Below are 57103 nucleotides of genomic sequence, written 5' to 3' on the forward strand. Positions count from 1 at the left end.
GCAAGGTGGTCGCGGATCGAGCCGGCCAGCCAGGTACCCAGGCCACGGCCCCGCGCCTGCGGGGCGACGTAGAGGTCGCAGAGCCAGCCGAAGGTGGCCCGGTCGGTGACCACCCGGGCCACCGCGACCTGCCCGCCGTCCTCCGGCCGGTAGACGCCGTACGGGATCGAGCCGGCGAAGGCCCGCTCCGTCGTCTCCCGGCTGCGCCCGAGCGCCCAGTAGGCGTCGGTGGAGAGCCAGTGGTGCACCCGGTCCCGGTCGATGCGCTCCGGGTCGGTGTCGAGCTGCCAGCCGTCGGGATGGGTCAACGAGAACACCCCGCCACGCTAGCCCCACCCGGTGGCCGTCCCGCCAGCCAATTCCCGTCCGGTGGCCGCCCCGGCCGGCCACCACCCCGGTCGGGGCGGCGGCCGGCAACCGGGTCAGTCGCGGTCGAGGACGGCCCCGAGGATCCAGGTCACGATGCCGACCAGGAGCGCGCCCAGCACCGCCTCGGGCCAGAACCCGTCCACGTGGAACGGCAGGTCCGCCTGCCCGGCGATCCAGCTGGTGAGCAGGAACAGCAGCCCGTTGACGACCAGGGCGATCAGCCCGAGGGTGAGCAGGTAGAAGCCGCAGCCGACCGTCTTGATGACCGGCTGGAGCACCGCGTTGACCACGCCGAAGATCACCGAGACCAGCACCAGGGTGACGATCGCCTCGCCGGCCGAACCGGTGTCGAGCGAGATGCCGGGGATGAGCAGCGTCGCCAGCCAGAAGGCCACCACCGTGGAACCCAGCCGGATCAGAAGGCCCTTCAGAAAATCCATGGCCGGGATCGTGCCACGTGCGGTCCAGCCAGGGAAACCACCGGGTCCGTGCGGTCAGCGCCGGCCGGGCCGACCGACCAGTTGCGACTCGATCGGGGTGGGCGAGAGCAGCGCCCAGCGCAGCGCCCGCCGGTTGACCACCGCGACCATGTCGTCGCGGATGCGGGTCAACCACTCCGCCGCACCCCCCAGCCCCAGCGCGGTACCCGCCAGGGCGGCCTCCGGCGGGTCGAGGGGTTGCAGCACCGCCAGGTCGGCCCGGCCGAGGGTGTCCACGTCCGCCGGGGTCAACTCGTCCCGGACCACCAGGGTGGACACCCATCCCGCCCCGGGTGGCGGTTCGCCGGCCGCCGTACCCGCGTCGGCCACCACCAGCAGCGGACGCAGCGGGGAACCGGTGACGCCGACCGCCCGCCCGGTGGGGACCACCACCACCCCGCCCTGCTGCCCGCCGACCCCGCGTACGAACGGCTCCCAGGCGCGTGGCCGACCGGTCTGCACCAGCACCCCGGCCCCCAGCGCCAACGCCCGCAGCACCAGCAGTTGGGCCGCCGCCAGCCCGCCGACCAGCACCAGCCGGGTGCCCTCGGCACGGAACAGCCGGACGGTCACCGCACCGCCGTGCCGGTTGGCCCCCACCATCAGCCCCGCCCCGCCCAGGGTCAGCTCCGGCGGCTCGACCCCCGGCGTGGCCGCCCCGGGCACCGCCAACGGCAACGTGGCGGCCAGGCCGGGCAACTGCGCGCCGTCGAGCCGGCGCAGCTCACCACCGGCGTCGGCGACGAGCCGGCACAACCCCTCGGCGGCGTGCTCCAGCGCGACCGGCGTGGCGGCGGCCAGCCGTACCGTCAGGCACGTCGGTGGTGCGGTGTCGCCGGCCTGCGGGCCGGCCACGAGTGAGACGGTGGTGGCGGTCGCCGGCAGGGCCAGCAGCCGGGACACCAACCGGCGACCCGGGTCGACCCGGGCGTCCGGCCAGTGGACCAACCGGAAGGCGGCCTGGTGCTGGTCGCCGACGCACAGCGTCGACCAGCTCTCGCGCACCGGCCGGCCGGGGTCGTGGTGGGCGAGTTCGGCGAGCACCCGCAGCGCGGCGTGCCGGCCCAGCGGGCGGGCCGGCAGCGGCCCCACTCGGCGGACGATCCGCCGCACCGTGCCGGCCAGCGCCCGGCGCAGGTCCGTGTCGGACCAGCCGGGCGCCCGCACCACCCGGACGGCGAGCAGGGCCCGTTCCTGACCCGGCAGCCGCCCCTCGGTCAACTGCCGGTACGAGGTGCCGGCCGCGCCACCGGCCGCCGCCGGGGCCGGTACGGCGTGCAGCAGCACCTGCACCCGCACCGGCGGTTGCTCCGGCCCGGCCGGCGGCAGCAGCGTGCCGGGCGCCGGCAGCGGGTGGGACCGGTCGCCGAGCAGGTCGCCCGGGTCGCCCAGGTCGAGCAGGACGGTCAGCCCGGTGGCGTCGTCGACCACCGCCGCCGGCCCGTCGGCCAACTCCACGCCGGCCAGCGCGGCATCGGGAAGCAGCAGGTCCAGCAGGGCTTCCGGGGCGGTGTCGGCGGGCAGGCCGTGCCGGCGGGTGAGGAACCCGGCGGCGGTGCCCCACCAGTCGAACAGCCACCGCCCGCGCCAGCGCCCCCAGCCGAGACCGGCCAGGACCACCGCACCGACCGCGGCGAGCACCGCCGGCACCGGCCCGCGGCCGTACGCGGCCACCGGCAGCGCCAGTGCGACCTGCGTGGCGACGAACTGACCGGGGTGTACGGCAGTGCCGGTGCGGGGGCGGGGTGGGGCCTCGGCGGTCCGCCGCAGCGGGCGGTCGGTCGTGCTCGCCGTCACCACGTCTCCTCCGTGTGCCCGCCCTGGTCGGTCGTCGGGATGCCCCGCCATCAACCTCCGGCCGGGACCGGAACCGACCTCCGGCCGGGACCGGAATGCGACGGGAGCGTGACCCATCGTAGTGGCCCGGTCGGCCCGGTGGGGTCCCGCCGTCCGACGTCGGGGCGCGTTGTCCACAGGGGAGCGGGACGGGGTAGCACAACGGCGACGGTGCGACTACCGTCAGCGACTGATTCGCCGACCAGGTCCGTCCGGTCCCATGCCGACGGACGCCCCGTCCGCAGTGGACGGCCGGCGGTCGGCCCCGACCGGGGAGACGAGGTGACGTCCGGGTGTCCCAGACCCAGGCAGAAGCGGCGGTGATGCACCACACCGCCACCAGGTTCGAGCAGGTGGACCAGTCGTTGCAGGCCATGCTGACCGGCCTGATGGCCGAGCTGGAGGTGTTGCAGCAGGCCTGGCGGGGCGCCGGTGGGCGCTCCTTCGAGCAGGTCAAGCAGCAGTGGGGGCGGGACCAGGCCGTGCTGCAACGGGCCCTGCGGGAGACCGCGGCGGCCCTGCGCACCGCCGGCCGCCAGTACGACGCCTCGGACACCGAGGCCGCCGGCCGGGTCGCCGGCACCAGTCGCGGCATCCAACTGCCGCTCTAACCACATCTCCGGGAGGAGCGATCCGATGGACCACGGTGTGCTGGTCGTCAACTTCGCCGCGCTGCACCAGGCCGGCGCGGACATCCAGAAGGCACTGAACACCCTCGACGCGCAGCTCGGCCAGCTGGAACGGGACGCCGCCCCACTGGTCGCCGGCTGGGACGGCGAGGCCCGCCGGGCGTACGAGCAGCGGCAGGCGCGGTGGCGCTCCGCATCGCAGGATCTCCAGGCGATGCTGCGGGACATCAAACTCGCCGTCGACGACTCCGCCGCCGACTACCTCGACACCGAGAAGCGCAACACCGGCCTGTTCCAGTGAGCCGGGCGGCGTCCCGGCGGGCCCGGCGGCCCGCGCCGTGCCGCCCGGCTCGCCGAGTGGCTCCCCGATGGTGACGCGGTCGGCGGTGCTGCGGCGGTGACGTCCGGCCGGTCGACGGTCGGGCGTCACCGTCAGGCCGGGCCGGCCGGGTGCCAGCGGCGGCGGACGCCCCGGGGGAGCACCACGGCCAGCAGCACCGCCACCAGCACCGTCCCGCCGACGGCCGAGGCGACCAGCAACGCCCGCTGCCGGGCCGCCGCCCGCCGGTGCCCCTGCGCCAGCAGCGCCGGATCGGCCTGCGGCACCGGCAGGGCCGTCGTCGGGCGGGTGGCCGGCCGGGGGGCACCACCGGTCTCCACCACCGCCCGGTACGGGTTGAGCACGCCGGCACCGTAACCGCCCTCCCGGCCACCCGGCGCCGGATCGGTGGTGCCGACGATCCGGCGGGCCACCCCGGCGGCATCGAGTTCCGGCCGGTACTGCCGCAGCAGCGCGGCGGTGCCCGCCACGAACGGGGCGGCGTAGCTGGTGCCCTCGGCCCGCTGGTGACCCCGCCCCGGCGCGGCCATCAGCACGTCACCGCCCGGCGCGACCAGGTCGACGTACGGGCCGACCTGGGAGAACGGGGCGCGCACGCCGGTCGGGGTGACCGCGCCGACGCCGAGCACCCCGTCGTACGCCGCCGGATAGGGCAGCGGGTCCCCGCCGTCGTGCAGGTTGCCGGCGGCGGCCACCACGACCACGTCCCGCCGCAGCGCGTAGTCGATCGCGTCGCGTACGGCCGGGTCGTCGGCGTACAGGACGACGGAGAGGTTGAGCACGTCGGCGTCGTGGTCCACCGCCCACCGGACGGCCTGGGCGAAACCGGCGGCGCTGACCGTACGCCCCGCCTCCCGCCCCTCGACGACCTGCTGTTCGCTGACCCGTACCGGCAGGATGCGGGCGTCGGGTGCGAGCCCCCGGAAGGCCACCCCGCCGGCCTCCCCGGCGGCGATGATGCTGGCCACCCCGGTGCCGTGACCGGCGCAGTCCCGGGTGCCGTCGCCGCCCGGGTCGAGGAAGTCCGCGCCGTCGAGCACCCGCCCCCGGAGTTGGGGGTGCCGCCGGTCGACGCCCGAGTCGACCACCGCCACGGTGACGCCGGCACCGGTGGCCAGCGGGGCGAGCCGCTGCGGGGCGTACCGTCGCTGGGGCCACGGGGCGGCGGCGACCGGGCGGGCCGGCGCGGGCGACGTGGCGCAGGCCGGGGCGGCGCGGGCCGGGGTGACCGACGCCACGACGGCCGCCGGCGGTACGGCGAACAGGGCCGCTGCCAGGGTGACGAACGCTCGTCGGCTGCCGGACCGGGACATCGACCGCCTCCGTATCGTGTCGGCTCCGCAACGGGATGTTAGCGCCCGGTCCGTTACCAGGGCGGCCGGCCGGTGACCGACTTATCGTGATCTTGTTTTCACCTTGTAGGTTGTACGCGACGCCTGTGGCCTGATCCGGGAGGAGAGGTGGCCGTGACCGACTGGGAGCCGGCTACCGAGGCCGAGACGGCGATGCGTGACGCGCTGCACGCCGGTGACCAGGAGCTCTACTTCCGGATTCTGGCCGGTACAGAGCTTTTCCTCCCGGTCTCCGGTCAGGCCCTCGCCGGTGCGGCACCGATGGGCTGGGGCACCTGGACCACCGGTGGCCGCACCCACGTGCTGGCCTTCACCTCGGCCGCCGCGATGCACGCCTGCCTCGGGTCCTCCGCCGGCCCCTACCGGCGCAGCCGCTACGCCGACCTGGCCGTCGAGTGGCCCAACCACGAGTGGTGGCTGGCGGTGAACCCCGGTCTGCCGATCGAGGGCTACCTGCCCGCCTGGTTCGTCTCGCAGCTCTCCCGGGGCGACGTCCGGCTGCCCGGCCGCCCCCCGGGGGTGCGGTCCCGGGCGGAGGCCGACCAGATGCCGGTCCGGGGCGCGCCCGGCGGGCCGGCCGACGTCGAGCCGACCGCCGACCTCTCCGCGGGCTGGGCCCAGCCCCGGCCGGCGTCGTCCGCCACCGCCCCACCCGCTGGGGGCGTCGTCCGCCCGGCGACGGGCGCGTCGCTGACCGACGAGCGGGGGCATCCGGTCGGCCCGCCCGGTGGTGGCCCGCGCACCACCGCTGGTCCGCCCGAGCAGGGCAGGCCCGCCTTCGCGGAGCCGCCCGCCGTGCCGGGCACGACCAACGCCGGCTGGCCGGCGGTTCCCCGCCGCCGGCTGCTGGGTGAGGAGTCAGCCGGCCCGGCCAACGGGCGTACCTCGTTCTTCGAGCCGTCCAGTGCGCGCGGTGCCACCCGGTCATCCCGGGACAATCCGCTGCGCTCGGGCGAGCGGGCGGCCCCACCGACCCGCCCCGGGATGGGCGGTCAACCGTTCCCCCGACGCCGTCCGGCGCCCACCCAGGCGGGCGAGGACGAGGCGGCCCGCGCGTTCCGGGTGGCCGATCCGCCGGCCCGGCCCGGTCCCGGCAACGGGGTGTCGTCGGCCGGCCGTTCCCCGGACCCGCTGGCCGAGGAACCGACCCGGGCCTTCCGGGTGGACCCGCCCGGTGGGGAGCCCACCCGGGCCTTCCACGTCGGTCCGGCGGCGGAGGAGGCGACCCGCGCCTTCCGTACGCCACCGCCGGCGGCGGAGGCCACCCAGGCGTTACCCCGCCGGCAGCCCACCCCGGACGGGTCGTCCGGGGTACGCCAGCCCCGCCCGCCGGTCGACCCGTTCGTCTCCCCACCCGCCGCTCCGACCGGCCCGACCGCTCCGGTCAGCCCCGCCCGGGGCGAGGCGGAGGAGCTGCCGCCCTCCGTCGCCGAGCCGGTCTCCGCGCCGCCGGTGTCCCGCCGGGGGTTCATGCCCATCGTGATAGAGGGTGTGATCCTGGAGTCCCGCGACCTCCCGGTCGCCCCCGCACCGGCCCCGTCCGTCGCCCAGGGTCCGCTGTTCGTCCCCCCGGCGGCTCCCGCGCCACCGGTCGTCCCCCCGCCGGCCGCCGCGCCGTTCGTTCCCCCCGCCGCTGCCGTGCCGCCGTCGGCCTCCGCCACCACGGCGACCCCGGTACCGCCGGTCGGGGGCCCGGGTGCCGAGGACACGGTCAACCTGAACGGGACCGGCGGCCCCTTCGGCGTTCCCGGCCGCCCGCCCGCATCCGGGCCGGTTTTCCCGCCGTCGCCCACCGGTCCGCCACCGGCCGCCCGGCCCCGTCCCGCCCCGGATGACCTGTGGACCCCGTCCGCCGAGCGGGCCGCCTCGAAGGCCCGCGCGGAGGTGGCGGCGGCCCCGCCGGACGTGGCACCTCCGCCGGTGGTGCCGGCCCCGCCGGCGGGCGCTCCGACCGTCCCCCCGCCCGCGCCGGCAGCGGACGCGCCGGTCACCGGGCCGGCTGCGGGAACGCAGGCGTGGACCGCGCCGGACGACACCGCACCGGCGGACAGCGCGCCCACCGGACCCGTCGCCCCGACGCCGACGGGGGACGCAGCCGGTCCTCCCACGGAGGGTGCGCCGGCCCGGACCGCCGGGGCGGCCCCGACGGCCACCGCGCCGGGAGCGGACGGTGTCGACCCGCGTTCCACCCCGGTCGACCTCTGGACCCCCGCCGCCGAACGGGCCGTGCAGACCTCCCCGGCGGCACCGACCACCGCCGTGCCGACCGCCACTGCCGGCCCCACCACTACAGTGCCGACCACTGCCGTGCCGATCATCGCCGGGCCGACCTCCCCGGCGGCACCGGGGCCGGCCGCCGGCCCGGCCCCGGCCGGCAGCACACCGCCCGGGAGCCCGTCGACGACCGTCGGCACGGACACCCCGCCGACCGTCGACGAGGCGTTCCTGCCGGCCAACGAGGTCGAGGAGAACCTGCTGGACGCGGCCGGCGCCGGCAGCACCGACGGTTTCCTCTCCACCCTGCTGCTGGCCCGGGTGCTGCTTCCGGTCAACCCCGACTCGGTGGCCGGCAGCCGCCCCGGCGAGCCCGGTTTCCAGTGGCGTACCGGGACGACCGACGGTGAGACGTACGTGGTGGTCTACACCTCCCCGGAGCGGCTGGCCGAGCACGACGTGCCGCCGGTCGAGACGATCGAGGTGCGCTTCGTCCAGTTGATCCGGCGGTGGCCGGACCCGGGCTGGGCGTTCGCCGTCAACCCGGGCACCCCGGTCGGGGCCAAGCTCCCCGGCGAGCAGATCGTGGCCCTGGCCAGTTGGGCGGCCGAGGTCGGGCTCGGTGACGAGGCGGACCTGGAGCCGGTGGCCGCCGCCGAGGCACCCGCCGAACGTACCCGGTACGCCCCGCCGGTCACCGACCCGTCCCGTCCGGTGGTGATGCAGAAGGCGGTCGCCCCGAGCCAACTCGCCTACTACCTGGAACGCGGCTACGACCGGGTCTCCGGTTTCGTGCACCGGGCCGGCGAACTGGCCCACCTGACCACCCCTGCGGAACTGCACGACGCCCTGGGGCTGGGCTACCCGGATTCGCCCTTCGCCCGCGACGCCGAGGCGACCTACGTGCTGCGCTGGCCCGCGTACCGGCCGAGTCTCTACCGCATCCCGTACGGCGGGCAGAACGAGGCGGCGATGCGGGCCATGGAGGGCTGGGTGATCGAGCGCGCGCCGTTCCGGGGCAACGGGTTCGCCCCCGGCGAGAGCAGCGACGTGGTGGCCGAGTTCAAGGTGGACAGCGCACGGTTGCCGCACGGCGCACAGCTCTGGCGGATCGGCACGGAGGGCACCGAACGGGTGATCGCCATCCTGGACACCGATGCGCTGGTCTGGCGGCGGGTGGGCGAGCCGTGATGCGTGACGGTTACGTGGCCCGCTGGCAGGGGCGGGAGTACCAGGTCAGCCCGGACGGCGACCACGTACGGATCTACCAGCCGGAACCCGCCGACGGCTTCGAGGAGGTACGCCCCGGCCGGTACGTGCGGGTCGTGCCGGCCGGTGAGGTCGAGGACCTGGCGTACGTGCGGACCACCTGCACCTGGCAGGGGCAGCCGTTCATCGTGCTCGGCGAGCACGACGGGTGGCTGCGGGTCGAGTACACGGGTGGTCGCTGGCCGGTGGCGCAGGCGATGGGGCTGGAGGTCTTCGACTTCGGCGTCTACCAGGGCTGGGCGCCGGCCACCGAGGTCGCCGACCTGCGCGAACAGCGCGTCTGACCGCCGGCCGGGAGACGGGCCGGCCGGGTCAGGACTTGGTCCAGCGCAGGATCTCGCCGAGCACCACGTCGCCGGCCTCCACGTGGGGGAAGTGGCCCACCCCGTCGATCAGCCGCCACTCGTAGGGGGCGCTGACGTACCGGCCGGAGCCCTGCGCGGTGCGTGGCAGGGACGCGACGTCGGCCGCCCCGTGCAATTGGAGGGTGGGGGTGACCAGGGGCTTCTGCATCAGCCGGACGAACCGGTAGCCGTGCAGCCGCAGCACCGAGCGGAAGGCCCACCGGTAGCCCTCCAGCGCGCAGAAGGCGGCCTGCGGGATGAGCATCGCCTCCCGGCAGCGCTGCGCGTACCCGGCGAAGTCGGGGCCGGCCACCCAGCGGGGGCCGCCCCAACGGCTCAGCATCTGCTGCACCTCGGCGGCGTCGTTGCGGGTGAGCACGTGCTCGTACCGGGGGAGCTGGAACTTCAGCGCCGGGGTGGAGGCGGCGAACTGACCGCGCGGGTCGGCGAAGATGGCCGCGCGCAACCGCAGCGGATGGGGTGCGCCGAGCACCACCAGCCGGCGGACCAGGGTGGGGTGGAACGAGGCGGCTGTCCAGCCGATCAGCCCACCCGAGCCGGTGCCGACCACGGTGGCGGACCGTTCCCCGAGGGCGCGGATCAGGCCGGCGACGTCGGCGGCGAGGGTGTAACCGTCGTACCCCCGGGGTGGTTTGTCGCTGGCGCCGTAACCGCGCAGGTCCACCGCGACGGCCCGGAAGCCGGCGTCGGCGATGGCGGGGAGCATCGTGTGCCAGGCCCACCAGTGCTCGGGGAAGCCGTGCAGGAAGAGCACCATCGGCCCGGTGCCCGCCTCGACGACGTGGAACCGGCTGCCGTTCGCGCCGACGAACCGGTGCGTCCACGGCCCCTCGGTGAGGACGCAGGACTCGTCGGTGGGCCCGCCACGCTGCTCGGTCATGGGCACAGCCTAGGACCTCGGCGCCTGTCGATCGTCCCGTCGACCCGGGCCGGACGGCCGTACGCGCCTCGGACCGGTCTGCGGTGGGCTGAGCGGACTCAGCGGACGACGCTGATCCGGACGACGCCGACCGGGGTGCCGGGGCCGCAGGCGGCGGGTGGCGCGGCCGGGTCGACGGTGACCACGACGGTGCTGCCGGTGGCGACGGTGCCCAGGCCGGGGCCGTGCAGCGCGTACTCGTGGCCGTCGTCGGTGACCAGGCCGTAGCACGGGCCGTCGCCGCCCCGGGTGATCCTCCCGGCGAGCCGGTCCGGCCGGCGTCGGTCGGTGGGGTGCCGTGGGGGTGCGGCGGGCCGGCGCGGGGTGGGCGGCGGGGCGGCGGAGGGCGGTGCCGGCCGGCCGGCGGGCGGGCCCGGCGTCGCCGCGCGGTCGGCGGGCGGTGCCGGCCGGTCGGCGGGTGGTCGGGTGCCGGCCGGCGGGTCGGTGGTCGGGGTCTGTTCGTCGGTCACGGTCGCCTCCGTTCCCGGCGCACCCGCCACGGGTACGCGCGGAGCCAGCGTGCCACGGCGGCGGTGGACCGGCATCCGGCCGGCCCCGGACGGGCCGATGCCCGGGCAGGAGTCCTGCCCGGGCATCGGGTAAAGCAGGTGGTGCGCTGATCAGCGGATCAGGAGAAGCGGACCTTCAGCGAGGTGCCGTTCTGCTCCACGACGCGGATCTTGGTGCCGGTGGCCGGGAGCTTGACGCCGTGGTTCGGCAGCTCCGGGTACCAGTACTGCTTGGTGTCGTCGAACAGCGGCTGCGCGGCCTGGCCGCGGACGTACTGCGGCACGCTGTTGATGTGCAGCGTGAACGAGTCCGCCTTCTTCAGGCTGAACGGCGCGTCGTACACCTGGACGCGGGCCCGCCACGGGGCGCCGGTCAGGTTGTACAGCGGCTCCGGGTGCGCGTCGATGATCATGTTCCGACCCTCGCCCGGGTGGTCGAAGGTGTCGTTGTCGGCCCACCGGAGGTTCCAGTAGGAGATCAGCAGACCCTCCTGGTACGCGTAGTGGTCCACGTAGTCCGGGCGGCTGTTCGCGTAACCGAAGTAGTACGGGCCGGTCTTGAGGTACTGGTCGTACGACACGTACGACCGGTTGCCGGCGATGTAGTAGTTGTCGAACTTACGGATGTAGGTCTCGGCAACCACGCTGAACCCGTTCAGGGTCCAACCGGCGGCACCGGCCTCCGCACCGTCGCTGAGCACGGTCTGCCCGTCGGCGGTGATGGTGATCGCGTCACCGTAGAAGCCGCCCTCGGAGACGCCACCGTCGGTCTGGTAGCGCAGCCGGAACTGCACCACCTTGCCGGCAGCCGCGTTCATCGGGATGTTGACGTCGACCCACTGGCCGTTGCTGGAGCCGTCCAGGGCGAAGCGCCCGGGGGAGATCTCCTTGAGGGCCTTGCCGTTGGCGGTACCCGGCAGGGTGGCCCAGGTCTGGCCACCGTCGGTGCTGGCCTCGAAGAAGAGGTAGTCGTAGTCCGCCTCGATCGAGTAACGACCCTTCATGGTGAGCGCGGCGCTGGTCTTCCCGGTGAGGTCGATCGTCCGCGTCATCGTGGTGTTCAGGTCGTCGTCGTTGCCGGAGAAGAACTGCTTGGTCCCCTCGAACGGCTTGCCGTTCTGGAAGGAGTACTCCCGCTGCGGCAGCACGACCACGGCACCCTGCGCCTTGTCGGAGTTGTACTCCTGCGGGCCCAGGTTGAGGGTCTTCTGCTGGCCGGCCACCACGACCTCGTAGTCGAGCCAGCCGAGCTGGAGCTTGTTCCAGGCGCCGAGGTCGCCGCCCCGCTCGCCGATGCCGCCGTCGTTCTTGGCGCCGAGCCGGCTCTGGGCCATCAGGGTCCAGTGCTCGTTGTTGTTGTCACCGCTGTTGATGACGTTGTAGTCGTCCGGCAGACCGAGGTCGTGACCGTACTCGTGGTAGAAGACGCTCCGGCCACCGTTCTCCGGCTGGATGGTGTAGTCGCCGATCCAGACGCCGGTGTTGCCGATCTGGGTGCCGCCGGCCGGGAAGTTCGCCGGGCCGGTGTTGCCCTGGTCGCTGGCGAAGGCGTACCACCGGTGGCTCCAGATGGCGTCCTCACCCTGGATCGGGTCACCGTCGGCCTGGTCGCCGCCGGAGTGGACGATCTGGAAGTGGTCGATGTAGCCGTCCGGCTCGTTGAAGTTGCCGTCGCCGTCGAAGTCGTACCGGTCCCACTCGTCCATCGACTTGACGTCGGCGGCGATCTGGGCGTCGGTGCGGCCGGCGGCCTTCTGGTCGGCGACCCACTGGTTGGCGGCGTCGCGGACCAGGGCCCAGGTGTTGTTGCAGACGTTCGAGGCGCAGGGGTAGCCGTTGGAACGGCCGTACCGGGCCTCGTTGTACTTCACCTTGACCCAGTCGGTGACCTCGCCCTCGACGCTGTAGCGACCCGAGGACTGGGCCTCGTAGTACTGCTTCAGCGACTCGTCGCCCTGCCCGGTGCCGAAGTACAGCTTCCGGTAGTGGTCGGCGTTGTAGTCGGCCTGCCAGACGGTGGAGTTGTCCACCGCCCGGTTGGGGGCCGGGATCTCGTTGTGCAGCGGCCCGTCGAACCGGGTCGGGCCGGGCACGGCCGGGGCCGTGTCCTGGTCCGGGTAGCTCGGGTGCCGCTCGTTGCCGAACTCCGCGAGGATCACGAAGATCTTGTCGGTCCGCTCGCGGCCCAGCTCGACGTACTGGTCCTGCGTCTGGGCGACGCCCGAGGCCGTCGTCCGGGCGTTGGTGCCCGCAGCCTGGGTCTTGCCGACCTTGACGACCGTGCTGCCGTTGATCTTCTGCGCCTTGGCCTTGCCGGAAAGGACCTCGCTGAGGCCCTCCTGGCGCAGTGCCCGCCGCTTGGTTTCGAGCGGGTTGGGCAGATCGTGGTCCGCCTGGGGTTCCGCGACCGACGGGGCCGCCGTCGGGAGCTTCGGCGTCGGCGCGGCGCTGGCGGACGTACCCGTCACCAGACCTGTCGCCGTCAGCGAGAGCCCGAGCAGACCCACTGCGACTTTGCGCACGTGGTACCTCCGGTGTGAGGGAACCGGCCCAACGGGGGTACGGGCCGGCGTAAGACGTCCCACTAGTGGGACCCATGGTGAACATAGACACTGCTGGGACGGGTGGGAAGATGTCCGCGTCGATTTGTTGCAAGATTTTGATGAGAACGCTTTTCACCGTCACACACCGGATGTTCATCAACGGTCATGAGCAGCGCGGACGGCCCGACGGGGAATCGCAGTGATGTATTTCGATTGGATTGCCGTGATGCGTGAAACGGTGGGCCGGTGGCTTCTCCGCCACCGGCCCACCGTTCACCGATCAGTCAGTTACTGACCCTTACCACCGCATCGCCGGGCGTACCCGACGCGCGGCCTCAGTACTTCGCCGGAGTGATCCGGACGACCGCGTACGAGTTGTCCGGCGCGGCCGACTCGATCTTGATGGAGACCCCGTTACGGACCTTCGAGTCGGAGGGGTTGCCGGTGCCGAGCACGATCGCCCCACCGCCCAGCGTCACGCCGTAGAACTCGGTGGCCGGCGTGCCGTCCGGGTTCACCACCCGGGTGGTGTACGGCTTGTTGCCCCGCGACGGGACGACCACCGAGGCGTCGTTGTCCCGGGCGTACGGCGAGCCGTCGCGGATCTCGATGCCCGGGTACCAGCCCTTGGCGTCGTTGAAGCCCGACACCGGGCGCTGCCGCCCGAACTTCGTGCAGTACGCGCTGTACGGCTCGTCCGCCGCCTCCAGGCACTCGGTGAACGGGTACGTCGGGTTCAGCGAGAACGCCGCGTTGGACGACTGCGGCCGGCTCGGCAGGTTGTCCAGCACCGACGGGTCCTTCGCCGCCGCCTCACCGGTACGCCGCAGCGGGTCGTAGTGCGAGTCCACGATCAGCAGCCCGCCCTTGGCCCCGTAGCTGGGCAGCGCGGTCATCTGGCCGGTGACGTGGTTGACGTCGCCCAGCATCGTGTCCCGGTACCAGACCAGCATGCCCGGCGCGTTGTACGAGATCCGGTCGACCTTCCACGCCTCGTGCGAGTAGATGGTGTCGTAGGCGTACTTCAGGCCCATGTCGAAGCCGTCGAAGTTGCGCCACTCGGCCAGGTAGTACTGCGCCTTGGTCTGGGTGCCCGGGTCGATGTGCCAGCCCGCGCCGGTGGTGTCGGTGAAGGTGCCGACGCTCAGCGTCCAGCCGTTCGTGCCGCTCTCCACGTCGTCGCTGAACGTGGTGGCCCCGCCGCCGGTGACCGACAGGTCGTCGGCGAACCAGCCCCGCTCCTGGAACGCCTCGTCGGTGGCGTACCGCAGCCGCACCTGTACGGTCGTCCCGGCGAACGCCGACAGGTCGATCCAGTCGTGCCGCCAACCGGCGGTGCTGCCGGTCAGGCCGTACTTCTTGTTGCCGAAGTCGACCATGCGGCCGTTCGGGTCGGCGTAACCGTCGTTGGTGGAGACCAGCGCGCCGGACGCGTCGTAGACCTTCTGCTCGGCCCAGGTGGCCCCGCCGTCGGTGGAGACCTCCACGAACCCGTAGTCCCAGTCGTCCTCGATGACGTAGTTGTTCCACATCCAGAACTTCGCGTCGGAGGCGGCCGGGACGGCCACCTGCCGGCTGAGCTTGACGTCCGCCCACTCCTGGTCGGCGCCGCTGTACCACATGCCGGTGCCGCTGTGCGGCTGGGCGAGGGTGACCACCTTGTCCGGCAGGTCGATCTTGATGCCGTCCTGGGTGCCCACCGGGGTCCGCGAGGTCTGCCCGAGCGTCGCCGTCCGGGTCCGGGTGCCGGGGGCGATGGTCAGCGGATCGGCCCAGCCCAGCACCCACTTGTCCCAGATTCCCATGTGGGTGGGCAGGGCCTGGAAGATCTCACCGGTGTGCGAGCCGGACGCCATCAGGTCCCAGAAGTCGACGTCCGAGTCGGCGTTGCCCGAGGTGTCGTAGAGGTCCGGCAGGCCCAGGTCGTGACCGAACTCGTGGGCGAAGACGCCGACCCCGGCGTCCTCCGGCTGCACGATGTAGTTGGACACCTTCAGGTTGGTGCCGGGGATGGTGTAGCCGCCGGCGACCGTGGAGGAGTGCGCCCAGACCGCGTACACGCCCTGGTCGCCGCCGCCCCGGGACTTGCCCTGACCGGCGTGCACCAGCACCAGGTGGTCGATCACCCCGTCCGGCTCGTTGACGTTGCCGTCGCCGTCCCGGTCGCCCTGGTCCTCGATGTCGTAGTCGGCCCACGGGAAGTTCGGGTCCGCCGCGGCCAGCGCGTCGATCGCGTCGGTGGCGAGCCGCCCCGCGCCCTGCGGGTTGTCCGGGTGGCCGTTCATCGCCTGCTGCCGGCCGGCGACCCAGGCGCCCGTCTCGTCCTGGAAGCAGCGCGAGGCCGCGTACCAGCCCTCCGAGTGCGGCACGGTGATCCACGGGCTGGCCTGCCCGTCCACCGTGTACGCGCCCTTGGACATCTCCAGGTACATGTTGTGCATGGTGCGGCCGGACAGGTCGATGCCCTTCCTGCCGTCCGGTCCCTTGAGGTCCTTACGGACCCGCTCGGTGATGCCCTGCTTGGTGTAGAGCATCTTGTCGAAGTGGGCCGGGGAGAAGTCCGGCACCCACATCGAGTTGTTGTCCTCGTGCGGCAGGGTCGCCGGGTTCGGGATGTTGTTGTGCTCCGGTCCGTTCTGGACGGTGCCCGGGACGCAGGTGCGGTCCTCGAATACCGTCTTGGGGACCATCACGCCGGTGAAGTCGTCGTTGGCCTGGTCGTTGAACTCGACAAGCAGGGTGAGCAGCTTGGCCGTCTGGGTGCTCTTGGCCTTCTTGAACTTGCGCGGGCTCTGCCCGGTGCGGATCGCCCGCGCCTCGTTGCGGGCCAGCTCCCGGGCGGCCAACGGATTGCCACCGGCGAACTTGCGGTCGTACGCGCGGGCCTCGTCCGCCGCCGAGGTGAGCACCCCGTCGGCGCCCCTGACCTCCTTACCCGCGGTGTCCGGCTGCACCTCCGGCTCGGCGTAGTTGAGGTAGTGCTCGTCGGCCCCGATCCGGGTCGGCACCGCGGGCCCGACCGGCTGGGCCGAGGCGCTGCCGGCCACGGTCAGTGACGAGGCGACGAGAGCGAGGGCGGGCAACGCGACGAGTATCCGTCGACGTGCCCTGGTGGGCGGGAGAATGTTCATGCCACTCCGTTTCTCGGGCATGGGAAAGGGATCGCCGGTGAGACCTGCGTCGAGCCCAGTCGATATCGCTGAACCTAAATGAGAAGGGTTCATGCCCGGAAGGGGGCACCGGTGCGTCTGCCCGTTCAGCCCGAGTCGGCTCGGCCTACCGACCGATTCGTACCCCTAAAAAGACGGTGGGTGCCGGCCCCCGCGCGGACCGGCACCCACCGTCGGGTACGGCTGTCGTCAGTCCTCGTCGGACTTCCCACCGCTGAGCCCGGAGGAGATCAGCTCCATCACCGAGGAATCCTGGAGCGTCGTCACGTCACCCAGCGACCGGTTTTCGGCCACGTCCCGCAGCAACCGGCGCATGATCTTGCCGGAGCGGGTCTTCGGCAGCTCCGGCACCAGCATGATCTGCCGGGGCTTGGCGATCGGGCCGAGCGTCTTCGCCACGTGGTTGCGCAGCTCGGCGATGAGCTGCTCGCCCGCCTCGCCCGAGGTGTCGGCGGTGCCGCGCGGGATGGCGAACGCGACGATCGCCTGCCCGGTGGTCGGGTCCGTCGCGCCGACCACCGCCGCCTCGGCCACCGCCGGGTGCGACACCAGCGCCGACTCCACCTCGGTGGTGGAGATGTTGTGCCCGGACACCAGCATCACGTCGTCGACCCGGCCGAGCAGCCAGATGTGCCCGTCGTCGTCCTTCTTCGCCCCGTCCCCGGCGAAGTACATCCCCTCGAACCGGGACCAGTACGTCTCGATGAACCGGTTGTCGTCGCCCCAGATGGTGCGCAGCATCGACGGCCACGGCTCGCGCAGCACCAGGTAGCCACCGCCGCCGTTGGGCACCGACTGGCCCTGGTCGTCCACCACATCGGCGACGACGCCGGGCAGCGGGGTCATCGCGGAACCCGGCTTGGCCGCGGTCACCCCCGGCAACGGGGAGATCATGATCGCGCCCGTCTCGGTCTGCCACCAGGTGTCCACGATCGGCAGCTCACCCCGGCCGACGTGCTGGCGGTACCACATCCACGCCTCCGGGTTGATCGGCTCGCCGACGCTGCCCAGCAGGCGCAGCGACGACAGGTCGAAGCCCGCCGGGATGTCCTCGCCCCACTTCATCATGGTGCGGATCAGCGTCGGCGCGGTGTAGAGGATGCTCACCCGGTACTTGTCGACGATCTCCCAGAACCGGCCCTTGTGCGGGGTGTCCGGGGTGCCCTCGTACATCACCTGGGTGGCGCCGTTGGCCAGCGGCCCGTACACGATGTAGGAGTGCCCGGTGACCCAGCCGATGTCGGCGGTGCACCAGTAGACGTCGGTCTCCGGCTTCAGGTCGAACACCGCGTGCGCCGTCCACGCGGCCTGGGTGAGGTAGCCGCCGGTGGTGTGCAGGATGCCCTTCGGGCGGGCGGTGGTGCCGCTGGTGTAGAGGATGAACAGCGGGTGCTCGGCGTCGAACGGCTGCGCGACGTGCTCGGCCGACGCCGTCTCGACCGTCTCGTGCCACCAGTGGTCCCTCGCCGACCAGCCGACCTCCTCGCCGGTGCGCCGGACCACCAGCACGTGCTCGATCGACGGGCAGTTCGCCACCGCCTCGTCCACCGTCGGCTTCAGCGCCGACGGCTTGCCCCGCCGGTAGCCGCCGTCGGCGGTGATCACCACCTTGGCGTTGGCGTCGGAGATCCGGTTGCTCAACGCGTCGGCGGAGAAGCCGCCGAAGACCACGCTGTGGGTCGCGCCGATCCGGGCGCAGGCCAGCATCGCCACCGCCGCCTCGGGGACCATCGGCAGGTAGATCGCCACCCGGTCACCGGCGACCACGCCCAGGTCGGTCAGCGCGTTCGCCGCCTGGCAGGTCAGCCGGTGCAGGTCGGCGTAGGTGAGGGTGCGGGTGTCGCCCGGCTCGCCCTCCCAGTGGATCGCCACCCTGTCGCCCCGGCCGGCCTCCACGTGCCGGTCCAGGCAGTTGTACGCCACGTTGAGCTGACCGCCGACGAACCACTTCGCGAACGGCGGGTTCGACCAGTCGAGCACCTCGTCCCACGGCTTGGCCCAGGCCAACCGGCCGGCCTGCCGCTCCCAGAAGGCGAGCCGGTCCGCGCCGGCCTCGTCGTACGCGCCGGCGGTGACGTTGGCCTGGGCGGCGAGTGCGGCCGGCGGCGGGAACTGGCGCGTCTCGTTCAGCAGGTTGGCCAAGGCCTCGCTCATGCGGTGACTCCTTCGTCGGGTGACCTGCGTCTCTACCCGGCCGAGGTTAGTCCGGGCAGCTCGGGACCGCGACACCCCCGGTGCCGGCCGGCGCGCTCAGCGGCCGTCCCGGCGCGCTCGACGGCCCGCCCCTCCCACCCTGATCAGGATCGGACCCGACGCCCCGGTGGCGGGTGGCATCCGCCCCGGAGTCACCCGGTCGCTAGCGTGGCGGGGTGACCACCGATCCGCTCGCCCCGCTGCTCGCGCTCGCCGACATCGCCCCCGCCGTCGAGCGGGCCCGCGAGCGGGTCGACCAGGCGATGCGCCACCGCGCGCTGCGCCGCCACGGTGGCCAGGTCGCGGCCGAGGTCGGCCTGCGCAGCGCGGTGGCCAGCGCCGCCCTGGAGGGGTACGACCACGAGCGCGAGGCGGTCCGCGCCGGCACCGTCACCGAACCGGTGCTCCAGGGGGCGCTGCGGGTCGCCGGGGCGCTGCCCGGGCTGACCGAGCTGTGGCCGAAGGCCCCCCGGCAGGCGTTGGCCCGGCTGCACGTCCTCGCCGCCCGGGACGTGGTCGCCGAGGCCGAGCTGGGGCGTCCGGTCGCCGACCCGGTGGTGGCCGCCCGGCTCGACGGGCTGGCCGGGCTGGTCGCCGGCGGGACGACGGTCTCCCCGCTGGTCCTCGCCGCCGTGGTGCACGGCGAACTGCTCAACCTGCGGCCCTTCGCCGGCCCGTCCGGGGTGGTGGCCCGCGCCGCCGCCCGGCTGGTGCTGATGTCCCGGGGGTTCGACCCGCGTGGCCTGGTCGCCGTCGACGTCGGCCACCGGGAACGGCAACCCGAGTACGTCGGCGCGGCCGGTGCCTTCGCCACCGGCACCCCCGACGGTCTGCGCTCCTGGCTGCGGCACTACCTGAGCGCCGTCGAGGTCGGCGCGGACCAGCTCACCGTCGTCGGCGACGAGATCATCGCCGCCGCCTGACCGGTGCCGTCCACGCACCCGACCCGTCCGGTGCCGGGTGCGCGGTCAGTCCCGGCGGGTGGCCCGGTTCACCCGGGAGCGCAGCGCCCGCCGGGCGACCGGTCCGAGGTCGTCGACGATCTCGATGAGCACGGCGAGCTGGTCGAGTGCCGACATCGCCTGCTGCGCGCCCGCCCGGTCCACCCCGTCGTACAGTTCCAGCCCGACGAACGCGGCGCAGACGGCCCGGGACAGGCCGGGCACGTCCGCGATCTCGGCGAACGGTGAACCGGCGAGCAGCCGGCGCAGCACCGACTCGATCTCGTCCACCCAGAGCTTCAGCGCGGCGGCGGTGGGCGCGGCCAGCCGCTCGTCGGTCTGCGCCCCGGCCAGCAGCTGGGCCAGGAAGGAGACGTTGCCCAGCTCGCGTTCCTGCTCGTGCAGCTCCTGCCCGACGGCGAGCAGTTCCCGCAGCGAGCCCACCCCGGCCAGCCGGGCCGACCAGTGCCCGAGCCGGTCGGCGGTGCTGGCCCGGCAGGCCGCCGTCAGCAGGTCGTCGACCGTGCCGAAGTGGTAGAAGACCAGCGCCTGGTTCACCCCGGCGGCGGCGGCGATGGTGCGGGCGGACACGCCGGCGATGCCGTGCGTACGGATGGCGGTGATGGCGCCGTCCAGGAGGCGCTGCTTGGTGCCGGACATCGTCCTCCTCGTGGGCCCGCCGGATGCGGTGGTGTGATCATCGCATCGGTCACCAGCTGCGCCAGCCAGCCGACCCCGGGCAGCCGCAGGATCCAGCCGACCACCGCCCAGCCGAGGTGCAGGTGCCCGAGGGCGCGGGCGACGGCGGCCACCCCCCGTTCCGACCGGCCGTCGCCGTCGGTGTACGCCGCCCGCCACAGCACCCCCTCGGCTGCGGCGGCGGGACGGACCAGCAGGCCCACCGGGCGGCGACGGGCAACGAACCGCCAGGTCGCGGCGCACGGACCGCAGGCGTCGTCGAGGAACAGGACCGCCGCCGGCCCCACGTGGTACGGCCGCCGACGCGGCCACCAGTCCCGGACCTGCCGCCGGTACGCGCGCCACGCCCCGCCGTGCCGGCCGGCCAGGTCGTGTTCCTCGTGCGGGCGGGCCACCGCCACGCTGAAGGCGACCGCCACCGCCGCCGCCAGCACCAGCGCGGAACTGCGGGTGAGCGCGGCGGTGAGCAGCAGCAGGGCCACGGCGGCGGTCTGCATCGGGTTGGCCAGGTAGGCGTACGGCCCGGTGGTGACCAGCCGTACGGGCGGGTCCCACGGGTACGGCGTGCCGCCACCGTGGGTGACGAACTCGCGGACCGCGGCGAGCGCCGGGGCGGCCAGCACCAGCGCCACCTGGGCGAGGAGCAGCAGGACGGGCCGGGGCAGCCCGGTCACCGCCGCCCACGACCCGTCGCCGACCTCGAAGGCCAGGCTGGGGACGAGCCAGAGCAGCAGGGCGGTGAAGACCCCGACCTGGAGCAGCGTGCGCGCCGCCAGGTGCCGCCGGTCGGCACACCAGCGGCCGAGCAGTTGCGCCGGCAGGGCCACCACGAGCAGCCCGACCAGCTCCCCGACCAGCCAGTGCGGGCCGAGCCGGACCAGCGGGTGCAGCGCCGGCATGGCCACCGCGTCGACCCAGAGCAGCAGGCCCAGCGCCACCGGCACCGGGAGGGCCCGGCGTAGCAGCACGGGCAGCGGACCCCAGAGCACGGCCCAGCCGATCCACAGGTCGACCGGCATCCCCCGGTAGCTTCCCCGGACCGGGGCGAACGTGTACCAGCCGGTGCGCCGGGCCACCTCGTCGAGGGCGGCGATGCCGGTGCCGGCGGCGAGGAAGGCCAGCAGCGCCGCCGCCCGGCCGGCGCGGCTCCGGTCGACCCGGGCGGCGGCGAGCACGGCCAGCAACGGCACCGCCAGGCTGAGGTAACGGGCGGCGATCATCGCAATACCATCATGTCCAGCAGGTGTCCCGTCCCCGCGCCGAGCAGGACCTGCTGGATCGGCCCGAAGTACCAGGAGGGGTCGAGCCCCCGGGTGTAGTCCACCCGGATGCGTACCTCGGTGTGCCCCTCGTCGACGGCCCGCCAGCTCAGCGTGGCGTGCCGCCACCGGAACCAGCGCGCGGTGATCGAGCTGTCCTCGACGAACCGGAATCCGACCCGCTGCCCGTCCACCGTCTCCACCTCGGCGAGGAGGTGACCGCCGGGGCCGTGCGCGCTGCCGTGGTAGCCGAACATCCACCTGTCACCCGGGTCGAGCCCGTCCCCGCTGACCTGGCCCGGGGTGGGCACGCCGAGCAGCCGCAGCGGCACCGAGCGCACCGGTACGGGGCGGGGACCGGCGGCGAGCCGGGCGGCCACCTGGTCGGCCGGCAGGGCCACCACCCGGACCACCTCGACGGACTGGTCGGGTGCCAGCCGGGGGGCCGGCCCGCTGCCCTCCAGCCCCGGCAGGAGCAGCAACGGCACCGCGAGGACGGCGTACGAGCGGGAGGCGTCGCGCAGCGCGCGGATCAGGGCGGTGGTCCCGTGGGACACCGCGTAGACCAGTGGGGCGGCGAGGATGACGCAGACCGCCCCCTCGTGCAGCGCGACCGCCGCCAGCAGCAGGGCGACCGTGGTGACCACGAAGACCCGGCCGTGGGCGGTGCGGCCGGGCAGCAGGGCGAGCGCGGCGGCGAGGGCCGTCGGGAGCAGCACGAAGAGCAGGGCGCTGTCGGCCCGCCCGTCGTGCACGGTGGCGACGAACACCACCATGCCGAAGGCCGAGATCAGGCCGGCGAGCACCCAGTTCGCGGCGGTCCGTCGGGGCGGCGGTCGATCCGGCTCGTTCATCACTACCTCCCGTTTTTGAGCACCTGCTCAAAAACGAGCATAGGCCGATTTGAGCGATCGCTCAATCGGGGGTACGCAGAGGGGGTGCCGGGTGGCCCGGGCTGGGTCGCGGTGGGTCAGGAGGCCCGAAGGGCCGGAGTCGTCAGGCGGCCTGGACGGCGCGGGTGCGGCGGTGCCGGCCGTACCAGGCGATGCCGATCGCCACCCCGACGCCGACGCCGAGCGCCGCCGCGGCCACCGGGACCGCCGGCCGCTCCCGCAGCCGCCGGCCCAGCGGGATCGGGTGCCGGAACTCCAGCACCGGCCAGGCGTTCTCCACCGCGAGCCGGCGCAGCGCCCGGTCCGGATTGACCACGCTCGGATGCCCCACGCACTCCAGCAACGGCCGGTCACTGTACGAGTCGGAATAGGCGTACGAGTCGGCCAGGTCGTACCCCCGGGCGGCGGCCAGCTCGTTGACCGCCTCGACCTTGCTCGGACCGGCCGCGTAGAACTCCACCTCGCCGCTGTAGCGGCCGTCCTGCACGCTCATCCGGGTGGCGATCACGTCGGTCACCCCGAGCAGCGCGCCGATCGGGCGGACCATCTCCTCACCGGAAGCGGAGACCAGCACCACGTCCCGGCCGGCCGCCTGGTGCTCCTCGATCAGCGCGGCGGCCTCGGCGTACACGTAGGGGTTGATCAGCTCGTGGAGCGTCTCCGCGACGATCTGACGGACCTGTTCCACCCGCCAACCCTTGCAGAGTGCGGCGAGATAGTCCCTGGTCCTGGCCATGGTCTGCTCGTCGGTGCCGCCCAGCCGGAACATCAGCTGCGCGTACGCCGACTTCACGACGTCCCGTCGTGTGATCAGCCCGTCCCGGTAGAACGGCCGACCGAATGCCAAGGCGCTCGACTTGGCGATGACGGTCTTGTCCAGATCGAAGAAAGCGGCACTTCGGCCCACGGCGCGCAAGTCTAGTCCGATGCTCTAGGGTCGGCGGGTGCCCTGGGGCCAATACCCCACCCGACCTGCGGGAGCATTCCGACCACGAATGCTCAACGTGATCGCAGTCACACGCTCCGATCATAATTTCGCAATGAGTGGGGTCGACAACACTCGACGTGAACAGTCCGCTCGGGCAGACTTGTCCGCACGACAACGATTCATGTCGCGGAAAGCTGAGGGACCCTCGGCGGTCGCACCCCCCGTGACCGCCGGGCCGGTTCGGCTCAACCCCCCCGGAGCCGAACCCTCCGACGACCCCCGTCTCCCCCCGACGGGGGTCGTCCCTTTTCGAGGGGGTGACTGACCGGCCGGGAAGAAACAGCCCCACCCCCTGTTGCGGGAACGGGGCGCGGGGCTGCTTTGCTAGCGAATCGTCGCTCCTGTCGTGGTGGCGAATCCGGTCACGACGACAGCGACTACGGGGTCGGGCTCCGGCGCGTACGCCGGGTCGACGCGGCCGTGGCCCTCGTCGCCCCCGCTGTCCGGCCCTTCAAAGTCCCGGCCCCGACGGGTTACAGTCAAGCCGACTCCTTCCGTTGCGCGCGGTCGGGTCGAATGCGGCGTCCGGTTGCAGCCGGGCGCCGCTGTGCTGTGGCGGCGCTGTGCCGATCGACCGGTCAAGCATCCCGCGTGCGGTGGCATAGCACAAGGTCTGCGATTTGTCTGTCAGGTGGCTGACAGTCGGTCCACCGAAGAGGCCCTGCTCAGCGGCTGTCCGCAGGAGACGCGGAAGCGGGCGACCGGGTTACCGCACGACCGCCCGCATCGTCGTCCGGGCGGGCAGGAAACAGGCCAGCGCGCGGCCGTGCCGGTCGGTGACCACCCACGGGTGCCCCACGTACGTCTGCTGGCGGTAGGACCGGCCGGCGTCGAGCACCTTGTACTGCCGGCGCTGCCCCTGGTAGTCGAGCCAGTAGACGACGACCCGCGAACTGCGGGCGTTGACGAACTCGATGTACGTCGAGGGACCGTTCGAACTGGACCGCAGCGAGTGTTCCTGCCAGCCCGGCAGCGCGGTCAACTCGGCCGGTCCGGGCGGGTTCGTCGGCGGCTTCGGCGTGGGGCGGGGCGCGCTGGTCGTCGGGGCCGGCCGGGGTGGCGTGGTGGTCGCGGCGGGGCGGGACGTCGTACCCGTGGCGGGTCGGTGTGGCTGGCGGGGCGGTGCCGGGGGCGGCGCGACCGGGGTTGCGGCGCGGGTGGCCAGCGAGGCCGGGGCGCGCGAGTAGTCGGCGACCGGGGTGGGGCTCTCCACGGCCGCGAGATCCGGGCGGTCGGCGATCCACGAGGGCGTCATCGGGAGGGCGGCATCGTCCCGCTTCGGCCCGGACCACAGTGGTGACAGAGCCAGGACGAGGCTGGTGACCAGGCCGAACGCCACTCCGGCCAACAGCAGGGTCCGTCCGATGCCGGCGGGTTCGACGGCGTGCACGGGGGACGGCAACGGGTCGCCCGGTGACCCGGAAGCCGGGACGTCGATCAGATGCCGACCGGCCGGGGGGACGAGGTACGGCGGCAGCGTCTGGCGGTACCGGGGTGCCGGCAGCCAGCCACCGATGCGCAGGGTGGGGGGTGTTTCGTCGGATGAGTCGGCCATGGCCCCGTTTCCGAGAGCGGCGGATGCCACCTTCGCGGTGGCGGTCACGATTATCGGCGTACGACGCGGTATGCCGTCAATCACTCGGGCGGGGTGAACGGGACATTTTTTCGCGTTCCTCCTCGGGACGGCACCGGTGATGCCGGCGTCGTTCGGCCGTCCCGGCCCGCCGGGCGGCGCGCTGAAGATGCCTCCGGTGCTGGTCAACCCCCTCCGGCCGGGTCGACGGAAGCGTCGAAAGGGCGACCGGGGAGACCCCGACGGCCAGCGGGGCCCGCGATTCCACCACCGACGCGGCATAACAGATCACCGGCGGTGCCGGGGGTTGTCCACAGCCCGTCCCGTTGTCCACAGGTGAGGCGGCGCGGACGGCACGGAGGGGATACGACGGCGCAGGGTCTGTCCCAGCAACCCCGAGCGCTGGAGGCCGTGATGCCACCCCGTACCTCCCTTCCGCCGTACCGACGACTGCCGCTGCTGGTCACCGCCGACGGTGACCTCCTCGACGAGTTGCTGCGGCTCGCCGCAGCGGGCGGCACCGAGGTGGAGGTGGCTGCCGATCCCGCCGCCGCCCGGTCCCGCTGGCTTCCCGCGCCCCTGGTCCTCGTCGGCAACGACCAGGCCCAGGCCTGCCTGCGGGCCCGGTTGCCCCGACGGCCCCGGACGGTGCTGGTCGGACGGTCGGGGGAACTCGACCCGGGCTGGGAGATCGCCGAGTTGATCGGTGCCGAGCACGTCGCCACCCTGCCCGCCGCCGAACCGTGGCTGGTCGACCGGTTCACCGAGTGCGCGCCCGGCGGCGAACCGGCGACCCCGGCCCGAACGGTCGCCGTGCTCGGCGGCCGGGGAGGGGCCGGGGCGAGCGTCCTCGCAGGTGGCCTGGCTGTCACCGCCGCCCGCGCCCACCTGCGGACCCTGCTGGTCGACGCGGACCCGCTCGGCGGTGGGCTCGACCTGGTGCTCGGCTGGGAGGACCTGGACGGGCTGCGCTGGCCGTCGCTCACCGACGCCGACGGTCGGGTCGACGCGCCCGCCCTGGTCCGCGCCCTGCCGCACCGGGGCGACCTGGTCGTCCTCTCCTGGGACCGGGGCGAGCCGCTGGCCCTGCCCGCCCCGGCGATGGCCGCCACCCTCGACGCCGCCCGCCGGGGCCGGGACTTCGTCGTCGTCGACCTGCCACGCCAGCTCGACGACGCGGCCGTGCTCGCCCTCCAGGCCGCCGACCAGGCGTACGTGGTGGTGCCCGCCGAGCTGCGGGCGACCGCTGCGGCGGCCCGGGTGGTCGCGGCGACGGCCCCGCACTGCGCCGCCCTGGGGGTGATCGTCCGGGGTCCCGCTCCGGGCCGGCTGCGGGCGGCCGAGGTGGCCCGTGCCCTCGGGCTGCCGCTCGCCGGCACGCTGCGCCCCGAACCGGCCCTGTGCCGGGGGCTGGAACGCGGCGAGGCACCGGCCGCCGCCGGTCGGGGACCGCTCGCCGCGCTCTGCCGCCACCTGGTCACCGAACTGACCGGGCTGCCCGTGCCGGGTGCGGCGTGACCGGGCGGCCCGAGGAGTTCGCCGCCCGGGTCCGGCAGCGGATGGCCGACACGACGACGCCGGTCACCCCGGCGGCGATCGTCTCCGCCGTACGCGCCGAACCGTCCGCCGCCGTCCTCGGTGACACCGCCGTGCTGCGGATCGCCGACCGGGTGCACGACGACCTGGTGGGTGCCGGGCCGCTCGCCCCGCTGCTCGCCGATCCCGAGGTGACCGACGTGCTCGTGAACGGGCTCCGGGTCTGGGTCGACCGGGGTGCCGGGCTGCACCAGGTGGCGGTGCCGCTCGGCACGGTCGACGACGTACGCCGGCTGGCCCAACGGCTCACCGCCGCCGCCGGGCGTCGGCTCGACGACGGCTCGCCCTGCGCGGACGCCCGACTGCCCGACGGTACGCGTCTGCACGCCGTGCTGCCTCCGGTGGCGACCGACGGACCCTACCTGTCGCTGCGCACCTTCCGGCACCGGCCGTTCACCCTGGACGAACTGGTCCAGCAGGGCACCGTGCCGCAGCCGGTGGCCCCGGTGCTTGCTGCGGTGGTGGCCGCCCGGCTGGCCTACCTGGTCACCGGCGGCACCGGCTCGGGCAAGACCACCCTTCTCAACACCATGCTCGGCCTGGTGCCGACGACGGAACGCATCGTGCTGGTCGAGGACGCGGCCGAACTGCACCCGGTGCACCCGCACGTGGTGGGTCTCCAGGCCCGGACGGCCAATGTGGAGGGCGCGGGCGTGATCGGGTTGAGCGAGCTGGTCCGGCAGGCGCTGCGGATGCGTCCCGACCGGCTGGTCGTCGGTGAGTGCCGGGGTGCCGAGGTGGTCGATCTGTTGGCCGCGCTCAACACCGGGCACGACGGAGGAGCGGGCACCCTGCACGCCAACACCCCGGCCGACGTGCCGGCCCGGCTGGAGGCGCTCGGGTTGCTCGGCGGACTGCCCCGCGCGGCGCTGCACGCGCAGGTCACCGCCGCCCTTCAGGTGCTGGTCCAGGTGCGTCGGGGCCCCGACGGCCGGCTGCTGGAGTCGATCTGTCTGCTGCTGGCCGAGGGCCCCGACCGGCTGGTGTCGGTGGTACCCGCCTGGGTACGCGGGCAGGGCGTCGGCCCGGCCGGGTCCGCTCTCGCGATCCTGCTCCGCGATCGGGGAGTTCCTGTCCCGCCCCTGCTGCGGGCACCCCGACCTGGTCCGACGGAGCGGGCATGACGCCGCCGTTGTGGCTGGTCGCAACCCTCCTGACCGGTGCGGCCCTGGTGGTCGCCTGGCCGGTACGCAGCAGTCGACGCCGACGCCACGGCGTGCTCCCCGCACCGCGACGCCCCGGGCCGGAGCCCGGCACCCCCCACCGGTCGGCCCCCGGGCGACGACTCCTGCACCGGCTGGTGTCCGGTCCGCCGAGGCGGGCCCTGCTGCTGGCCGGTCTCGTCGGTGCCGGTACGGGTGGCCTCGCCGCCGGGCCGGTCGCCGCCGTCCTCCTGGCCGGCTACGGGATGCTCGGGGCGCGTGCCGTGCACCGGCGGCGGCTGGCCGGGCAGGTCGGCCGGGAACGACGCCACCACCTGGACCGGCTGGGGGCGCTCGCCGCCGACCTGCGGGCCGGCCTGCCCGTCCCCGGTGACACCGCGCCGAACCAGGAACCCGGAGCGGCGCGACCGGACGACGACCCGGCCGGGACGGACCGGCTCGCCCGGCTGACCCGGTCGGCGGTCCGGCTCGCCGACCGGACCGGAGCGCCCCTTGCCGAACTCCTGGAACGCGTCGAGGCCGACGCGCGGGCGTTCGACCGGGGACTGGCCGGGGCCGCCGCCCAGGCGGCCGGGGCCAACGCCACCGCGCTGCTGCTGGCCGCGCTTCCGCTCGGTGGCATCGCTCTCGGCTACGGCATCGGCGTCGATCCGCTGGCGGTGCTGCTGCACACCCCGGTCGGTGCCGGGTGTGCCCTCGTCGCGATGGGCCTTCAGGCCGGCGGGTTGCTCTGGGCCGAGCGGCTGGGTGCCGTCCCCGGCGGGGGCGGGTGATGTCCCCGGCGCACCTGTCGGCCGGTTGCCTGGTCCTGGCCGCGCTGCTGGTCGCGGTACGCGGCAACCGGGCCGGCCGGCGGTGGAACGTCCTGACCGGCCGGCGCGCCGACCGGAGCCGGCCGGGCTGGTGGCCGGACCGGACACGACTCGGGGCCGTCCTGGCGGGCCTGGCGGTCCTGCTGCTGGTGGGCGGTTGGCCCGGGGCGCTGGGCGGTGCGGTGACCGCCCCGGTGGCGGACCGGTTGCTGCGCCGGATCACCCCGCCTGCGGTACGGGAGCGTCGGTTGCGGGAGGCCGCCGACCTGCCGCTCGCCGCTGACCTGCTGGCGGCGGCGATGCGGGCCGGCGCACCGGTCGACCGGTCGGTGCTCGCGGTGGCCGACGCGTTGGACGGCCCACTGGCCGTCCGACTCGCTCGGATCGGGCGGACGCTGCTGCTCGGAGGTGAACCGTCGGAGGCGTGGGCACACCTGGCACCGGTGCCCGGGGCGGACCGGGTGGTGGCCGCCGCACTGCGCTCGTCCCGCAGCGGCGCGGCGTTGGCCGGTGCCCTCAGCCGCGTCGCCGACGACCTGCGGGCCGACCGCTCCACGGCGGCGGAGGCGTCCGCCCGACGGGCCGGCGTGCTGATCGTGTTGCCGCTGGGCCTGTGCTTCCTGCCGGCCTTCATTCTCGCCGGCCTGGTGCCGGTGATCGTCGCCGTCCTCGGCGACGTGCTGTGACCCAACATCGAGAAAGGAACGAGCGATGCGCAAACTCCTCACCCGGCTGCGCGGGGACGCGGGGATGAACACCGCTGAGTACGCCGTGGGCACTCTCGCCGCCGTCGCCTTCGCGGGCATCCTGCTCAAGGTGCTCACCTCGGGCAACGTGCAGTCGGCGCTGACGGCCGTCATCGACCGGGCGTTGAAGTGAGACCGCGCCGGCCGGCCGGTCGGGACCGGGGCTCGTTCACCGCCGAACTGGCGACCGGCCTGCCGGCGCTGCTTCTGCTCCTGTTCGCCGGAATCACCGCCGTCGACGCGGTCACCACGAAGGCGGCCTGCCTGGACGCGGCCCGGGAAGCGGCGCTCGCCGCCTCCCGGGGCGAGGACGGGACCGACGCGGGCACCCGGATCGCACCCGAGTCGGCGGTCGTCTCGATCGCTGTCCACGAGGGGCGGGTCGTCGCGACGGTCCGCGCCCCCGTCCGTGCGCTCGGTGCCCGGCTGCCCCGACTCACCGTCAGGGCCGACACGGTCGCCGCCGTCGAACCCGGCGCGCCACAGCCCGGAACACCGGAACTGGGCACACGGGAGTTGGGCACACCGGAGGCGGGTGCACCGGAACCGGGCCCACCGCGACCGGACGCACCCCAGCCAGGCACACCGCAACCTGGCGCACCGGAACCGGACGCGTCATCCCCGGACACGCCCGCTCCGGGCGGACCCGGGGAGGGCAGGCCGGGAACCGGCTCGTGAACCGCGAATGCCGGCCCGAGCACGCGACCCGCCGGGCCAGGGTGACGGGTCCCGAGGGGATGGTGCCCGAGGGGATGGGGCCCGGTGGCGTCGCCGACCGGGGTGGGGCCACCGTGCTGCTGCTCGCCATCGGCCTGGTCTTCGTGCTGGTCGGGCTGTTCGGGGCGGCGATCGGCGCGGCCCGACTGGCGCGGCACCAGGCCCGGGTCGCCGCCGACTTCGGTGCCCTGGCGGGGGCCGGCGCGGTGCCGCAGGGTGCCGGCGCGGCCTGTGCGACCGCCGACGAGTTCGTCCGCGTCAACGCCGCCCGGCTGGTCACCTGCCGGGCGGACGGGCTCGACGTGGTGGTGACGGTCGAGGTTGCGGTCACCCCGCTACCGGGGCTGCGGCGGCACGCCACCGCCACCGCCCGCGCCGGCCCGGTCCGGAGCTGACCTGCCGGAGCGCCGGCCCGGCCCGGCTGAGACCGGCCGGCTCAGGCCGGCCCGCCCCGGAACAAGGCGGCCCGCCCCGGAACAAGGCGGCCCGCCCCGGAACAAGGCGGCCCGCCCCGGAACAAGGCGGCCCGCCCCGGAACAAGGCGGCCCGCCCCGGAACAAGGCGGCCCGCCCCGGAACAAGGCGGCCCGCCCCGGAACAAGGCGGGCCGGCCAACCCCGGATCAGGGCGGGCCGGCCCGAAATGGGGCTGCGGTGGCTCAGCGGCCCTGGAGCGCGTCCAGGCCGATGGCCATGGCAATCACCAGTCGCCTGTCGATCTGCGGGTGCGGCACCTCGACGACGTAACGGTCCCGCAGGCCCCACTTCTTGATCACCGAGAAGACCGGCTGACCACCGGCGGTGAAGTCGAAGTGGTACGGCAGCCACGACAGCGAGTCGACGAACCGGCGGAGCAGCGCGACCGGCATGCTGCGCTCCTGGCCGGTGATCGGCGGCAGGCCGGCCTGCTCGACGTGCCAGGTCGAGCGGAGCAGCGACTGGGCGAAGTCCTTGCGGAACAGCCCGATCGGTGTGCCGGCGTGGTCGGTCACGTCGTACGTGGCACCGAGGTCGAGCCGCTGACGGGCCTTGAAACCGAGCAGCGGGTGCTGCTTGGAGTCGTCGGAGTAGATGGTGACCTGCTCCTTGAAGGCGAGCCGCTTCTGCTGCGCGAACGCCAGCAACTCGCCCTCGGTGCCGTCCGTCGCCACCGCCCGGACCTCGTACTGGTTGACCATCATCCGAATGCGCTGCCGGACGTGGAACTGGTGCTGTGCCTGCAAACTGTCCAACTGCATGAGAACTCCTCCGAAGGGTGCGCCGGAGTCTCGCACAACCCCACGGTCAGCGCCCGCCGTCGGCCGCCCCCGTCAGTGCCGCCGTCGCCGGTCGGCCCCCGCCGGTCAGCGCCCGCCGTTGGCCATCGGCCACCCCGTCAGCGCCCGCCGTTGCCGGTCGGCCGCCGCCGTCAGCGTCCGTCGGCGGTCGCCTTGAGCGCCCAGGTGTTGAGCACCTGGTGGATGCCCCGCAGCCGCTCGTTGATCTGGTCGAGGCGTTCCGCCTGGGCCAGGCTGGCCAGGGCGGCACCCAGCGCGATCAACTGGTCGGGGGTGAGATTGTCCTGGTCGATCGTGTAGAGCAGGTCGACGGTCTCGGCGATGGTGTCGGCCACGGCTTCTCCTCCGGGTCGGCATGAACGGCGGGGTGGGCGCTGGGAGGGCACTTTCGATTATCGATGGAAGCGCTCCCATGCATCAATGCCCAGATGTCGTTCCGCTCAAGCACGATCCCGGGAGTCAATGGCGGCCACCCCACGACGCGACCGCCGGCCGGGTCTCCGTCACCTGTCGGCCGGGCCCGGCTGGGCGGGCGCGGCGGCGACTGCGGGCAGGTTGGCCAGGACCACGTCGAGGACCCGGACCGCGCCCGACTTGGACAGCGGGTTGTTGCCGTTGCCGCACTTCGGGGACTGGACGCAGGACGGGCAGCCCGACTCGCAGCCGCACTCGACGACGGCGTCCCGGGTCGCGCCCAGCCAGGCCGCCGCCGTCCGGTAGGCCCGCTCGGCGAAGCCGGCCCCGCCGGGGTGGCCGTCGTAGACGAACACGGTGGGCGCCTCGGTGTCCGGGTGCAGGGCGGTGGACAGCCCGCCGATGTCCCACCGGTCGCAGGTGGCCATCAGCGGCAGCAACCCGATCGCGGCGTGCTCGGCGGCGTGCAGGGCTCCGGGCACGTCCGCCGGCTCGACGCCGGCCGCCGCCAGCGACTGCGGGGAGAGCGTGAACCAGACCGCGACGGTCCGCAGCTCCCGGGCCGGCAGGTCCAGCGGGCGGGTGTCGATCACCTCGCCGGAGGCGATCCGGCGACGCTGGTACGAGACCACCTGACTGGTGACGTCCACCTCGCCGAGGAAAAGCCCTACCGGTCCGGCGTCCCGGTAGGAGCGGACCGACACCACCGAGAGCGAGGTGACGTCCCGGGCGTGGGTGGACCAGTCCGGCTCCTCGGCGTGGACCAGCGCGCACCCGTCGTCGAGGTCCAACGCGTCGACCACGTACGAGACGCCCTGGTGCAGGTAGACCGCCCCGGGGTGGACGAGGAAGTGCGCCGACCCGCCGTCGACGGTGCCGAGCAGCCGCCCGGTGGACGCCTCCACCACGCAGACCGGTGCGCCGCCCTCGCCGCGCAGGTCGATCTCGGGGCGTTCCCGGTGCCGCCAGTACCAGCCGGTGGGCCGCTGCCGCAGGTCACCGGCCTGCACCAGCTCGTCGACGGCCTCCTTCGCCCCGTCGCCGAACAGTTCCAGGTCGGCCGGGGTGAGCGGGGACTCGGCGGCGGCGCAGGCGAGCTGCGGGGTGAGCACGTACGGGTTGGCCGGGTCGAGCACCGTCGCCTCGACCGGGCGGCCGAACAGCGCCTCCGGGTGGTGCACCAGGTAGGTGTCGAGCGGGTCGTCCCGGGCCACCAGCACGGCGAGCGCCTCGTCCCCGGAGCGCCCGGCCCGGCCGGCCTGCTGCCACAGCGACGCCCGGGTGCCCGGCCAGCCGCAGATCAGCACCGCGTCCAGCCCGACCAGGTCGACGCCGAGTTCCAGCGCGTTGGTGGAGGCCAGCCCCAGCAGGTCGCCGTGGAGCAGGGCCCGTTCCAGTTTCCGGCGTTCCTCCTTGAGGTAGCCGGCCCGGTAGGCGGCCACCCGGTCGCCGAGGCCGGGCACCGCCTCGTCCAGCGCCCGGCGGGCGTTCGCGGCGACCACCTCCGCGCCGCGTCGGGACCGGACGAAGGCGAGCGTGCGTACCCCCTCGGCGACGGTGTCGGCGAGCAGGTCGGCGGTCTCCCGCAGCGCCGACCGGCGGACCTGGGTCAGGTCGTCGGCGACGGCCTCGACGTCGGCGGGCGGCGGCAGCAGCGGCGGTTCCCAGAGCGCGAAGGTGACCCCGCCGCGCGGTGAGGTGTCCTCGGTGACGGCGGTGACGGGCACGCCGGTGAGCCGCCCGGCGGTCGCCGCCGGGTCACCCGACGTCGCCGACGCGAGCAGGAACACGGGGGTACGGCCGAACTGGGCGCACCGGCGGCGCAGCCGTCGCAGCACGTGCGCCACGTGCGAGCCGAAGACGCCCCGGTAGGTGTGGCACTCGTCGACGACCACGTACGTCAGCCGGCGCAGGAATCCCGACCAGTGGGTGTGGCCGGGGAGGAGGCCGTGGTGCAGCATGTCCGGGTTGGTGAGCACGAACCGGGAGTGCCGGCGGATCCACTCCCGTTCGGTGCGCGGGGTGTCCCCGTCGTAGGTGGCGGGGCGTACCCCGTCGAGGTCGAGGCCGGCGACGGCGCGGAGCTGGTCGGCGGCCAGCGCCTTGGTGGGGGCCAGGTAGAGCACCGTGGCCCGGGGGTCGGCCAGCAGCGTGGCCAGCGTCGGGAGCTGGTACGCCAGGGACTTGCCGGACGCGGTGCCGGTGGCCACGACGACGTGCCGCCCGGCGTACGCCAGCTCGGCGGCCTCGGCCTGGTGCCGCCACGGGGCGAGTACGCCGCGCCGGGCGAACGCCGCCCGCAGTTCCTCGGGGGCCCACTGCGGCCAGGGGGCCTGCTGCCCGGCGCGGGCCGGCACCCGCTCGACGTGGGTGACCGGGTCGACCGGATGGCGGGTGCGCAGCCGGTGCAGCAGCTCGGCCGGGCCTCGCCCGGTGCCGGGGCCTGCGGTCGCGGTGGCTGCGGGGTTCACGTCCTGCACTCTCGCACTGGTGTTCGGTGCTGAACAACCGGGCCGGTGGGTATGGAGGAGCCGCCGCCGGTGACCTCGCCGGGCCGTCCGGCGGGGATGGTTAGATGCCCAGGAGAGTTTACGGCTCTCGGAGGAGGACTGATGGAGCTGTCGCTGGCGACCCGCACCGTGGGGGAGCACACGGTGCTCGAGGTCGGCGGTGAGGTGGACGTCTACACCGCACCCCGACTGCGCGAACGGCTCCTGGAGTTGATCGACGGTGGCGCCCGGCGGGTGGTCGTCGACCTGGGTCGGGTCGACTTCCTCGACTCCACGGGTCTGGGTGTGCTGGTCGGCGCCCTGAAGCGGTTGCGGTCGGCCGGGGGTTCGTTCGCCCTGGTCTGCGACAAGGAGCCGCTGCTGAAGATCTTCCGGATCACCGCCCTGGACCAGGTCTTCCCCCTGCACCCGACGGTGGACGCGGCGATCGCCGCCGACCCCACCGGCTCCGGCGCGTGATGGCGACGGTCCGGCTCTCCTTCTCGCCGGCGCCGGTGCACGTCCGCACCGCCCGTCTGGTCGGTGTGGCGGTGGCCCGCCGGGCCGGGGTCCGGGAGGATCTGCTCGACGAGGTGCGGTTGGCCATCGGCGAGGCGTGCACCCGGGCGGTCGCCCTGCACCACCAGTACGGGCTGACCGATCCGGTGCTCGTGGAGATGTCCGACTCCGGAGCGTATTCGGTGCGGGTGGTGGACCGGGCGCCGATCGAGGCGGGGCTGGGCCTGGCCGCGTTGAACGCCGACGAGTTGGCCAACGAGGCGTTGACCGACGAGGCGCTGACCACCGGCGTGGGCTTCGCACTGCTCGCCGGTTTCGTGGAGGACCTCCAGGTGCGGCCGGTGGCCGAGGGGATCGGGACCGAGGTCCGGATGGTGTGGCCGGTCGGCCGCTGATCATCACTGTACGTATGCGAGGCCGTGACCCTTGGTGGGTCGCGGCCTCGTGGTGTCGATGGCCTCCTATATCAGATTTTTCCTCATAACACAGTTACAGAGATCATCCGGACACGGTGTCCCCCAGGTGTGACCTCCAACACTGGCCGGGGCTACAGTCTGTGGGTTGTCAGTACGTGATCGTTCCCGCAGCCAGCGGATATGGATGTTGATCATCTTCCGTCGGGGCGGGTCGGAGCACGTGCGCCACCGCATCCAGGCGTCGGTCATACGTCCACTGGCCGGCGCGACAGTGTTCGGTACAGGAGGACATAGATGTCCGGGACCTTGGCCGCCGAAGGCGGCGCGCTGTCCCTCACCGGAGAGAACGTGACGTACGTCGTCATCGCCGCGGTCATCGCGCTGGTGGCACTCGTCTTCGCCGCCGCCTTGACCAAGGCCGTGCTGGCAGCCGGTAAGGGCACCACCAACATGCAGGAGATCTCCGGCGCGGTGCAGGAGGGCGCCTCCGCCTATCTGCTCCGGCAGTTCAGGACGTTGGCGATCTTCGTGGTCGTCGCCGTCGTGCTGCTCTTCCTGCTGCCGGTGCACGACACCGACGGCAGTGAACTGGCGGTGAAGATCGGCCGATCGGCGTTCTTCGTGGTCGGCGCCCTGTTCAGCGCGTTCATCGGTGGGGCCGGGATGTGGCTGGCCACCCGGGCCAACCTGCGGGTCGCCGCCGCCGCCCGGGAGGCGGCCGGCGGCCGGGAAGCCGCCATGAAGATCGCCTTCCGCACCGGTGGTGTGGTCGGCTTCCTCACCGTCGGCCTCGGCCTGTTCGGCGCGGCGCTGGTGGTCATGCTGTTCAAGGGCGACGCGCCGACCGTGCTGGAGGGCTTCGGCTTCGGTGCCGCCCTGCTCGCCATGTTCATGCGGGTCGGCGGCGGCATCTTCACCAAGGCCGCCGACGTCGGTGCCGACCTCGTCGGCAAGGTCGAGCAGGGCATCCCCGAGGACGACCCGCGTAACGCCGCCACCATCGCCGACAACGTGGGCGACAACGTCGGCGACTGCGCCGGCATGGCCGCCGACCTCTTCGAGTCGTACGCGGTGACGCTGGTCGCCGCGCTGATCCTCGGCCGCGCCGCGTTCGGCGAGGACGGCCTGGTCTTCCCGCTGATCATCTCCACCATCGGGGTGCTCATCGCCATCGTCGGGGTCTTCATCACCCGGCTGCGCACCTCCGACCGCAACGGCCTGACCGCCATCAACCGGGCGTTCTACCTCTCCGCCGTGCTCTCCGCAGTGCTGGTCGCGGTCGCCGCCTTCCTCTACCTCCCGGCCAGCTTCGGCGAGCTGGAGGGCGGGCTCACCGACGTCGACCAGAACCCCCGGGTGGTCGCCATCGGCGCGGTCGTCATCGGCATCGTGCTGGCCGCCGCCATCCAGGCGCTGACCGGCTACTTCACCGAGACCAACCGGCGTCCGGTGCAGGACATCGGCAAGAGCTCGCAGACCGGCCCGGCCACCGTCATCCTCGCCGGCATCAGCGTCGGCCTGGAGTCGGCGGTCTACTCGGCCCTGCTGATCGGTGCCGGGGTCTTCGGCGCGTTCCTGCTCGGCGGCAGCTCCATCACCCTGTCGCTGTTCGCGGTCGCGCTGGCCGGCACCGGCCTGCTCACCACGGTCGGCGTGATCGTCGCGATGGACACCTTCGGCCCGATCTCCGACAACGCGCAGGGCGTGGCCGAGATGTCCGGCGACATCGACGAGAACGGCGCGCGGATCCTCACCGAGCTGGACGCCGTCGGCAACACCACCAAGGCGATCACCAAGGGCATCGCGATCGCCACCGCCGTCCTCGCGGCCACCGCGCTGTTCGGCTCGTACACCGACACGCTGAGCACCGCCTACTCCGACGCGGGCGTCGGTGACGTCGGCAACGAGATCCTCAACGCGCTCAACGTCGCCAACCCGCGCAACCTGGTCGGCCTGATCATCGGCGCGGCGGTGGTCTTCCTCTTCTCCGGGCTGGCCATCAACGCGGTGTCCCGCTCGGCGGGCGCGGTGGTGATGGAGGTCCGCCGGCAGTTCCGTGAGCTGCCCGGCATCATGGACGGCACCCAGCGTCCCGAGTACGGCAAGGTCGTCGACATCTGCACCCGGGACGCGCAGCGCGAGCTGATGACCCCCGGCCTGCTGGCCATCCTCGCCCCGATCGCGGTCGGCTTCGGCCTCGGCCCCGGCGCGCTGGCCTCCTACCTGGCCGGGGCGATCGGGGCGGGCACCCTGATGGCGGTCTTCCTGTCCAACTCCGGTGGCGCGTGGGACAACGCCAAGAAGCTCGTCGAGGACGGCGCGTACGGCGGCAAGGGCTCCGAGTCGCACGCCGCGACGGTCATCGGGGACACCGTCGGTGACCCGTTCAAGGACACCGCCGGCCCGGCGATCAACCCGCTGATCAAGGTGATGAACCTGGTCTCGCTGCTGATCGCGCCCGCCGTGGTGGCCTGGAGCGTCGGCGACGACCGGAACACCCCGTTGCGCCTGGCGATCGCGGTGGTCGCCACCCTGATCGTGGTCGCGGCCGTGGTGTTCAGCAAGCGCAAGGGCGTCGCCATGGACTCCACCCCGGACGGTGGCGGCACCGGCACGGGCAACGACCCGAAGCAGGCCGAACCGGCCAACGCCTGAGTCACGGCGCAGCGGGTCCCCGGTCCTGCGGGGGCCCGCTGCGCCGGGCGGTGCGCCCGAAACCTGACCGCTGGCGCAATCGCCCGGAGGCCGTACGCTGCAACGCATGCGTACGTGTCGGGCGGGTGACGCCGGGAAGCTCACGGTGGTCCTCGTCACGGTCGTACTCGTCGTGGCCGGGTGCGGCGGCGGGCCCAGCCCCCGGGCCTGGGCGGCGTCGGTCTGCGAGGCGCTCACCCCGTGGCGGGCCGAGATCAGCAAACTCACCAGCAGCACCCACCAGCAGATGACCGCGCAGACCACCCCGGCGCAGGCGAAGGAGAACCTGGTGCGGCTCTTCGGCGGCGCCGAACAGGCGAGCGAGACGGCCCGCCGCCAGATCGCCGACGCGGGCATCCCGGAGACCGACCACGGCGACGAGGTGTCGAAGGGGTTCCGCACCTCCCTGGCGAAGATCAGGGACGCCTACGGCCGCGCCGGGGACACCATCGACGCCCTGGACACCACGCGGGCCGCCGCCTTCTACGACGGTGTCCAGGCCGCGGTCGACACGCTCAACCAGGAGTACGACGCGAGCGCGCTGGACACCGGGCGGCTCAACTCGACAGAACTCAAACAGGCCTTCGACGAGGTTCCGGAGTGTCGCTGAGGCGTGCCGACCCGCCCGGGGAACCGGGGCGTCAGCTGTCGCTGTTCGGCACCGAGGCGGCCGATCCGTCCGTCGCCGACCTGGCCGGGCTGCTCGCCGGCCCGGGGGAGGTGCACCGGATGGGCCGTACCGCGCGGTTGTCGGTCGGGGTGGACGCGGCCTGGCGGGTGCACGTGCTCGTCGACGAGCTGGCCCGGCGGGGACTCGCGGCGGGCTGGGAGCCGACCGGGGAGCAGCGTTACGTCGTGCGTACCCCGTACCTCACCACGCTGGCGCCGTTGGCGACGGCCTGGCTGGCCGGCGGGGTCAAGCGACCACCGCCCCGGTTCCACCTGCACGGCCGGCGGTTGCGGCTGTGGCTGGCCGCCGCCGGTGCGGCCGACGACGCCGGGCTGCTGTTGCGCCTCGACCGGCGGGACGAGCCGTGGTGGCCGGTGGTGCGGGCGGCGCTCGCCGTGGTGGGCCTGCCGGCGGCGCTGCTGGAGGTGGAGGCGGGTGGCCCGGCCTACCGGATCGGCGGCCGGCGGCTGGCCCGGCTGGCCGAGCTGGTCGGCGACCGACCACCGACCGCCCCCGCCGACCTCTGGCCGTGACCCCCGGCCGGCGGGCGGGCCGTGATCGACACGACGGGGGCGACGGTGCGGTGTCGGAGCGACCGGGATGCCGCGACCTCGGCCCACCGGCAGGTGCCCGATCAAGGACGGCATCGCGGACAGTATGCTGGTCGTCTCACTCCGTGAACACCCGGGTTCGCCCAGGTCGGAGGGCCGGCGTCGTCACCATGGCCCACTTCGGGGCCTACCCACGGTGTACGGTGGCGCCGTCCGGTCACTGAGGCCGCGCGGCGCCGGCGGTGCCGCCGCGCGGACGCTGTTTGCCGCCCCCGGGACCCGGAACCAGGGCGGCGCGTTACGTTGGACATCCGGACCGACGGTGGTCCGGCGGGCGCAACACGGCCCGAAACGGGCCTGGAGCAGGAGCGAGGTCGGGGAGAGACGTGCCGAGCAGAGCTGGAACCACCCGTCTGGTCATCGTCGAGTCACCGGCGAAGGCCAAGACGATCTCGGGCTACCTCGGCCCGGGGTACGTCGTGGAGGCCAGCTTCGGCCACGTCCGGGACCTGCCCCGCAACGCCGCCGACGTGCCCGCCAAGTACAAGGGCGAGCCGTGGGCCCGGCTGGGGGTGGACGTCGACAACGGCTTCCACGCCCTCTACGTCGTCTCGGCCGACCGCAAGCAGCAGATCAGCAAGCTGGTGAAGCTGGCCAAGGAGGTCGACGAGATCTTCCTGGCCACGGACGAGGACCGCGAGGGCGAGGCGATCGCCTGGCACCTGGTGGAGACCCTCAAGCCCAAGGTGCCGGTCAAGCGGATGGTCTTCCACGAGATCACCAAGCCGGCCATCCAGGCGGCGGTGGCGAACCCCCGCGAGATCGACCGGGATCTGGTCGACGCCCAGGAGGCCCGCCGCATCCTCGACCGGCTCTACGGCTACGAGGTCTCCCCGGTGCTGTGGAAGAAGGTCATGCCGAGGCTGTCGGCGGGCCGGGTGCAGTCCGTGGCGACCCGGATCGTGGTCGAGCGGGAACGCCAGCGGATGGCCTTCCGCACCGCGGAGTACTGGGACATCCTCGCCACCCTCGCGGTGGCGAAGCCGGGCGAGGGCCCGCGCACCTTCAACGCCACCCTGGTCGCCCTCAACGGTGACCGGGTCGCCACCGGTAAGGACTTCGAGCCGACCACCGGCCGGGTGCGGCCCGGCGCGGGCGTGGTGCACCTCGACGAGAGCGGGGCGCGCGGCCTGGCGGCCCGCCTCGACGGGCGGCCGTTCACCGTCACCCGGGTCGAGGAGAAGCCCTACCGCCGCCGCCCGTACGCGCCGTTCATCACCTCCACCCTCCAGCAGGAGGCGGCCCGCAAGCTGCGGTTCTCGTCGCAGCAGACGATGCGCACCGCGCAGCGGCTCTACGAGAACGGCTACATCACCTACATGCGTACCGACTCGGTGAACCTCTCCGAGACGGCCATCGCGGCGGCCCGCCGGCAGATCGTCGAGCTGTACGGCGAGCGCAGCGTGCCACCGGAGCCGCGTCGCTACACCGGCAAGGTGAAGAACGCCCAGGAGGCGCACGAGGCGATCCGCCCGGCGGGCGACAACTTCCGCACCCCGGGCGACGTGGCCAAGGAGCTGTCCGGCGAGGAGTTCAAGCTCTACGAGCTGATCTGGCGGCGCACCATCGCCTCGCAGATGACCGACGCGGTCGGCTCCAGCGTGTCGGTGCGCATCCGGGCGGTCTCCGTCGCCCAGGAGGAGGCCGACTTCGGCGCCACCGGCAAGACCATCACCGACCCGGGCTTCCTGCGCGCGTACGTCGAGTCCAGCGACGACGAGAACGCCGAGGCCGAGGACGCCGAGCGTCGGCTGCCCACCCTGGTCAAGGACCAGCCGCTGACCGCCGACGAGTTGGCCGCGCAGGGCCACCACACCCAGCCGCCGTCGCGCTACACCGAGGCGTCGCTGGTCAAGGCGCTGGAGGAACTGGGCATCGGTCGCCCGTCGACGTACGCGTCGATCATGCAGACGATCCAGGACCGGGGCTACGTCACCAAGCGCGGCCAGGCGATGATCCCGACGTTCCTGGCGTTCGCGGTGATCGGGCTGATGGAACGGCACTACCCGCGTCTGATCGACTACGACTTCACCGCCAGCATGGAAAACGAGCTGGACGAGATCGCCGGGGGCGACCACGCCGCCGTCGACTTCCTCACCGCGTTCTACTTCGGCAGCAGCAACGGCACCGGTGACCAGGCCATCGCCCACGCGGGCGGGTTGAAGAAACTGGTCACCGAGAACCTCAGCGAGATCGACGCGCGCAGCGTCAACTCGATCCCGCTGCACACCGACGACGAGGGGCGCGAGGTCGTCGTCCGGGTCGGCCGGTTCGGGCCGTACCTGCAACGGGCCCTGCCCGGCGAGCAGCCGACGCCGAAGGCCGACGGCGAGGAGGGCGGCAGCCAGGGCGACCGGGCGCCGATCCCGGAGGGGCTGGCCCCCGACGAGCTGACCCCGGAGAAGGTGCACGAGCTGTTCCTCGGCGGGGGCGGCGAGCGCAAGCTCGGCGACGATCCGGCCACCGGGGAACCGATCGTGCTCAAGTCCGGCCGGTTCGGCCCGTACGTCGCGAGCGGCGAGCGGAAGTCGTCGCTGCTGCGCACGCAGACGCCGGACTCGCTCACCCTCGACGAGGCGTTGAAGCTGCTCAGCCTGCCCCGGGTGATCGGGGTCGCCCCGGACGGTGCCGAGGTCGTCGCCAACAACGGCCGCTACGGCCCGTACGTCAAGCGCGGTGACGAGTTCCGCTCGCTGGACTCGGAAGACAAGATGTTCACCGTCACCCTCGACGAGGCGCTGGCGCTGCTGGCCGCCCCGAAGACCCGCCAGCGTCGGGCCGCCGCGCCCCCGCTGCGCGAGATGGGCGTCGACCCGCTGACCGAGAAGCCACTGGTGATCAAGGACGGCCGGTTCGGGCCGTACGTCACCGACGGGGAGTTCAACGCGTCGCTGCGGCGCGGGCAGACCCCGGAGGAACTGACCATCGAGCAGGCGTCGGAGATGCTGGCCGAGAAGCGGGCCAAGGGACCGGCCCCGAAGAAGGCGGCGAAGAAGGCCCCTGCCAAGAAGGCTCCCGCCAAGAAGGCCACGGCGACGAAGACCACCGCCGCGGCCAAGAAGACCGCCGCCGCGAAGTCCGCCGCCGCGAAGCGGACCACCACCGCCACGGCCACCACGGCGAAGAAGGCCCCCGCCAAGAAGGCAACCCCCCGCAAGGCCACCACCGCCGCCGAGTAACCCGTCCGCCGGCCGGCACGGCGGGAAACTGCCCGTTCTGCCGGGTCGTTCCCCGCCGGGATCGTCGTGCCGGTGGGTCAGGGGCCGAGGATGTGGTCGAGGTGGGGGTTGGTGAGGACCCGGCCGGGGTCGAGGCGGGCCCGGAGGTCCTGGAAGTCGGCGAACCTCGGGTACGCGGTCGCCAGCGAGGCCGCGTCCCGGTAGTGCAGCTTGCCCCAGTGGGGTCGGCCGCCCAGCCCGGCAGCAACCTCCTCGAAGGCCCGGAAGTACGGCTCGTAGGGCATGCCGACGTACTGGTGGACGGCGAGGTAGGCGGAGTCGCGGCCGTAGCCGTGGGACAGCCAGATGTCGTCGGCGGCGGTGAACCGCACCTCGACCGGGAAGAGCACCTTGAACGGCAGCCGGTCGACGAGTTGGCGCAGTTCCGCCAGCGCCTGCGGGAGGGCGGCGCGCGGGATGCCGTACTCCATCTCCACGAAGCGGACCCGGCGCGGGGTGCAGAAGACGGTGTCGGAGCGGCCGGTGTAGGTGCGTTCGGTGAGCGCGCGGGCGGAGACCGCGCTGATGGTGGGCACCAGCGTCGGTACGGCCCGACCCAGCCGGCAGGCCCCGGCGAAGACGGTGTTGGCGAGGAAGTCGTCGTCCAGCCAGCCCCGCCAGCGGGGCAGCGGCCGGTCGTCGGCGGGCACCCGGTCGTTGGTCTTGAGCTGCACCCGGTCGGTGTACGGGAACCAGTAGAACTCGACGTGGTCGTGCCGGCCGACGAGCCCGGACAGGTCGCCCAGCACCTCGTCGAGCGGGGCGGGGCGTTCGTGTGCGCGCAGGGTGAACGCGTCGACGCAGCGCAGGGTGACCTCGACGAGCACGCCGAGCGCCCCCAGGCCGACCCGGGCGGCGGCGAAGATGTCCGGGTGCTCGTCGGCCGAGCAGTGCAGCACCTCGCCGGTGCCGGTGACCAGGGTGAGCGCCTCGACGAAGGTGGACAGGCAGCCGTACGCGGCACCGGTGCCGTGGGTGCCGGTGGAGATCGCCCCGGCGATGGTCTGTGCGTCGATGTCGCCCAGGTTGGGCATGGCCAGGCCGTGCCCGGCGAGCAGCGCGTTGAGCGCCCGCAGGGTCGTCCCGGCGGGCACGGTGACCAGCCGGGCGTCCCGGTCGACCCGGACGCCGGTGTCGAGGGCGGACAATTCCATCCGCCGGCCGTCCGCCAGGGCGATCGGGGTGAACGAGTGGCCGCTGCCGACCACCCTGATCCGCTCGCCCGCGCCTGCCGCGTCCAGGACCGCCTCGGCTATGTCCTCGACGGTGGTAGGGCGCAGGATGGCGGTGGCGACGCTGCGTTGGTTGCCCGCCCAGTTGGACCAAGCGGTGGTGGTACCGGCCATCGGCGCTCCTCGACATGAACGTGAACTGACTTCATATCAGGAACGTTGTGCCTGGTAAATACCGCAATCGAGGTCCGCTCGTTGTACCGGTAGTCACGGTCTCGTGACATGTGGATATGTTCTTCCGTCGAAGGGGGGTGGCGTCGAGTGTCCACACCAGCCGCCACGACCGGGCCGCTGCGCCGCGTTCCGGTGCAGGGTCGAAGTGTCGCGCGTGTCCAACGGATGTTGGACGCCTGTGCCGAGCTCGTCGACGAGGTGGGGTACGAGGGGTTGACCACCACGTTGCTCGCCGAGCGGGCCGAGGTGGCGATCGGGTCGGTCTACCAGTTCTTCCCGGACAAGCGGGCGATAGTGCAGGCGTTGACGCTGCGCACCATGGAGTCCTACCTCCAGCGGCTCGACGAGCGCTTCGCCTCCGACGATCTGACCCACTGGTGGGACGGCGTCGACGCGGGCATCGACGAGTACATCTCGATGCACCGTACGGTCCCGGGCTTCCGGACCCTGCACTTCGGCGACGTCGTCGACCTGCACCTGCTCGACGAGCAGCGGGACAACAACGGGGTGATCGCCGACCAGTTGGCCCGGGTGCTCACCGAGCGGTTCGGCATGGCCGACGAGCCGCGCCTGCGGTTCTGCCTGGAGATCGCCGTCGAGGCTGCCGACGCCCTGATCAAGCTGGCGTTCCGCCGCAAGCAGGAGGGCGACGAGCGGGTCCTCGCCGAGGCCAAGGCGCTCATCCGGGAGTACCTGCACCGCCACGTCGAGGCTCCGGCCGAACCCGCCGCCCAGCCCTGACCGGCCGACCCCCGGCCCGGCGCCGGCCGAGGGGTGGGGGTTGTCAGAGGAAGGCGTGGCCCTCGCCCCGGTAGGTGGGCACCGTGGCGACCACGCTGTCCCCGTCGACCAGGTGCAGGTCGTTGACCCGTTCGCAGAGTTCGCCGGCCTTGGCGTGCCGGAACCACACCCGGTCGCCGATCCGCAGGGCGGCTGCGGCGGCACCGGTGAGCGGGGTCTGCACCTCACCCGCGCCCTCGGTGCCGACCAGTTCCAGCCCGGCCGGCAGCCACGGCCGAGGCAGCCGGCTCGTCGCCGCCGGTCCGGAGGCGATCCAACCGCCGCCGAGCACGGTGGCGATCTCCGGCGTCGGCCGGCGGACCACCGAGCAGGCGAAGAACGCCGCCGGGGTCGGCCGCCAGGCCCGGTAGGCGTCGAACAGCGTCGGGCCGTACAGCCCCGAGCCGGCGGTGACCTCGGTGACCGAGGGGTCGGCGCTGGTGGCGGCCACGCTGCCGGTGCCGCCGCCGTTGACGAACTCCAGGTCGGCGTGTTCGCGGACGGCGGCGACCGCCGCACCCCGCCGGGCCAGCAGTTCCCGGTACGACCCGCGCTGGGCGATCCGGATCGCGGCGCTGAGCGCGGCCTGTCCGGGCGGGGCGTCCCCGAGCCCGGCGATCTGTGCCTCGTACGACATCAGGCCGACCAGCCGGAAGCCGGCCCGGCGGGCGACGGCGGCGGCGAGCGCGCCGGCGGCCCGGGCGCTGTGCACCGGCGAGCGGCGGACCCCGACGTGCACCCGGCCGCGCAGGGGTCGCCAGGAGGCGTCGAGGTCGAGGCAGACCCGGAGTTCGGGGCGGCGGCCCGGGGCGCACACCGCGTCGATCAGGTCGAGCTGCTCGGTGCTGTCGATCATGAGGGTGACCGCTGCGGCGAGCTGCGGATCACCGGCCAGGGCGGCGAGCGCCCCCCGGTCGGCGGTGGGGTACGCCACCAGCGCGTCGCCGGTCGCGCCGGAGCGGACCAGCCAGTTCGCCTCGGCCAGGGTGAACGCCATCACGCCGGCCCAGCCGGCCTGCCCGAGCGCCCGGTCGAGCAGGTCGCGGGAGCGGATCGACTTGCTGGCGGCGCGGACCGGCTTGCCGCTGCTGCGGGCGGCCAGCGCGGCGGCGTTGGCGTCGAAGGCGGTGAGGTCCACCACGGCGTAGGGCGGGTCGAGGTGGGCGGTCGCCTTGTCGAGGCGTTCGCGCAGGGTGTCGCTGTCGATGGCCACGAATGCACGCTAACTGTCCGGACGGCAATGCGAAATACCCTCACGTCCTACCGGGCTGCGGTCGGTGGCATCCGCGGCCTAGGCTCGGCGAGCAGGAGAATGTCGCCGGTGGGGAGGCTCCCACCGGGTCTAGAGTGTTGCACCGGGACTGCCCAGTGTTGGGCCGGCGCGTGGAGGTACGGCCATCGAAAGCCAGCAGAACGGCGAGTCGTCCGGCGCGTCGTCGTCCGGCCCCGCCGGAGCCGCCGCCCAGACCGACCGGTCCGGAGCTGCGGCGATCCGGTCGGTACTGCGCATCCGGCCGTTCCGGCGGCTCTGGATCGTGCTCGGCGCAGCCTCCTTCGGCGACTGGCTCGGCCTGCTCGCCACCTCCGTCTTCGCCGCCGCGCAGGTCTCCGGCAGCACCGCCCAGGGGGCCGTGTTCGGTGGCGTGATCGCGATCCGGCTGCTCCCGGCGCTGGTACTCGGGCCGGTGGCCGGCGTGCTCGCCGACCGGTTCGACAGGCGCTGGACGATGGTCATCTGCGACCTGCTGCGGTTCCTGCTGTTCGCCTCGATCCCGCTGGTCGCGCTGCTCGGCGTCCGGGGCGGCGTAGTGGTCACCTGGGCGGCGGTCGCCACCTTCCTGATCGAGTCGATCACCCTGCTCTGGATTCCGGCCAAGGAGGCCGCGGTCCCCAACCTCATCCCGCGCGCCCGGCTGGAGACGGCCAACCAGCTCACCCTGATCACCACGTACGGCCTGACCCCGGTCGCCGCCGCGATCGCCCTGGCGGTGCTGGACCGCAGCGTGCGCGGGGTCACCGGCGGCGAGATGCCGAGCTGGGCCGAGCCCGCCCAGCTCGCCCTCTGGTTCAACGCCCTCTCCCGGCTCGCCACCGCGCTGGTGGTGGCCTTCGGCATCAAGGAGATCAGCCAGGCCCAGGCCCGGGAACGCGGCGAGCGCGCCGAGCAGGGCATGTTCAGCCAGTTCACCGAAGGCTGGAAGTTCATCGGCCAGACCCCGCTGGTCCGGGGCCTGGTGCTCGGCATCTTCGGCGCGTTCGCCGGCGGCGGCATCGTGATCGGCACCGCCAAGTTCTTCGCCGCCTCGCTCGGGGCCGGCGACGCCGCGTTCTACATGCTGTTCGGCGCGATCTTCATCGGCCTGGCGGTCGGCATCGGCCTCGGCCCGATGATCGTGCGGGACATGTCCCGCCGCCGCTGGTTCGGCATGAGCATCGTGCTGGCCAGCGCCTCCGTGCTGGTGCTGGCCTTCGCCATCCACCTGTCGATGGCCATCCTCGGCGCGATCATGGTCGGTGCGGGCGCCGGCATGGCCTTCCTCGCCGGCACCACGCTGCTCGGCGGCGAGGTCGCCGACGAGGTACGCGGCCGGGTCTTCGCCGTGGTGCAGATCGGCACCCGGCTGGTGCTGATCCTGGCGATCGCGCTGAGCAGCCTGCTGGTCGGGGTCGGCGGCTCGCGTCAGCTCACCATCGCCGACCTCGGCATCTCGGTCTCCTCCACCCGGCTGCTGCTGCTCGCCGCCGGCCTGGCCGGCATCTTCGCCGGAATCAGCGCGTTCGGGCAGATGGACGACAAGAAGGGCGTGCCGGTCCTGGCCGACCTGTGGGGCTCGATGCGCGGCCGGCCGCTGATGCCGGCCGAGCCGTTCGTCTCCAACGGGCTCTTCGTGGTCTTCGAAGGCGGTGAGGGGGCCGGCAAGTCCACCCAACTGGAGGTGCTCGCCGCCCGCCTGCGCGAGCAGGGCCGGGACGTGGTGGTGACCCGGGAGCCGGGCGCCACGGCGGTGGGCGAGCGGATCAGGGCCCTGGTGCTTGAGGATTCCGGCGCGGACGCCCCCTCCCCGCGCGCCGAGGCGCTGCTGTACGCCGCCGACCGGGCCCACCACGTCGCCACCGTGGTCCGCCCCGCGCTGATCCGGGGCGCGGTGGTGATCAGCGACAGGTACGTCGACTCGTCCCTGGCCTACCAGGGCGCGGGTCGTACGCTGCCGGTCGACGAGGTGTCCTGGCTCTCCTCCTGGGCCACCGGTGGGCTCAAGCCCGACCTGGTGGTGCTGCTCGACGTCGACCCGCGTACCGGCCTGTCCCGGGCCGCCGCCCGCAACCAGGGGGCCGACCGGCTGGAGGCCGAGTCCGTGGCCTTCCACGAGCGGGTCCGCTACGCCTTCCTCGACCTCGCGGCCAACGACCCGAAGCGTTACCTGGTGCTCGACGCGTCCCGCCCGGTCGACGAGATCGCCGGCCTGGTCGGCCGCCGGGTGCAGGAGTTCCTGGTGGACCCGGCCGGCATCGTGCACCCGCGCCCGGCGCACGGGCCGGACACCTCGGTCCAGCCCGAGTTATCCGACACGGAGCTGGTGGGGATGGAGCACCGGACCTGATGCCGGACGTCTTCGCCGATCTGGTCGGCCAGGACGACGCGGTCGACACCCTGCGCCGGGCCGCCGCGTCGGCCGCCGCCGTGCTGCGCGCCGCCCACCTCCCGGCACCCTCCGCCACCGCCGACCCGGACGACGACCTGGCCGCCCTGGCCGAGGCCGACGAGGGGGCCGCCGCCGGGGGGACCGCCACGGCCGTCGACCCGGGGGCCGGGATGACCCACGCCTGGATCTTCACCGGCCCGCCCGGTTCCGGTCGGTCGGTGGCCGCCCGCGCCTTCGCCGCCGCCCTCCAGTGCGTGCACGGCACCGGCTGCGGCGTCTGCCCCGGCTGCCACACCACGCTCGCCGGCACGCACGCCGACGTCCGGCTGGTGGCCCCCGAGGGGCTCTCCATCGGCGTCGGCGAGATGCGCGCCCTGGTGCTGCGGGCGGCGAGCACCCCGTCCGGCGGGCGTTGGCAGGTGGTGATCATCGAGGACGCCGACCGGCTCACCGAGGCGGCCGGCAACGCGCTGCTCAAGGCGGTCGAGGAGCCGCCTCCCCGGACGGTCTTCCTGCTCTGCGCCCCGTCCACCCACCCGGAGGACGTGTCGGTGACGATCCGGTCGCGGTGTCGGGTCGTACCGCTGCGGCAGCCCTCGGCGGTGGCGGTCGCCGACGTGCTGGTCCGGCGGGACGGCATCGCGCCCGACGTGGCGCAGTGGGCGGCCGCCGCCGCACAGGGGCACGTGGGTCGGGCCCGGCGGCTGGCCCGCGACCCCGAGGCGCGTCAGCGCCGGGACGCCGTGCTGGCGGTGCCGCGCCGGCTGACCGGGGTGGGCACCGCGCTGGACGCGGCGTCGGCGCTCATCGAGGCGGCCGAGGCGGAGGCGGCGGCCTCGGTGGCGGAGTCCGACGCGGCCGAGCGGGCCGCGTTGCAGACCGCGCTGGGCGCGGGCGGCACCGGTCGGGGCGCGGCGGGCGCGACGCGGGGCTCCGCCGGCCAGCTCAAGGACCTGGAGAAGCGGCAGAAGTCGCGGGCCACCAGGGCCCAGCGGGACGCCCTGGACCGGGCCCTGGTGGACCTGGCCGGTTTCTACCGGGACGCGCTCACCTCGGCGTTGCGCGCGCCGGTCGCCCCGGTGCACACCGACACCGCCACGCTGGCCGAGGCGGGCGGGCAGAAGTGGGCCCCGGAGGGGGCGCTGCGCCGGCTGGAGGCGGTGCTGGAGTGCCGGGCCGCGATCGAGGCGAACGTCAAACCCCGCATCGCCGTGGAGGCGATGATGCTCTCGCTCTGGCGCGGCTGACCCCCGGTTCCCGCCCATCGACACGTGTTGACGGGGTGCGGTACGGTCCCGGTGGGCTGCGGTGATCGTGGTGGCACGCAGGGTGAGGTCTACCTGGGGGGAGATCGGATGCCGCGCGGCGAGATCGACGAGGCGTGGATCGAGGAGGCGGTGCGGCGGTACCGCCGGATCGAGTCCCTCCAGGCCGAGTTCGACCGGGCGGTGGAGACCGTCGAGGTGACCGTGCGCTCGCCCGACGGGCTGGTCGAGGTGGTGGTGACCGCCGGTGGGCGGATCACCGACGTGCGCTTCCTCGGGCCGCTGCACAACCGCCACCCCCGGGACGTGGCCGGCTCGGTGCAGGCCGCCGTCACGGCCGCCGCCGACGCCGCCCAGTGGGCCCGGGAGAAGCTGCACAACGAGACGTTCACCGCCTACCGTCCGCTCGCGGGGGCGTGAGATGGACGCCCTGCGCGCCCTCGCCGACCGCCTCGACGAGGCCAGCGCCACCCTCGCCGCGCTGTCCCGTACGGTCACCGCCACCGACCCGCCGCATCCCGCGTTCGGCGCGCACGCCGCCGGCCGTCCCGGCGAGGTCGGCCGGGCCCTGCACCGGCAGTGGACGACCGCCACCGACGGGCGGGCCCGCGAGGCGGGTGCCGCCGCCGCCCGGCTGGCCGCCGCCGCGTCGGCCGTCCGCAGCGCCGCCGACCGCTACACGTCCACCGACGAGGCCGCCCGCCGCAGGCTGGCCGGGGAGGCGTGATGGACCCGCTGGACCGGCTCGCCGAGCCCGGCCTGGACCTGCTCGCCCGGGTCGACACGCTGCTCGCCGCCGGAGCCCCGGAGGCGCACCCGGTCTGGCCGCTGCTGCGCCGGATGCAACTGCTGCCGGGGGAGGCCCTGCGCGCCTTCCTCGACCTGCATCCCGCGCCGCTGGCGACCGCCGGGCACGCCGTGCGCCGTCTCGTGCGGGGGTACGACGACGCGTGCGCCGCCCTCACCGATCCGGGGATCTGGTCGGGTCCGGCCGGGGCGTCCTACGACGAGGCCCGCACCGCCCTGCTGCGCCACCTGGACGAGGGGCCGGAGAGCCTGGTGGGCCGGCTGGAGTCCACCGCCGGTTACGCCGACGCGCTGGCCGACTGGGTGGAGGGCAGCCGGTTGGCGGTGGCCCGGGTGCTGGCCGAGGTGCTCGGCTCCACCGAGGCGGTCCGGGTCCGGGCGACTGTCGGGGCGGGTGCCGGGCCAGCCGGGGCGGCTGCGGCGGCCGAGATCGCCACCCGGGTGCTCTCGGTGCTCGGGGTGGCCTACGACGGGGCGGAGACGCTGCTGCGCCAGTGGTCGCCCAGCCTCGCCGAGTCGACCTGGCGGTCGACCGGCGGGTCGTCGTACCACGGCGGCCCGGTGCGGATCGGCTGATGGGCCGGCCGACCTGGGGGCCCCGCCCGCCGCACCCGGACCGGTTCCGTCGATCCGTCGTAGGCTGAACGCATGGGCATGCTCTGCGCGGTCAGCTTCAACCGGTACGGGCGGCTCTACTACCTCGACCCGGGGGAGTTCAGCCCGCAGGTCGGTGACCGGGTGCTCGTCCCCACCGACGACGGCCCCGAGGTGGCGGAGTGCGTCTGGGCGGCGCAGTGGGTTTCCGAGGAGACCGACGGTTTCCCGAAGCTGGCCGGGCTGGCCGGCGACGACGACCTGCGCCGCGACGAGCTGCTGCGGCGGCGTAAGGCCGAGGCGAAGGTGGCGGCGAAGCGGCTGATCCGGGAGCACGGCCTGCCGATGAAGGTGGTCGCGGTGGATCACGTTCTGGCCGCCGCCGAGGGCACCGGGGACCGGACGACCGTCTACTTCACCGCCCCGCACCGGGTGGACTTCCGTTCGCTGGTCCGGGACCTGGGCGCGACCCTGCACTGCCGGGTGGAGCTTCGGCAGCTCTCCGCCCGGGATTCGGCCCGGGTGCAGGGCGGCATCGGTTCGTGCGGCCGGGACCTGTGCTGCGCCACCTTCCTCAACGACTTCGAGCCGGTGACCATCCGGATGGCCAAGGACCAGGATCTCCCGTTGAATCCGCTGCGGATCTCGGGCGCCTGCGGCCGGCTGATGTGCTGCCTGAAGTACGAGCACCCGTTGTACGCCAAGTTCGCCGAGTCCGCCCCGGCGGTCGGCAGCCGCGTCAGTACGCCCGAGGGGGACGGCCGGGTGGTCGGCCACAGCGTCCCGAGGGACGCGGTGACCGTCCGCCTGGACGCCGACGGCTCGCGCTCCATGTGCTCCCGGGCGGACGTCTGTGGCTCCCGGAGCGCCTACGAGAGCCGTGACCTGGCCGGTCCCGAAGGTGCCGCGCGCTGATCGACGGTCTGCGGGTGTCGCGCACGGGCCGTCGGGGCCGGTGCCTCAGGCCCGGTCGTGCAGGGTGACCTGGTAGCCGTCGGGGTCGGCGAAGGTGAACGTCCGGCCGAAGGGCCCGTCGACCGGTGCGGCGACGATGGTGTGCCCGTCGGCGACGAGCGCGTCGTGGATGGCCTGCACGTCCGTGGCGTGGAGCCAGATCGCGGCACCGATGCCGGGCTGGGTGACGGAGGTGAGATCGGTGCCGGGGACGACGTCGCGCAGGGCGAACGCGATCGGCTTCGTCTCGAAGACGACGGCGTGCGGCGGGCCGGCCGGCGAGCGGACGAGGCCGAGATAGCGCTCGTAGAACGCCTGCGAGGCGGCGAGGTCGCGCGCCTGGAGCGAGATGAAGTCGGGGCCGGTGACGGGCATGCGATGCTCCTTCGAGTCATGTCAGCTTCCTGACATGCCAAGCTATGTCAGAATGCTGACATGAGTCAAGCTGATGCGGGCGTCGACCTGGAGACGTCCCTGGGCTACCTGCTGAAAGAGGCGTCGAGCGCGCTGCGGGCGGCCATGGAGGAGGTGCTGCGGCCGCTCGGGATGGGCGTGACGCACTACTCCTGCCTCGAACTGCTGGCGCAGCGACCGGGCCTGTCGAACTCCGAACTCGCGCGGGGCGCGTTCGTCACCCGGCAGACGATGAACGTGCTGCTCCAGAATCTGGAACGGGAGGGCTATGTGACCAGGCCTGCGGCGGCACCCGTCGGCAAGGCGCTGCCCACGCGACTCACGCCGAGCGGTCGACGCAGCCTGGAACGGGCGAGCGCGGCGGTCCGTTCCGTCGAGGTCAGAATGCTCTCCGGCATGACCGGGGCCGAACGCGCAGCCGCGTTCCACGCCCTGAAGTCTATGATCCATTCCCTGACCTCCCCGCCCGCGCCGCCGCCCCCCGCTGGCGGCCGGGGTTGATCAAGAGGTTCGCGTCAGTGTGGGCGCGCCCGATGACGCAAACCTCTTGATCAACGTCGAAGGGCGGGCGGGCAGGCGGTGCGGCGGCGGGCGTCGGCGCGGTCTGTGGTGACCCGGGTCAGGTGAGGGTCACCGGGGGTTCGGCGAGGCGGGGGGTCAGCGGGGCGCGGGGGGTCAGCCAGGAGGCGGTGGCGGACTGGTCGGGGTTGAGCTGCCAGTCGTGGCAGACCCGGTCGACGGCGATCGGATAGACGGTCAGCGTGCCGTCCGGGTCGATCCGCATCCGCAGGAACGACTTCGAGTCCTCGATGCCCTGCCCGGCGAAGAGTTCGTTGACGTTGACCCCGAAGGCCCCCGCCACCAGCAGGTATCCCGCCACCAGTTGGGTGGCGACCAGCCCGATCACCGGGCCGTAGACCACGGCGGCGGCGACCGCCGGCAGCGGCCACGGCCAGTGGTAGAACGGCAGGTGCAGCCAGGCCCACGTGCCGGCGACCGCCAGCGCCACGTGCGCCAGACCGTGACCGATGCCGAGCAGCCAGTGCCGGGCGTGCCGTTTCCCGCCGGCGCTGGGCGGCTTGGCGAAGAAGGCCGCGCTGAGCAGCGTAACCCCCAACATGATCACCAGCGGGACGCTGAACAGCCGCTGCTCGGTGCCGGTCCGGTTCGCCGCTACCCCGGCCATGGCGAGCATCAGCAGCGTGTGCAGGGTGCCGAGCAGGGTCCCGAAACCCGGGTTGCGCCGGGGCAGCCGGTGGAAGATCCCCCAGCCGTAGCGGCGGGAGCGGGCCGCGTCCGGGAACCGGGCCACCAGGTCGTACGCGCGGGTGCGGCTGGCCCGCCGGGACAGGGTGTCCTTCGGTGGCACCTCGATCCGCTCGGGGAGGGTGTGCGTCGGATACAGGTACGCCCCGCCCCCGCCGCAGGTGATGAGCTGGCGTTCCGGGCCGGCGTACCGGGCGTAGTGGTGCAGGTCGCCCGAGACCAGCAGCCGGACGTGCGCGCCGGTGGGCGCGATGATCGTCCGGACGAAGTAGTCGATCGAGTCGTACGCGGTGGGATGGTCGACGGACTTCACCCAGGTCGGCGCCGGCACCGCCAGGATCACCCGGGACTCCGGGCCGAGCCGGCGGGCCACCTCGTCGAAGTACGACAGCTGCGGATCGTCCAGGTAGGACCCCGACTGGTCGTCCAGGCCGAGCAGCCACCACCCGGCCGGCAGTTCCACCGCGAAGTACGACCGGGACTGGCCGGTGCCCCAGCCGCCGAAGTTGCGGTCCCGGGAGCGGACGAACAGCCGCAGGAACGCGGTCAGCCCGTCGTACCAGTCATGGTTGCCGGGCACGGCGAACAGCATCGGCCGCTGCGGCGGGGGCACCGGCAGCGCCGCCTGGTACGGCCCCTTGCACCGGTCCTCGTACGCCTCGTAGGCCGCCGACGGGTAGACCTGGTCGCCGCCCATCACCAGGGTCTGCGCCCGGGGCAGCCGGTGCCCGTCCACGGTCAGCTCCGGCTGGGCCAGCAGGTACGCCACCGAGTACGTGGCGTCGAAGCCGTCGCCCAGGTCGGCCACGTAGTCCAGCCAGAGCCCACCGTCGGGGCCGACCTGCGCGCCGATCCTGGCGTCGAGCGCGTTCTGCAGCTCCCGCTTGTCCAGGTACGCCCCGAACAGCATCGCCAGCAGGGTACGGATGCCGGTGCTGATCAGCAGGAACGGCGCCAGCCAGGGGACCGGTTTGCGGGGCGTGAAGCCCAGCTCCACCGGATCGGTGCCGCGTGGCCTGCGGACGGCCCGCTCACCGGGGGCGTGCTCGGCGTCCGGGTCCGTTTCGGGGCCGTCGGGGGTGGCGGGGCGCTCGGGGGTGGCGGGGTCGTCGCTCACCCGGGCAGCCTAGCCGTCCCGCCCGACACCGATGTCCCTTGATGTCCGGGTCCTCCGACGGGGAACCCCCTCGGTCCCGACGGGGGTCGTACCGTACACTTGATGATCGTTGCCGCCTTAGCTCAGTCGGCTAGAGCGACGCACTCGTAATGCGTAGGTCGACGGTTCGATTCCGTCAGGCGGCTCGGGTAGGCGAAAGGCCCTGGTCACTATCACTGACCAGGGCCTTTCCCGTTCCCGGCGGTCGCCGGAGCGGATCACGCGTATCGGGATGCCTCGATCTGAGGACAATCCTGAGGACAACCTACCCGGCAGCCTTCCGCCGACGCCGCTCACCGAGGTCCGCCACCGGCCGGAACAGGGCCCGCTCCGCCGCCTTCGCCGCACCCCGGCCCAGCGCCGTTGACGGTGTCGCGTACCGGCGCGCCGTCCGGATGTCCGACCAGCCCATCACCTGCTGCACCGTCGCCATGTCCTGCCCGGCGTCCAGCAGCATCGTCGCCGCCGAGTGCCGGGCGATGTGCGTCCCCGCCCGGGGCAGGCCAGCGGCGGCGAGGATCTCGTACCAGTCCTCCAGGTCGACGCGCGGGTCGATCGGCCGGCCCGTCGGCCCGCAGAACACCAGGTCGTTATCCACCCACAGTTCGCCCAGCGACCGGCGGGCCGCCTTCTGCCGCCGCTGGTGCTCGCCCAGCTCCCGCAGCAGGGTCGCCGGCAGCGCAACGACGTCGGTTGCCACCTCGTCGCCCTCCGGCTCCTGCCAGGTTTTCGGCCGGGTGAGGACCAGGCCGCCGCCGGTGCGTTCCGGGCAGCGGGCCGCGTGCCGGGTGCAGCCCGCCGGACACGGCGGCGGGCACGCCCGCTGGTGCAGCCGGCACCGGCCGGCCGACACCCGGGCCGGGCACCGCCACGCCTGCCGGTAGCACGCCTCCGGCCGGGCGCACCCGTGCGTCCAGGTCGGCGGGCACGCCTCCCGCCGGCAGTGCTCGGCGGCGCACGCCGCCGGGTCGTCGCAGCCGTGCCGCCACCGCAGCCGTTGGAGCTGCCAGTCCCGGGCGATCGTGCCCTGGTCGAGGTCGACGCACGCCCAGGTGAGGCCGAGGGCCTCGCCCTGCCGGGGGCCGATGGCCAGCCCGACCATCCACCGCAGCGCCGTCGGCCGGGTCTGGATGGCGGCGATGAGCTTCCGGGCCTGGGCGACGGTCAGCGGCCGGCGTCGCCTGCCCTTGGTGCTGCCCGGGTTGTCGCGCAGCTCGGCGACGTTGCGGTGGACCAGGTCCCGCGCGGCGGCAAGGCCGATGCCCCGGCGGATGATCGCGTGGACCTTCAGCAGGTAGCTCGGGGCGACGTGGGGGCGCATCCGCGCGTACAGCCGGTCCAGGTGGTCGATGGTCAGGTCGTCGACGGGCACGTCGCCGATCGCCGGGTAGATCCACGTGCGGCAGGCGGACAGGTACGCGTCGACGGTGCGGGGTGCGAGAGGCCGCTCCAGGGTGAGGTGGATCTCGGTGAGCCACCGGTCGAACCACTTCCGGACGGTGGGTGTCCGGCCGGCGGCGACGGGGATCTTCTTGTCGGCGCGCTCCTGCATCTGCTGGATGGCGGCCTTGATGACGTCAGGGGTCTTGCCGTAGACGCTCTTGCGGTCGTACGTGCCGTCGGCGCGTCGGGCGAGGGTCACCTTGCCCTCGTAGCGCTTGCGCTTGTCGCTCCAGACGACGGAGACGCCGCGGTGCTGGAACCCCTGACGCCCAGTCTTGCTGGGCACCAGTTCCTCCTAGGTGGCGATGCCGGGCTTGCGGCGGCGGGGGGTGTGGCCGGGTCGCTGGGATGGCCGGTCGGCGAGCTGGCGGATCGTCTCGCGGATGAACTCCCGCTCGAACTCGCTGGTGTTGGGGTCGTTGAGCCTGCGCTGGAGCAGTTGGAAGTCGTCGTCCAGGACGCTGAGCGGCTGGGCTGGGGTCGGCGTGTCGGTGCGGCCGGGCCAGAGGATCTGGAAGGGCTCGGTGGTGGGGACGCCGACGGCGTCGCAGAAGGCGCGCACGTTCTCGGGGTCGGGGAGCTTCTCGCCGGCTGCGTTGATCCACCGGTAGATCGTCTGGTTGCCGATGCCGGCTAGGTCGGCGATCTTCGGGACGGAGAGTCCTCGGGTGGCCTTGGCGTGGTCGACGACCCGCTTGACCCACTGGCCGAAGCGGGCTTTTCGCGCCTCGATGGGCGGTGCCACGGGCTCACGGTACGGCTCGACGAGGGTGAGGAGACCGGGCTCGGTTCGGATTCTCCGTGGACGGAGACCGGGCCGACCCCGAGCCACGTTCTTTCGGAACGTGTGCGAATACGTGTGCATGGGCCAACCATAGGACACCGTCCGTGCAAGGGAGGATCAGCCGAAAGTATGAGTCGCTCCATGCATGGAGAGCTGCTACGGTCTCTCCATGCACGGAGAGAAGTTCGCAGACATTCGCACGGACGGAGAGGTCGAGGGCATCGACCCGGCGGCCCGCTTCGTCAGTGTCCAGCGGGCCCAGGCTCTTCTCGGCGACGTCACCTACCGGCAGATCGGGCTCATGATCCAGCGCCGCGAGCTCCGTAGCTGCAAGCTCGGCCGCCGTCGTCTCGTCGAGCTGGCCTCCATCAACGAAGTGCTCGACGCCGCGATGGCCGCCGCGATGGCCGCCGCGTCGGCGGAGAACGGAAAGGACGCGGCATGACGCACCCCCCAGGCGGAGGCAGCAGCGGCGGCAGCGGCGGGAACAGCACCGGCCCCGGCCGCAGCACCCCCACCGTCGGCTCGACGAACGGCAGCTACCAGTACCGGCAGCCCCAGGACGAGCTGCCCGGCGACCGCAGCCACCGCGAGCGGTTCTGGCGCTCGCTGGGCCGGCGCATCCGGGCCGGCGCGCGGATCAGGTAGCAGCACCCAGTCTCCGGCCGTCTGGTCGGAGCCCGCGCCGGCTGCGTCGACGTCGCCGGCGC

General features: G+C 73.5%; 50 protein-coding genes, 1 tRNA gene and 1 pseudogene (1 of these 52 running past the window's edge). 29 read left to right on the forward strand and 23 right to left on the reverse strand.

Features of this window, described 5'->3' with window-relative positions; translation table 11 throughout:
• The 3 genes from FJK98_RS01955 to eccE all read right to left on the reverse strand — a co-directional run.
• Positions 1-317 carry the 5' portion of a GNAT family N-acetyltransferase gene (locus FJK98_RS01955; RefSeq protein ID WP_145917479.1) on the reverse strand. It extends 118 nt beyond the left edge of the window, so 317 of the gene's 435 nt are visible here — the first part of the coding sequence; the start codon lies at positions 315-317; its stop codon lies off the left edge, out of view.
• Between the two features lie 105 nt (positions 318-422).
• The gene (locus FJK98_RS01960; protein WP_145917480.1) at positions 423-809 is read right to left on the reverse strand and encodes a phage holin family protein; all 387 of its coding nucleotides are present in this window, start codon (positions 807-809) and stop codon (positions 423-425) included.
• 54 nt (positions 810-863) lie between these two features.
• Positions 864-2696: a type VII secretion protein EccE gene (eccE, locus tag FJK98_RS01965; RefSeq protein ID WP_145917481.1), complete on the reverse strand. Its 1833-nt coding sequence runs from the start codon at positions 2694-2696 to the stop codon at positions 864-866.
• 281 nt (positions 2697-2977) lie between these two features.
• Between eccE and FJK98_RS01970 the strand changes: the two genes are divergently transcribed.
• Positions 2978-3295, forward strand: a complete 318-nt coding sequence (locus FJK98_RS01970) for a WXG100 family type VII secretion target (protein WP_145917482.1) — start codon at positions 2978-2980, stop codon at positions 3293-3295.
• A 25-nt stretch (positions 3296-3320) separates the two neighbouring features.
• Complete coding sequence (locus FJK98_RS01975; RefSeq protein WP_088646135.1) at positions 3321-3614, forward strand: WXG100 family type VII secretion target; 294 nt, start codon at positions 3321-3323, stop codon at positions 3612-3614.
• 131 nt (positions 3615-3745) lie between these two features.
• On the opposite strand, the gene mycP is transcribed toward FJK98_RS01975, so the two are convergent.
• Entirely contained in the window at positions 3746-4966 is a 1221-nt protein-coding gene (mycP, locus tag FJK98_RS01980) for a type VII secretion-associated serine protease mycosin (protein ID WP_145917483.1), read from the reverse strand.
• A gap of 153 nt (positions 4967-5119) precedes the next feature.
• Here mycP and FJK98_RS33495 point away from each other — a divergent pair, with 153 nt between their 5' ends.
• Positions 5120-8410: an SseB family protein gene (locus FJK98_RS33495; protein WP_240762554.1), complete on the forward strand. Its 3291-nt coding sequence runs from the start codon at positions 5120-5122 to the stop codon at positions 8408-8410.
• On the forward strand, positions 8407-8772 hold the full coding sequence (locus FJK98_RS01995; RefSeq protein WP_145917484.1) for a hypothetical protein: 366 nt from the start codon (positions 8407-8409) through the stop codon (positions 8770-8772). Before FJK98_RS33495 ends, FJK98_RS01995 begins: the two co-directional genes overlap by 4 nt.
• A 28-nt stretch (positions 8773-8800) precedes the next feature.
• Here the strand turns inward: FJK98_RS01995 and FJK98_RS02000 are convergent, their stop codons facing one another.
• The 5 genes from FJK98_RS02000 to acs form a co-directional block, all read right to left on the reverse strand.
• Entirely contained in the window at positions 8801-9733 is a 933-nt protein-coding gene (locus FJK98_RS02000) for an alpha/beta fold hydrolase (protein ID WP_145917485.1), read from the reverse strand.
• 98 nt (positions 9734-9831) lie between these two features.
• Positions 9832-10242 carry a hypothetical protein gene (locus FJK98_RS02005; RefSeq protein ID WP_145917486.1) on the reverse strand — a complete coding sequence of 137 codons (411 nt, stop codon included), beginning with the start codon at positions 10240-10242 and terminating at the stop codon, positions 9832-9834.
• A 158-nt stretch (positions 10243-10400) separates the two neighbouring features.
• Positions 10401-12788: an immune inhibitor A domain-containing protein gene (locus FJK98_RS02010; RefSeq protein WP_145922518.1), complete on the reverse strand. Its 2388-nt coding sequence runs from the start codon at positions 12786-12788 to the stop codon at positions 10401-10403.
• 371 nt (positions 12789-13159) lie between these two features.
• On the reverse strand, positions 13160-15955 hold the full coding sequence (locus tag FJK98_RS02015) for an immune inhibitor A domain-containing protein (RefSeq protein ID WP_240762556.1): 2796 nt from the start codon (positions 15953-15955) through the stop codon (positions 13160-13162).
• A 228-nt stretch (positions 15956-16183) separates the two neighbouring features.
• Positions 16184-18148: an acetate--CoA ligase gene (gene acs, locus FJK98_RS02020; RefSeq protein WP_145917487.1), complete on the reverse strand. Its 1965-nt coding sequence runs from the start codon at positions 18146-18148 to the stop codon at positions 16184-16186.
• 215 nt (positions 18149-18363) lie between these two features.
• Here acs and FJK98_RS02025 point away from each other — a divergent pair, with 215 nt between their 5' ends.
• Positions 18364-19110 (forward strand): oxidoreductase, encoded by a 747-nt coding sequence (locus FJK98_RS02025; RefSeq protein WP_145917488.1) that lies wholly within the window; start codon positions 18364-18366, stop codon positions 19108-19110.
• A gap of 45 nt (positions 19111-19155) precedes the next feature.
• Here FJK98_RS02025 and FJK98_RS02030 read toward each other — a convergent pair whose 3' ends face one another.
• The 5 genes from FJK98_RS02030 to FJK98_RS02050 all read right to left on the reverse strand — a co-directional run bounded on the left by FJK98_RS02030 (position 19156) and on the right by FJK98_RS02050 (position 24522).
• On the reverse strand, positions 19156-19788 hold the full coding sequence (locus FJK98_RS02030) for a TetR/AcrR family transcriptional regulator (RefSeq protein WP_145917489.1): 633 nt from the start codon (positions 19786-19788) through the stop codon (positions 19156-19158).
• Positions 19683-21047: a methyltransferase gene (locus FJK98_RS02035; protein ID WP_145917490.1), complete on the reverse strand. Its 1365-nt coding sequence runs from the start codon at positions 21045-21047 to the stop codon at positions 19683-19685. The genes FJK98_RS02030 and FJK98_RS02035 overlap by 106 nt, the downstream gene beginning before the upstream one ends.
• The gene (locus tag FJK98_RS02040; RefSeq protein WP_370516980.1) at positions 21044-21940 is read right to left on the reverse strand and encodes a hypothetical protein; all 897 of its coding nucleotides are present in this window, start codon (positions 21938-21940) and stop codon (positions 21044-21046) included. The genes FJK98_RS02035 and FJK98_RS02040 overlap by 4 nt, the downstream gene beginning before the upstream one ends.
• A 142-nt stretch (positions 21941-22082) precedes the next feature.
• Positions 22083-22895, reverse strand: a complete 813-nt coding sequence (locus tag FJK98_RS02045; protein ID WP_194823264.1) for an HAD family phosphatase — start codon at positions 22893-22895, stop codon at positions 22083-22085.
• Positions 22896-23673: 778 nt separating this feature from the next.
• Positions 23674-24522 carry a hypothetical protein gene (locus FJK98_RS02050; protein ID WP_168222365.1) on the reverse strand — a complete coding sequence of 283 codons (849 nt, stop codon included), beginning with the start codon at positions 24520-24522 and terminating at the stop codon, positions 23674-23676.
• Between the two features lie 432 nt (positions 24523-24954).
• Here FJK98_RS02050 and ssd point away from each other — a divergent pair, with 432 nt between their 5' ends.
• The 7 genes and pseudogenes from ssd to FJK98_RS02085 all read left to right on the forward strand — a co-directional run bounded on the left by ssd (position 24955) and on the right by FJK98_RS02085 (position 29969).
• On the forward strand, positions 24955-26058 hold the full coding sequence (gene ssd / locus FJK98_RS02055; protein ID WP_145917493.1) for a septum site-determining protein Ssd: 1104 nt from the start codon (positions 24955-24957) through the stop codon (positions 26056-26058).
• Positions 26059-26099: 41 nt separating this feature from the next.
• Positions 26100-27260, forward strand: coding sequence for a TadA family conjugal transfer-associated ATPase (locus FJK98_RS02060; RefSeq protein ID WP_228544364.1), 1161 nt, complete (start codon positions 26100-26102; stop codon positions 27258-27260).
• Positions 27257-28072, forward strand: coding sequence for a hypothetical protein (locus FJK98_RS02065; protein WP_168222366.1), 816 nt, complete (start codon positions 27257-27259; stop codon positions 28070-28072). The genes FJK98_RS02060 and FJK98_RS02065 overlap by 4 nt, the downstream gene beginning before the upstream one ends.
• Entirely contained in the window at positions 28072-28797 is a 726-nt protein-coding gene (locus FJK98_RS02070) for a type II secretion system F family protein (RefSeq protein WP_145917495.1), read from the forward strand. The genes FJK98_RS02065 and FJK98_RS02070 overlap by 1 nt, the downstream gene beginning before the upstream one ends.
• Positions 28798-28822: 25 nt before the next feature.
• Positions 28823-28990, forward strand: coding sequence for a DUF4244 domain-containing protein (locus FJK98_RS02075; RefSeq protein ID WP_013283643.1), 168 nt, complete (start codon positions 28823-28825; stop codon positions 28988-28990).
• Positions 28987-29331: pseudogene (locus tag FJK98_RS02080) on the forward strand (TadE family type IV pilus minor pilin); the annotation flags it as partial. The gene FJK98_RS02075 and the pseudogene FJK98_RS02080, both read left to right, overlap by 4 nt.
• A 263-nt stretch (positions 29332-29594) precedes the next feature.
• A complete protein-coding gene (locus FJK98_RS02085) occupies positions 29595-29969 on the forward strand; it encodes an Rv3654c family TadE-like protein (RefSeq protein WP_145922523.1) in 375 nt (124 codons plus the stop codon).
• Between the two features lie 262 nt (positions 29970-30231).
• On the opposite strand, the gene FJK98_RS02090 is transcribed toward FJK98_RS02085, so the two are convergent.
• The 3 genes from FJK98_RS02090 to FJK98_RS02100 form a co-directional block, all read right to left on the reverse strand.
• The gene (locus tag FJK98_RS02090) at positions 30232-30810 is read right to left on the reverse strand and encodes a hypothetical protein (RefSeq protein WP_145917496.1); all 579 of its coding nucleotides are present in this window, start codon (positions 30808-30810) and stop codon (positions 30232-30234) included.
• 170 nt (positions 30811-30980) lie between these two features.
• Complete coding sequence (locus tag FJK98_RS02095; RefSeq protein WP_088643464.1) at positions 30981-31184, reverse strand: hypothetical protein; 204 nt, start codon at positions 31182-31184, stop codon at positions 30981-30983.
• Between the two features lie 168 nt (positions 31185-31352).
• Positions 31353-33734 carry a DEAD/DEAH box helicase gene (locus tag FJK98_RS02100; protein ID WP_145917497.1) on the reverse strand — a complete coding sequence of 794 codons (2382 nt, stop codon included), beginning with the start codon at positions 33732-33734 and terminating at the stop codon, positions 31353-31355.
• A 141-nt stretch (positions 33735-33875) separates the two neighbouring features.
• Between FJK98_RS02100 and FJK98_RS02105 the strand changes: the two genes are divergently transcribed.
• The 6 genes from FJK98_RS02105 to topA all read left to right on the forward strand — a co-directional run bounded on the left by FJK98_RS02105 (position 33876) and on the right by topA (position 41841).
• Positions 33876-34232, forward strand: a complete 357-nt coding sequence (locus tag FJK98_RS02105) for an STAS domain-containing protein (protein ID WP_145917498.1) — start codon at positions 33876-33878, stop codon at positions 34230-34232.
• Positions 34232-34666, forward strand: coding sequence for an ATP-binding protein (locus FJK98_RS02110; protein ID WP_145922524.1), 435 nt, complete (start codon positions 34232-34234; stop codon positions 34664-34666). Before FJK98_RS02105 ends, FJK98_RS02110 begins: the two co-directional genes overlap by 1 nt.
• 315 nt (positions 34667-34981) lie before the next feature.
• Positions 34982-37342, forward strand: a complete 2361-nt coding sequence (locus tag FJK98_RS02115; protein WP_145917499.1) for a sodium-translocating pyrophosphatase — start codon at positions 34982-34984, stop codon at positions 37340-37342.
• A gap of 106 nt (positions 37343-37448) precedes the next feature.
• Positions 37449-37991, forward strand: coding sequence for a hypothetical protein (locus FJK98_RS02120; protein ID WP_145917500.1), 543 nt, complete (start codon positions 37449-37451; stop codon positions 37989-37991).
• The gene (locus FJK98_RS02125) at positions 37982-38584 is read left to right on the forward strand and encodes a hypothetical protein (protein WP_370516981.1); all 603 of its coding nucleotides are present in this window, start codon (positions 37982-37984) and stop codon (positions 38582-38584) included. The genes FJK98_RS02120 and FJK98_RS02125 overlap by 10 nt, the downstream gene beginning before the upstream one ends.
• A gap of 404 nt (positions 38585-38988) precedes the next feature.
• Positions 38989-41841 carry a type I DNA topoisomerase gene (topA, locus tag FJK98_RS02130; protein WP_145917501.1) on the forward strand — a complete coding sequence of 951 codons (2853 nt, stop codon included), beginning with the start codon at positions 38989-38991 and terminating at the stop codon, positions 41839-41841.
• Positions 41842-41918: 77 nt separating this feature from the next.
• On the opposite strand, the gene FJK98_RS02135 is transcribed toward topA, so the two are convergent.
• Positions 41919-43226, reverse strand: coding sequence for a D-arabinono-1,4-lactone oxidase (locus FJK98_RS02135; RefSeq protein ID WP_145917502.1), 1308 nt, complete (start codon positions 43224-43226; stop codon positions 41919-41921).
• 147 nt (positions 43227-43373) lie between these two features.
• On the opposite strand from FJK98_RS02135, the gene FJK98_RS02140 reads away from it, so the two are divergent.
• Positions 43374-44027, forward strand: coding sequence for a TetR family transcriptional regulator (locus FJK98_RS02140; protein ID WP_370516982.1), 654 nt, complete (start codon positions 43374-43376; stop codon positions 44025-44027).
• Positions 44028-44070: 43 nt separating this feature from the next.
• Here the strand turns inward: FJK98_RS02140 and FJK98_RS02145 are convergent, their stop codons facing one another.
• Positions 44071-45279: an amino acid deaminase/aldolase gene (locus FJK98_RS02145; protein WP_145917503.1), complete on the reverse strand. Its 1209-nt coding sequence runs from the start codon at positions 45277-45279 to the stop codon at positions 44071-44073.
• Between the two features lie 322 nt (positions 45280-45601).
• Here FJK98_RS02145 and tmk point away from each other — a divergent pair, with 322 nt between their 5' ends.
• The 6 genes from tmk (at position 45602) to FJK98_RS02175 (ending at position 51291) form a co-directional block, all read left to right on the forward strand.
• A complete protein-coding gene (gene tmk / locus FJK98_RS02150; RefSeq protein WP_240762560.1) occupies positions 45602-47668 on the forward strand; it encodes a dTMP kinase in 2067 nt (688 codons plus the stop codon).
• Positions 47668-48957 (forward strand): DNA polymerase III subunit delta', encoded by a 1290-nt coding sequence (locus tag FJK98_RS02155; RefSeq protein ID WP_145917505.1) that lies wholly within the window; start codon positions 47668-47670, stop codon positions 48955-48957. The genes tmk and FJK98_RS02155 overlap by 1 nt, the downstream gene beginning before the upstream one ends.
• A gap of 108 nt (positions 48958-49065) precedes the next feature.
• Positions 49066-49395 (forward strand): YbaB/EbfC family nucleoid-associated protein, encoded by a 330-nt coding sequence (locus tag FJK98_RS02160; RefSeq protein ID WP_088643476.1) that lies wholly within the window; start codon positions 49066-49068, stop codon positions 49393-49395.
• A gap of 1 nt (position 49396) precedes the next feature.
• Entirely contained in the window at positions 49397-49702 is a 306-nt protein-coding gene (locus tag FJK98_RS02165; RefSeq protein ID WP_145917506.1) for a hypothetical protein, read from the forward strand.
• Complete coding sequence (locus FJK98_RS02170; protein ID WP_145917507.1) at positions 49702-50358, forward strand: hypothetical protein; 657 nt, start codon at positions 49702-49704, stop codon at positions 50356-50358. Before FJK98_RS02165 ends, FJK98_RS02170 begins: the two co-directional genes overlap by 1 nt.
• A gap of 72 nt (positions 50359-50430) precedes the next feature.
• The gene (locus FJK98_RS02175) at positions 50431-51291 is read left to right on the forward strand and encodes a regulatory iron-sulfur-containing complex subunit RicT (RefSeq protein WP_145917508.1); all 861 of its coding nucleotides are present in this window, start codon (positions 50431-50433) and stop codon (positions 51289-51291) included.
• Between the two features lie 45 nt (positions 51292-51336).
• Here the strand turns inward: FJK98_RS02175 and FJK98_RS02180 are convergent, their stop codons facing one another.
• The gene (locus tag FJK98_RS02180; protein WP_145917509.1) at positions 51337-51705 is read right to left on the reverse strand and encodes a VOC family protein; all 369 of its coding nucleotides are present in this window, start codon (positions 51703-51705) and stop codon (positions 51337-51339) included.
• A 60-nt stretch (positions 51706-51765) separates the two neighbouring features.
• On the opposite strand from FJK98_RS02180, the gene FJK98_RS02185 reads away from it, so the two are divergent.
• A complete protein-coding gene (locus tag FJK98_RS02185) occupies positions 51766-52245 on the forward strand; it encodes a MarR family winged helix-turn-helix transcriptional regulator (protein WP_145917510.1) in 480 nt (159 codons plus the stop codon).
• Positions 52246-52363: 118 nt separating this feature from the next.
• On the opposite strand, the gene FJK98_RS02190 is transcribed toward FJK98_RS02185, so the two are convergent.
• Positions 52364-54127, reverse strand: coding sequence for a metallophosphoesterase (locus FJK98_RS02190; protein WP_240762562.1), 1764 nt, complete (start codon positions 54125-54127; stop codon positions 52364-52366).
• A gap of 111 nt (positions 54128-54238) precedes the next feature.
• Here FJK98_RS02190 and FJK98_RS02195 point away from each other — a divergent pair.
• Positions 54239-54312 (forward strand) — tRNA-Thr (locus FJK98_RS02195).
• Positions 54313-54431: 119 nt separating this feature from the next.
• Here the strand turns inward: FJK98_RS02195 and FJK98_RS33795 are convergent.
• Together FJK98_RS33795 and FJK98_RS02205 are read right to left on the reverse strand one after the other, a co-directional pair.
• Positions 54432-55895, reverse strand: a complete 1464-nt coding sequence (locus FJK98_RS33795; protein WP_240762564.1) for a site-specific integrase — start codon at positions 55893-55895, stop codon at positions 54432-54434.
• 9 nt (positions 55896-55904) lie between these two features.
• Positions 55905-56354: a helix-turn-helix transcriptional regulator gene (locus FJK98_RS02205; protein WP_145917511.1), complete on the reverse strand. Its 450-nt coding sequence runs from the start codon at positions 56352-56354 to the stop codon at positions 55905-55907.
• A gap of 208 nt (positions 56355-56562) precedes the next feature.
• On the opposite strand from FJK98_RS02205, the gene FJK98_RS02210 reads away from it, so the two are divergent.
• Together FJK98_RS02210 and FJK98_RS02215 are read left to right on the forward strand one after the other, a co-directional pair.
• Entirely contained in the window at positions 56563-56838 is a 276-nt protein-coding gene (locus FJK98_RS02210) for a hypothetical protein (protein ID WP_240762566.1), read from the forward strand.
• Positions 56835-57041, forward strand: a complete 207-nt coding sequence (locus FJK98_RS02215) for a hypothetical protein (RefSeq protein ID WP_145917513.1) — start codon at positions 56835-56837, stop codon at positions 57039-57041. The genes FJK98_RS02210 and FJK98_RS02215 overlap by 4 nt, the downstream gene beginning before the upstream one ends.
• Positions 57042-57103 lie beyond the last annotated feature (62 nt).

The sequence above is a fragment of the Micromonospora sp. HM134 genome (assembly GCF_007833915.1).
Lineage (GTDB): Bacteria > Actinomycetota > Actinomycetes > Mycobacteriales > Micromonosporaceae > Micromonospora > Micromonospora wenchangensis.

Coding starts and splice junctions, on each gene's coding strand:
- FJK98_RS02090 (WP_145917496.1), bottom strand. CDS start 30,810: ATGCAGTTGGACAGTTTGCAGGCACAGCACCAGTTCCACGTCCGGCAG.
- FJK98_RS02110 (WP_145922524.1), top strand. CDS start 34,232: ATGGCGACGGTCCGGCTCTCCTTCTCGCCGGCGCCGGTGCACGTCCGC.
- FJK98_RS02085 (WP_145922523.1), top strand. CDS start 29,595: ATGGTGCCCGAGGGGATGGGGCCCGGTGGCGTCGCCGACCGGGGTGGG.
- FJK98_RS02050 (WP_168222365.1), bottom strand. CDS start 24,522: ATGGCCGACTCATCCGACGAAACACCCCCCACCCTGCGCATCGGTGGC.
- FJK98_RS01975 (WP_088646135.1), top strand. CDS start 3,321: ATGGACCACGGTGTGCTGGTCGTCAACTTCGCCGCGCTGCACCAGGCC.
- FJK98_RS02155 (WP_145917505.1), top strand. CDS start 47,668: ATGCCGGACGTCTTCGCCGATCTGGTCGGCCAGGACGACGCGGTCGAC.
- FJK98_RS02180 (WP_145917509.1), bottom strand. CDS start 51,705: ATGCCCGTCACCGGCCCCGACTTCATCTCGCTCCAGGCGCGCGACCTC.
- FJK98_RS02120 (WP_145917500.1), top strand. CDS start 37,449: ATGCGTACGTGTCGGGCGGGTGACGCCGGGAAGCTCACGGTGGTCCTC.
- FJK98_RS02000 (WP_145917485.1), bottom strand. CDS start 9,733: ATGACCGAGCAGCGTGGCGGGCCCACCGACGAGTCCTGCGTCCTCACC.
- FJK98_RS02060 (WP_228544364.1), top strand. CDS start 26,100: ATGGCCGACACGACGACGCCGGTCACCCCGGCGGCGATCGTCTCCGCC.
- eccE (WP_145917481.1), bottom strand. CDS start 2,696: ATGGCGGGGCATCCCGACGACCGACCAGGGCGGGCACACGGAGGAGAC.
- acs (WP_145917487.1), bottom strand. CDS start 18,148: ATGAGCGAGGCCTTGGCCAACCTGCTGAACGAGACGCGCCAGTTCCCG.
- FJK98_RS02175 (WP_145917508.1), top strand. CDS start 50,431: ATGGGCATGCTCTGCGCGGTCAGCTTCAACCGGTACGGGCGGCTCTAC.
- FJK98_RS02070 (WP_145917495.1), top strand. CDS start 28,072: ATGTCCCCGGCGCACCTGTCGGCCGGTTGCCTGGTCCTGGCCGCGCTG.
- FJK98_RS02160 (WP_088643476.1), top strand. CDS start 49,066: ATGCCGCGCGGCGAGATCGACGAGGCGTGGATCGAGGAGGCGGTGCGG.
- FJK98_RS02185 (WP_145917510.1), top strand. CDS start 51,766: ATGAGTCAAGCTGATGCGGGCGTCGACCTGGAGACGTCCCTGGGCTAC.
- FJK98_RS02170 (WP_145917507.1), top strand. CDS start 49,702: ATGGACCCGCTGGACCGGCTCGCCGAGCCCGGCCTGGACCTGCTCGCC.
- FJK98_RS02105 (WP_145917498.1), top strand. CDS start 33,876: ATGGAGCTGTCGCTGGCGACCCGCACCGTGGGGGAGCACACGGTGCTC.
- FJK98_RS02165 (WP_145917506.1), top strand. CDS start 49,397: ATGGACGCCCTGCGCGCCCTCGCCGACCGCCTCGACGAGGCCAGCGCC.
- FJK98_RS02035 (WP_145917490.1), bottom strand. CDS start 21,047: ATGATCGCCGCCCGTTACCTCAGCCTGGCGGTGCCGTTGCTGGCCGTG.
- FJK98_RS01960 (WP_145917480.1), bottom strand. CDS start 809: ATGGATTTTCTGAAGGGCCTTCTGATCCGGCTGGGTTCCACGGTGGTG.
- FJK98_RS02075 (WP_013283643.1), top strand. CDS start 28,823: ATGCGCAAACTCCTCACCCGGCTGCGCGGGGACGCGGGGATGAACACC.
- FJK98_RS02040 (WP_370516980.1), bottom strand. CDS start 21,940: ATGAACGAGCCGGATCGACCGCCGCCCCGACGGACCGCCGCGAACTGG.
- mycP (WP_145917483.1), bottom strand. CDS start 4,966: ATGTCCCGGTCCGGCAGCCGACGAGCGTTCGTCACCCTGGCAGCGGCC.
- ssd (WP_145917493.1), top strand. CDS start 24,955: ATGCCACCCCGTACCTCCCTTCCGCCGTACCGACGACTGCCGCTGCTG.
- FJK98_RS02210 (WP_240762566.1), top strand. CDS start 56,563: ATGCACGGAGAGAAGTTCGCAGACATTCGCACGGACGGAGAGGTCGAG.
- FJK98_RS02030 (WP_145917489.1), bottom strand. CDS start 19,788: ATGTCCGGCACCAAGCAGCGCCTCCTGGACGGCGCCATCACCGCCATC.
- FJK98_RS02115 (WP_145917499.1), top strand. CDS start 34,982: ATGTCCGGGACCTTGGCCGCCGAAGGCGGCGCGCTGTCCCTCACCGGA.
- FJK98_RS02215 (WP_145917513.1), top strand. CDS start 56,835: ATGACGCACCCCCCAGGCGGAGGCAGCAGCGGCGGCAGCGGCGGGAAC.
- FJK98_RS02065 (WP_168222366.1), top strand. CDS start 27,257: ATGACGCCGCCGTTGTGGCTGGTCGCAACCCTCCTGACCGGTGCGGCC.
- FJK98_RS02135 (WP_145917502.1), bottom strand. CDS start 43,226: ATGGCCGGTACCACCACCGCTTGGTCCAACTGGGCGGGCAACCAACGC.
- FJK98_RS02015 (WP_240762556.1), bottom strand. CDS start 15,955: ATGAACATTCTCCCGCCCACCAGGGCACGTCGACGGATACTCGTCGCG.